At 59.7% G+C, this 56244-nt stretch carries 50 protein-coding genes, 6 tRNA genes and 1 other RNA gene (1 of these 57 only partly in view); 29 read left to right on the forward strand and 28 right to left on the reverse strand.

The window, feature by feature from the left end:
- Positions 1-1848, forward strand: a 1848-nt coding sequence (locus ACJ8PE_RS00005; RefSeq protein WP_442536687.1) for a colicin E3/pyocin S6 family cytotoxin, incomplete at its 5' end; no start/stop codon positions are given.
- Between the two features lie 13 nt (positions 1849-1861).
- A complete protein-coding gene (locus ACJ8PE_RS00010) occupies positions 1862-2116 on the forward strand; it encodes a colicin E3-like toxin immunity protein (RefSeq protein WP_049198420.1) in 255 nt (84 codons plus the stop codon).
- 200 nt (positions 2117-2316) lie between these two features.
- Here ACJ8PE_RS00010 and mmuM read toward each other — a convergent pair whose 3' ends face one another.
- Together mmuM and mmuP are read right to left on the reverse strand one after the other, a co-directional pair.
- On the reverse strand, positions 2317-3255 hold the full coding sequence (mmuM, locus tag ACJ8PE_RS00015) for a homocysteine S-methyltransferase (protein WP_197793764.1): 939 nt from the start codon (positions 3253-3255) through the stop codon (positions 2317-2319).
- Positions 3245-4654 (reverse strand): S-methylmethionine permease, encoded by a 1410-nt coding sequence (gene mmuP, locus ACJ8PE_RS00020; protein WP_046687598.1) that lies wholly within the window; start codon positions 4652-4654, stop codon positions 3245-3247. Before mmuP ends, mmuM begins: the two co-directional genes overlap by 11 nt.
- A gap of 177 nt (positions 4655-4831) precedes the next feature.
- Between mmuP and ACJ8PE_RS00025 the strand changes: the two genes are divergently transcribed.
- The 4 genes from ACJ8PE_RS00025 to ACJ8PE_RS00040 all read left to right on the forward strand — a co-directional run bounded on the left by ACJ8PE_RS00025 (position 4832) and on the right by ACJ8PE_RS00040 (position 11114).
- Complete coding sequence (locus tag ACJ8PE_RS00025) at positions 4832-5671, forward strand: ChaN family lipoprotein (protein WP_197793771.1); 840 nt, start codon at positions 4832-4834, stop codon at positions 5669-5671.
- Between the two features lie 102 nt (positions 5672-5773).
- A complete protein-coding gene (locus tag ACJ8PE_RS00030; RefSeq protein ID WP_197793765.1) occupies positions 5774-6571 on the forward strand; it encodes an energy transducer TonB family protein in 798 nt (265 codons plus the stop codon).
- A gap of 54 nt (positions 6572-6625) precedes the next feature.
- Complete coding sequence (locus ACJ8PE_RS00035; RefSeq protein WP_442536688.1) at positions 6626-8752, forward strand: S9 family peptidase; 2127 nt, start codon at positions 6626-6628, stop codon at positions 8750-8752.
- A gap of 121 nt (positions 8753-8873) precedes the next feature.
- Positions 8874-11114, forward strand: coding sequence for a TonB-dependent receptor domain-containing protein (locus ACJ8PE_RS00040; protein ID WP_089192101.1), 2241 nt, complete (start codon positions 8874-8876; stop codon positions 11112-11114).
- 22 nt (positions 11115-11136) lie between these two features.
- Here the strand turns inward: ACJ8PE_RS00040 and ACJ8PE_RS00045 are convergent, their stop codons facing one another.
- From ACJ8PE_RS00045 to amiA, 3 genes are all read right to left on the reverse strand, one after another.
- The gene (locus tag ACJ8PE_RS00045) at positions 11137-11592 is read right to left on the reverse strand and encodes a YaiI/YqxD family protein (RefSeq protein ID WP_004936514.1); all 456 of its coding nucleotides are present in this window, start codon (positions 11590-11592) and stop codon (positions 11137-11139) included.
- Positions 11592-12512: an oxygen-dependent coproporphyrinogen oxidase gene (gene hemF, locus ACJ8PE_RS00050; RefSeq protein ID WP_069100654.1), complete on the reverse strand. Its 921-nt coding sequence runs from the start codon at positions 12510-12512 to the stop codon at positions 11592-11594. The genes ACJ8PE_RS00045 and hemF overlap by 1 nt, the downstream gene beginning before the upstream one ends.
- Before the next feature lie 65 nt (positions 12513-12577).
- Positions 12578-13459 (reverse strand): N-acetylmuramoyl-L-alanine amidase AmiA, encoded by an 882-nt coding sequence (gene amiA, locus ACJ8PE_RS00055; protein WP_033652564.1) that lies wholly within the window; start codon positions 13457-13459, stop codon positions 12578-12580.
- Between the two features lie 204 nt (positions 13460-13663).
- Here amiA and ACJ8PE_RS00060 point away from each other — a divergent pair, with 204 nt between their 5' ends.
- On the forward strand, positions 13664-14089 hold the full coding sequence (locus tag ACJ8PE_RS00060; RefSeq protein ID WP_004936504.1) for a GNAT family acetyltransferase: 426 nt from the start codon (positions 13664-13666) through the stop codon (positions 14087-14089).
- 42 nt (positions 14090-14131) lie between these two features.
- Here the strand turns inward: ACJ8PE_RS00060 and ACJ8PE_RS00065 are convergent, their stop codons facing one another.
- Entirely contained in the window at positions 14132-14530 is a 399-nt protein-coding gene (locus ACJ8PE_RS00065) for a YgiW/YdeI family stress tolerance OB fold protein (protein WP_016926776.1), read from the reverse strand.
- A 174-nt stretch (positions 14531-14704) separates the two neighbouring features.
- Between ACJ8PE_RS00065 and ACJ8PE_RS00070 the strand changes: the two genes are divergently transcribed.
- From ACJ8PE_RS00070 to ACJ8PE_RS00115, 10 genes are all read left to right on the forward strand, one after another.
- Complete coding sequence (locus ACJ8PE_RS00070; protein WP_033652563.1) at positions 14705-15169, forward strand: DUF2919 domain-containing protein; 465 nt, start codon at positions 14705-14707, stop codon at positions 15167-15169.
- Positions 15170-15326: 157 nt separating this feature from the next.
- On the forward strand, positions 15327-15914 hold the full coding sequence (locus ACJ8PE_RS00075) for an RpoE-regulated lipoprotein (protein ID WP_004936494.1): 588 nt from the start codon (positions 15327-15329) through the stop codon (positions 15912-15914).
- A 182-nt stretch (positions 15915-16096) separates the two neighbouring features.
- Positions 16097-16996: a Dyp-type peroxidase gene (locus ACJ8PE_RS00080; RefSeq protein ID WP_197793767.1), complete on the forward strand. Its 900-nt coding sequence runs from the start codon at positions 16097-16099 to the stop codon at positions 16994-16996.
- A 200-nt stretch (positions 16997-17196) separates the two neighbouring features.
- Positions 17197-18219, forward strand: a complete 1023-nt coding sequence (locus ACJ8PE_RS00085) for a sulfate ABC transporter substrate-binding protein (protein WP_033652562.1) — start codon at positions 17197-17199, stop codon at positions 18217-18219.
- Entirely contained in the window at positions 18220-19059 is an 840-nt protein-coding gene (gene cysT / locus ACJ8PE_RS00090; protein WP_164107351.1) for a sulfate/thiosulfate ABC transporter permease CysT, read from the forward strand. It begins immediately after the preceding gene.
- Positions 19059-19934 (forward strand): sulfate/thiosulfate ABC transporter permease CysW, encoded by an 876-nt coding sequence (gene cysW, locus ACJ8PE_RS00095; RefSeq protein WP_033643966.1) that lies wholly within the window; start codon positions 19059-19061, stop codon positions 19932-19934. The genes cysT and cysW overlap by 1 nt, the downstream gene beginning before the upstream one ends.
- Positions 19924-21012, forward strand: a complete 1089-nt coding sequence (gene cysA, locus ACJ8PE_RS00100) for a sulfate/thiosulfate ABC transporter ATP-binding protein CysA (protein WP_197761665.1) — start codon at positions 19924-19926, stop codon at positions 21010-21012. Before cysW ends, cysA begins: the two co-directional genes overlap by 11 nt.
- An 80-nt stretch (positions 21013-21092) precedes the next feature.
- A complete protein-coding gene (cysM, locus tag ACJ8PE_RS00105) occupies positions 21093-21974 on the forward strand; it encodes a cysteine synthase CysM (RefSeq protein WP_197761666.1) in 882 nt (293 codons plus the stop codon).
- A gap of 249 nt (positions 21975-22223) precedes the next feature.
- Entirely contained in the window at positions 22224-22904 is a 681-nt protein-coding gene (locus tag ACJ8PE_RS00110; protein ID WP_033652557.1) for a response regulator transcription factor, read from the forward strand.
- Between the two features lie 6 nt (positions 22905-22910).
- Entirely contained in the window at positions 22911-24236 is a 1326-nt protein-coding gene (locus tag ACJ8PE_RS00115) for an ATP-binding protein (protein WP_142075853.1), read from the forward strand.
- 75 nt (positions 24237-24311) lie between these two features.
- Here ACJ8PE_RS00115 and crr read toward each other — a convergent pair whose 3' ends face one another.
- The 5 genes from crr to cysZ all read right to left on the reverse strand — a co-directional run bounded on the left by crr (position 24312) and on the right by cysZ (position 29214).
- Positions 24312-24821 (reverse strand): PTS glucose transporter subunit IIA, encoded by a 510-nt coding sequence (gene crr / locus ACJ8PE_RS00120; RefSeq protein ID WP_004936467.1) that lies wholly within the window; start codon positions 24819-24821, stop codon positions 24312-24314.
- A gap of 49 nt (positions 24822-24870) precedes the next feature.
- Positions 24871-26598, reverse strand: coding sequence for a phosphoenolpyruvate-protein phosphotransferase PtsI (gene ptsI / locus ACJ8PE_RS00125; protein ID WP_004936461.1), 1728 nt, complete (start codon positions 26596-26598; stop codon positions 24871-24873).
- Between the two features lie 46 nt (positions 26599-26644).
- Entirely contained in the window at positions 26645-26902 is a 258-nt protein-coding gene (gene ptsH / locus ACJ8PE_RS00130) for a phosphocarrier protein Hpr (RefSeq protein ID WP_004936458.1), read from the reverse strand.
- 399 nt (positions 26903-27301) lie between these two features.
- The gene (gene cysK / locus ACJ8PE_RS00135; RefSeq protein WP_016926786.1) at positions 27302-28270 is read right to left on the reverse strand and encodes a cysteine synthase A; all 969 of its coding nucleotides are present in this window, start codon (positions 28268-28270) and stop codon (positions 27302-27304) included.
- A gap of 185 nt (positions 28271-28455) precedes the next feature.
- Positions 28456-29214 carry a sulfate transporter CysZ gene (gene cysZ, locus ACJ8PE_RS00140; RefSeq protein ID WP_047574154.1) on the reverse strand — a complete coding sequence of 253 codons (759 nt, stop codon included), beginning with the start codon at positions 29212-29214 and terminating at the stop codon, positions 28456-28458.
- Between the two features lie 221 nt (positions 29215-29435).
- Between cysZ and zipA the strand changes: the two genes are divergently transcribed.
- The 3 genes from zipA to ACJ8PE_RS00155 all read left to right on the forward strand — a co-directional run bounded on the left by zipA (position 29436) and on the right by ACJ8PE_RS00155 (position 32771).
- Positions 29436-30455, forward strand: coding sequence for a cell division protein ZipA (gene zipA, locus ACJ8PE_RS00145; protein ID WP_197761668.1), 1020 nt, complete (start codon positions 29436-29438; stop codon positions 30453-30455).
- 79 nt (positions 30456-30534) lie between these two features.
- A complete protein-coding gene (ligA, locus tag ACJ8PE_RS00150; RefSeq protein WP_197793769.1) occupies positions 30535-32556 on the forward strand; it encodes an NAD-dependent DNA ligase LigA in 2022 nt (673 codons plus the stop codon).
- A complete protein-coding gene (locus ACJ8PE_RS00155; protein ID WP_004936441.1) occupies positions 32556-32771 on the forward strand; it encodes a DUF3820 family protein in 216 nt (71 codons plus the stop codon). The genes ligA and ACJ8PE_RS00155 overlap by 1 nt, the downstream gene beginning before the upstream one ends.
- 26 nt (positions 32772-32797) lie before the next feature.
- On the opposite strand, the gene ACJ8PE_RS00160 is transcribed toward ACJ8PE_RS00155, so the two are convergent.
- A complete protein-coding gene (locus tag ACJ8PE_RS00160) occupies positions 32798-33790 on the reverse strand; it encodes a bile acid:sodium symporter family protein (RefSeq protein WP_047574159.1) in 993 nt (330 codons plus the stop codon).
- A 96-nt stretch (positions 33791-33886) separates the two neighbouring features.
- Here ACJ8PE_RS00160 and ACJ8PE_RS00165 point away from each other — a divergent pair, with 96 nt between their 5' ends.
- On the forward strand, positions 33887-34807 hold the full coding sequence (locus tag ACJ8PE_RS00165) for a LysR family transcriptional regulator (protein ID WP_164057251.1): 921 nt from the start codon (positions 33887-33889) through the stop codon (positions 34805-34807).
- A gap of 1 nt (position 34808) precedes the next feature.
- Here ACJ8PE_RS00165 and ACJ8PE_RS00170 read toward each other — a convergent pair whose 3' ends face one another.
- Together ACJ8PE_RS00170 and ACJ8PE_RS00175 are read right to left on the reverse strand one after the other, a co-directional pair.
- Complete coding sequence (locus tag ACJ8PE_RS00170) at positions 34809-35276, reverse strand: FlxA-like family protein (RefSeq protein ID WP_197761672.1); 468 nt, start codon at positions 35274-35276, stop codon at positions 34809-34811.
- Between the two features lie 52 nt (positions 35277-35328).
- On the reverse strand, positions 35329-35877 hold the full coding sequence (locus ACJ8PE_RS00175; protein ID WP_197761673.1) for a nucleotidyltransferase family protein: 549 nt from the start codon (positions 35875-35877) through the stop codon (positions 35329-35331).
- 159 nt (positions 35878-36036) lie between these two features.
- Between ACJ8PE_RS00175 and ACJ8PE_RS00180 the strand changes: the two genes are divergently transcribed.
- Entirely contained in the window at positions 36037-37422 is a 1386-nt protein-coding gene (locus ACJ8PE_RS00180) for an ethanolamine ammonia-lyase subunit EutB (RefSeq protein ID WP_197793770.1), read from the forward strand.
- Entirely contained in the window at positions 37419-38210 is a 792-nt protein-coding gene (eutC, locus tag ACJ8PE_RS00185; protein WP_197761675.1) for an ethanolamine ammonia-lyase subunit EutC, read from the forward strand. Before ACJ8PE_RS00180 ends, eutC begins: the two co-directional genes overlap by 4 nt.
- Here the strand turns inward: eutC and ACJ8PE_RS00190 are convergent.
- Complete coding sequence (locus tag ACJ8PE_RS00190; RefSeq protein WP_033652550.1) at positions 38189-39091, reverse strand: LysR family transcriptional regulator; 903 nt, start codon at positions 39089-39091, stop codon at positions 38189-38191. The two genes, eutC and ACJ8PE_RS00190, sit on opposite strands and share 22 nt — an antisense overlap.
- Positions 39092-39540: 449 nt before the next feature.
- Here ACJ8PE_RS00190 and budA point away from each other — a divergent pair, with 449 nt between their 5' ends.
- The 3 genes from budA to ACJ8PE_RS00205 all read left to right on the forward strand — a co-directional run bounded on the left by budA (position 39541) and on the right by ACJ8PE_RS00205 (position 43768).
- Complete coding sequence (gene budA / locus ACJ8PE_RS00195; protein WP_033643951.1) at positions 39541-40320, forward strand: acetolactate decarboxylase; 780 nt, start codon at positions 39541-39543, stop codon at positions 40318-40320.
- A gap of 32 nt (positions 40321-40352) precedes the next feature.
- The gene (alsS, locus tag ACJ8PE_RS00200) at positions 40353-42038 is read left to right on the forward strand and encodes an acetolactate synthase AlsS (RefSeq protein WP_197761676.1); all 1686 of its coding nucleotides are present in this window, start codon (positions 40353-40355) and stop codon (positions 42036-42038) included.
- Positions 42039-42181: 143 nt separating this feature from the next.
- Positions 42182-43768 (forward strand): ABC transporter substrate-binding protein, encoded by a 1587-nt coding sequence (locus ACJ8PE_RS00205; RefSeq protein ID WP_197792568.1) that lies wholly within the window; start codon positions 42182-42184, stop codon positions 43766-43768.
- 28 nt (positions 43769-43796) lie between these two features.
- Here the strand turns inward: ACJ8PE_RS00205 and ACJ8PE_RS00210 are convergent, their stop codons facing one another.
- The 9 genes from ACJ8PE_RS00210 to ACJ8PE_RS00250 form a co-directional block, all read right to left on the reverse strand.
- Positions 43797-44603 (reverse strand): ABC transporter ATP-binding protein, encoded by an 807-nt coding sequence (locus ACJ8PE_RS00210; protein ID WP_197761712.1) that lies wholly within the window; start codon positions 44601-44603, stop codon positions 43797-43799.
- A 21-nt stretch (positions 44604-44624) separates the two neighbouring features.
- Complete coding sequence (fepG, locus tag ACJ8PE_RS00215; protein WP_197761679.1) at positions 44625-45662, reverse strand: iron-enterobactin ABC transporter permease; 1038 nt, start codon at positions 45660-45662, stop codon at positions 44625-44627.
- On the reverse strand, positions 45662-46717 hold the full coding sequence (gene fepD, locus ACJ8PE_RS00220) for a Fe(3+)-siderophore ABC transporter permease (RefSeq protein WP_197761681.1): 1056 nt from the start codon (positions 46715-46717) through the stop codon (positions 45662-45664). Before fepD ends, fepG begins: the two co-directional genes overlap by 1 nt.
- Positions 46718-46932: 215 nt before the next feature.
- Positions 46933-47940, reverse strand: a complete 1008-nt coding sequence (gene fepB / locus ACJ8PE_RS00225) for a Fe2+-enterobactin ABC transporter substrate-binding protein (RefSeq protein WP_046896262.1) — start codon at positions 47938-47940, stop codon at positions 46933-46935.
- Positions 47941-48131: 191 nt separating this feature from the next.
- Positions 48132-48257, reverse strand: a non-coding RNA gene (locus tag ACJ8PE_RS00230) — RtT sRNA.
- Between the two features lie 75 nt (positions 48258-48332).
- Positions 48333-48408 (reverse strand) — tRNA-Lys (locus ACJ8PE_RS00235).
- A gap of 7 nt (positions 48409-48415) precedes the next feature.
- Positions 48416-48491 (reverse strand) — tRNA-Val (locus tag ACJ8PE_RS00240).
- Positions 48492-48529: 38 nt separating this feature from the next.
- Positions 48530-48605: transfer RNA gene (locus tag ACJ8PE_RS00245), tRNA-Val, on the reverse strand.
- A gap of 28 nt (positions 48606-48633) precedes the next feature.
- A tRNA-Val gene (locus tag ACJ8PE_RS00250) sits at positions 48634-48709 on the reverse strand.
- Between the two features lie 294 nt (positions 48710-49003).
- Here ACJ8PE_RS00250 and gltX point away from each other — a divergent pair.
- Positions 49004-50419, forward strand: a complete 1416-nt coding sequence (gene gltX / locus ACJ8PE_RS00255; protein ID WP_033643946.1) for a glutamate--tRNA ligase — start codon at positions 49004-49006, stop codon at positions 50417-50419.
- A gap of 66 nt (positions 50420-50485) precedes the next feature.
- On the opposite strand, the gene ACJ8PE_RS00260 is transcribed toward gltX, so the two are convergent.
- Entirely contained in the window at positions 50486-51271 is a 786-nt protein-coding gene (locus tag ACJ8PE_RS00260; RefSeq protein WP_047025272.1) for a formate/nitrite transporter family protein, read from the reverse strand.
- Between the two features lie 308 nt (positions 51272-51579).
- Here ACJ8PE_RS00260 and ACJ8PE_RS00265 point away from each other — a divergent pair.
- Positions 51580-51655 (forward strand) — tRNA-Ala (locus ACJ8PE_RS00265).
- A gap of 60 nt (positions 51656-51715) precedes the next feature.
- Positions 51716-51791 (forward strand) — tRNA-Ala (locus ACJ8PE_RS00270).
- A 161-nt stretch (positions 51792-51952) separates the two neighbouring features.
- Here the strand turns inward: ACJ8PE_RS00270 and ACJ8PE_RS00275 are convergent.
- The 3 genes from ACJ8PE_RS00275 to ACJ8PE_RS00285 all read right to left on the reverse strand — a co-directional run.
- Positions 51953-52933, reverse strand: coding sequence for a fimbrial protein (locus ACJ8PE_RS00275; protein ID WP_197761683.1), 981 nt, complete (start codon positions 52931-52933; stop codon positions 51953-51955).
- 114 nt (positions 52934-53047) lie between these two features.
- On the reverse strand, positions 53048-55516 hold the full coding sequence (locus ACJ8PE_RS00280) for a fimbria/pilus outer membrane usher protein (RefSeq protein WP_197779720.1): 2469 nt from the start codon (positions 55514-55516) through the stop codon (positions 53048-53050).
- Between the two features lie 21 nt (positions 55517-55537).
- Positions 55538-56244 carry the 3' portion of a fimbrial biogenesis chaperone gene (locus ACJ8PE_RS00285; RefSeq protein ID WP_053056854.1) on the reverse strand. Its footprint extends 16 nt past the window's final position, so 707 of the gene's 723 nt are visible here — the last part of the coding sequence; the start codon falls outside the window, past its right edge; it ends in the stop codon at positions 55538-55540.

Genomic DNA, 56244 nt, shown 5'->3' on the forward strand with positions numbered 1-56244 from the left:
GGAATTGTACCGGGCATGCCTGATATTCATATTCGCGTCAATGCGCCGGCGCCGCCAACCACGGCGAAACCTGTGGACGGTGTTACCGAGATAAATAATGCTGAAGCCAAACCGTTGCCTGCGACGCAACCGGGTGGCAACACGCACGATGGTATCGTGGTGTTCCCTCCAGGCAGTAATCTGCCGCCGGCTTATGTTGCCGTGGTGGAGATCATTCCGCAAAATGAAGTCAATGCCCGCGAGACCGAACGCAAAGCGCTTCTGAGTTATCAGGAAATCCGCCAGGAGCGTGAAGCAATGCAAAAGGCGCGCGAGGAAAAATCCAAGAAATTTGGTTGGCTGTTGCCAGAAGATCTGGCAATCATACAGCAGCAAATTGCGGAAACGCAGGCGCAAATTGTTCTCGGGCAGGCTACCGCGCAACGCCAGTCGGTTCAGGAATCGAATGCCAGAGCCCGGAACCAACCGGCTCAGGCTGACCAGTATCGCCGCGAGCTGACCCGGACCAATGCGTCTACGGAAGCACTGAATAATCAGCTGGCCTCGCAACGACAGGCGGAAACCGACAAACGTGCAGAAATTGCCGAATTCGAGCGCAGAGCACGAGAAAATATGAGCAAAATTCGTGCTCGGCAGCCGACTGATCCGGATATTGCTTCGTTGTCACCGCAAGCGCAAGCGGCGTTTTGGCGCAACCAGGCGAAGAAAGAGTTCGTTCTTGCGATCAGCGATGGCGATTTGCCTCAATATCCTCCGGTCATGGGCAGCAAACCCAGTCCGCTGTTTCTGGATCAACCGGCCTACTTCTGGCGAGAAAGCGGATTTGCTATCAGCAACTATAATTCGGTGGCGGCGACGGAGACACTGGAAGCCGGTATCCGTGGCGCGTTTGCCCGGGCCTCGGCGACGTTGACGAAGACACCTGCGGAAAAACTGTATGCCAACGGGCAAGTCACCACGGCCGAGTTTGCTCAGCTCTCTTTTGTCTTTTCCGAGAGTCTGGATGTGCCTGCATTGAGCGTCATGTCATCCCTGGGTGTCGGTCGGTTCGGATTGACGCGAGACGATGTGAGGAATGCACTCGGCAACTATAATTCGGTGCGGTTACCCTATCGGCTGGTTTCTCGTGAGACGGGGGATGTCGGGGAAGAGAAAATCCACATCAACATCGTTCGCCCTGATGAGCGGAACGTAAAAGGTGCGGTGCCACTAAGGCCACTATCATGGGATGCGGTGAAAAGGGAGTTACGCTTTACCACTGATGACAGTGCTATTTCTCTGACCTGGACACCGGCGAATGACAAGGGCGTATCCGGTTATGTTATTACCGTCACGCCGGTTGATGCGCCTGCAGGCAAGCTTTCGACGGGGGGCAGCGTCGATGTGTCAGGGAAAGGAACGCTGACTGCATTGCCCAATGGTGATGTTCAGCAGATCCATGACTATATTTTGGTTCCACCGGTTGAAAGTGGTCTTGATCCGATTTATGTCATGTTCAACAAACCACGGAAAAAACCGGCTCGAGAAGACAAGCCAGAGCTTATTAAACCTCGAGAAGGAACTCCGGAGCGCGGGCACAAATATCATCCAGCCCCAAAAACTGATGAAATTAAGGGGTTGGGAGAGCTTAAAGCAGGTAGACCAAAAACTCCCAAGCAGTCAGGAGGGGGCCGCCGGGCTCGGTGGTATGGCGACAAGGGGCGTAAAATTTATGAGTGGGACTCACAGCATGGTGAGTTGGAAGGATATCGTGCCAGCGACGGTGAACATCTGGGGGCTTTTGATCCCAAAACGGGTAAGCAGTTGAAAAGTCCAGATCCAAAACGAAATATCAAAAAGTATTTATAGGGGAGATAGTGTCATGGGATTAAAATTACGTCTTACATGGTTTGAAAAAAACAATGATGATTTTAAGGGTGAAGAGTATTCAAAAGATTTTGGGGACGATGACTCTCTCATCGATGCTTTAGGCCTCCCCTTGGACGATACAATGAATAATGGTGAGTTTGATGTAAAAGAGAGCTGGGTCGCTTTGATTCAACCCTATTTCACAAGTAAGATATCGACCGAGAAATTTGACTACTTCCTTTCATTCAATTATAGAGATAAATGGTAATAGAAAAATATAATTAGCATCTACTACGCTCGACAATTTAAGTATTGTCGAGCGTTTTGTTATGCGGTTTAGACATCCAAACTGATTCGATGTTTAATTCATTGCCTGTACTTTACGACGGTCGAGGCCACCCAAGGCCGCCTCAACGTTGAACAAGCCGCGGAGCAACTGCGCCTGCTAACCGAATAACCCCCCCTTTCTCATTTCTTGCAGCGTGCGGCGATGGCGCGGATATCCTGCGGGGTGGTGCGGCAACAGCCGCCGATCAATTGCGCGCCGAGCGCGCGCCACTCCGTCGCCTGATCGGCCAGGCTGCCGTGTTCGCCGCCGCAGGCGTGCCAGGTTTTGCTCACCGCATCGTAGTGCTCGCCGGAGTTCGGGTAGACCAGCAGCGGTTTGTCGGCCAGCGCGCCCAGTTGGCGCAGCGCCGGGGCGACCTTGTCCAGCGCGATGCAGTTGATGCCGATGGCCAGCACCTGCGGATTGCCGCGCAGCGCGGACAGGACCTCCGTCAGCGGCGTGCCGTCGCTGAGATGTTGGCTGTCGCGCAGGGTGAAGGCGAACCAGGCGCCGAGCGTCGGGAACTCCTGCAGCAGCGTCAGCAGCGCCTGCAGTTCAGCAAACGACGGCAGCGTTTCGCAGGCCAGCAGATCGACGCCGGCGGCGGCCAGCGCGGCGATGCGCGGGCGGTGGAAGGCAGTGAAGTCATCCTGCGCCAGCCGGTAGTCGCCGCGGTATTCCGAGCCGTCGGCCAGATAGGCGCCGTACGGGCCCACCGAACCGGCGATCAACAGCGGCGCCGCCTGCGGGTGCGCGGCCAGATAATCGCGGCGCGCGCGCTGCGCCAGCTGCACGCTTTTGGCGATCAACGCCAGCGACTGAGCCTGATCCAGGCCGCGGCGCAAGAAGCCCTGCGGCGTGGCCTGATAGCTGGCGGTGATAGCGCACTGGGCGCCGGCGTTGAAATAATCGAGGTGGACCTGATAGATAAGCTCGGGATTTTCAATCAGCACCTTGGCCGACCACAGCGGATCGGTCAGATCGCAGCCGCGCGCTTCCAGCTCGGTGGCCAGCGCGCCGTCCAGGATCAGCGTCGGCCGTTCGGCCAGCAAACGAGCGACGGGGTTGTTAACCGACATGTTGTTCTCCCAAAGCGTTTTTTTGCCCGGCGCGCCGGGTCAGGAAATAGGTGATATAGCACAGGGCGACGAACGGCAGCCCGCAGTAGAGCGCGATGCGCTGCTCCGGATCGAACGCCAGCCCGATGCAGGCCAGCAGGCACAGCGCAAAGCCGAGGATCGGCGTCAATGGATAGCCGGGCGCGCGGTATTTCAGGCCGTTTATCGGCTGGCCGCTGCGCAGATAGGCGCGGCGGAAAGCATAGTGGGCGGCGCAGATGCTCAGCCACACCGCCACCACCGCAAAGCCGGAGATCGCCGACAGGGCGACAAAAACCGTATCCGGCGCGATCACGCTGGTCAGCAGCGCCAGCACGCCGCCGAGCATGCTGAAGGTCAGGGCGTTGATCGGAATGCCGCGCGCATTGACGCGCGCAAAGTAGGCCGGCAGGGTGCGCTGGTGGGCCAGCGACCACAGCATGCGCCCCGAGGCGTACAGGCCGGAGTTGGCCGCCGACAGGATGGCGGTCAGGATCACGAAGTTGAAGATATCGGCGGCGTAAGGCACGCCGATGCGTTCAAACACCAGCACGAACGGGCTTTTGACGATCCCCGCCTGATCCATCGGGATCAACGCCGCCAGCACAAACACCGTGCCGATAAAGAACAGCATCAGGCGGATCACCGTGGTGCGGATCGCCAGCGGCACGACTTTCTCCGGGTTCTCGGTTTCACCGGCGGCGATGCCGATCAGCTCCGTGCCGGAGAAAGCGAAGTTCACCGCCACCATGGTCATCAGGATCGGCAGCGTGCCGTGCGGCAGCCAGCCGGAAGCGGTCAGGTTGTGCAGGAACGGCGCCGGCGTGCCGTCTTTCATCGGCAGCAGGCCGAACATGGCGGCGCCGCCCAGAATGATGAACGCCAGAATGGTCACCACTTTGATCAGCGAAAACCAGAATTCGCTTTCGGCGAAAAAACGGGTGGTCACGACGTTGAGCAGGAAAATGGCCGCGCAGAAGATCAGGCACCACAGCCACACCGGCGACTGCGGGAACCAGTACTGCATGCAGAATCCGGCGGCGGTCAGGCTGGAGCCCAGCGCCACCGTCCAGGTGAGCCAATACAGCCAGGCGACGGCATAGCCGGTGGCCGGCCCCAGATAGCGCGAAGCATAGACGTGAAAGGCGCCGGTTTCCGGCATCGCCACCGACAGCTCGCCCAGGCACAGCATCACCAGATATACCACCAGCGCGCCGATCAGGTAGGCCAGCAGCGTGCCGAGCGCCCCGGTGGTGGAGATGATGTAGCCGGTATTGAAAAACAGCCCGGTGCCGATCACGCCGCCCAGCGACAGCATCACCAGATGCCGGGCCTTCATGCTGCGTTTGAACTGCCCTGCGGCGGGCGCCGATGAGTGCATAATAATCTATCCGTATAGACGTCTAAATATCTGAATGGCTATTGGTTATACCCGCAATGCCGTTTCAACGCAATGCGTCACCGGCGATCGCCGCGTAAAAAAATCGTCAGGCCAGATCTATATGCAAATGATAATTATTATCTATAATGTCGCCATTTTCGCTAATGGGGCAACATGATGAGATATCTGATTTTATTGGCGGCGTTGGCGCTCGGCGCCTGCAGCCAAACGCCGGTGAAGACGCCGGCCAGCGACGTCGCGAGCCTGGGGAATATCACCGATCTGCACAGCGGCGCGACCCTGACGCCCGAGCAGCTGTTGACGCGGTTGGCGCAGCAGCCGCGGGTGATCGTCGGGGAAAAGCACGACAATCCTTACCACCATCAGATTGAGCAATGGCTGGTGCAGCAGCTGCCGCAACGGCGGCCGCAGGGCAGCGTGCTGATGGAGATGATCAACCCGAACCAGCAGGCGCAGGTCGACAAAGTCAAGCAGTGGCTGCAGAGCGATCCCACGGTGCGTGACGGCCGCGTGGCGGAGCTGATCGCCTGGCAGCCGGGCTGGAAATGGGCGCTGTATGGCGGGGTGACGATGGCGGCGATGCGCGCGCCTTACCCGCTGTGGTCGGCCAACCTGGATCGCAGCGAGATCGCGGCGTTCTATCAGCAGCCGCAGTTCCCGGCGGGGCAGCTCTCGTCGCAGCCGGCGGTGCGCAAGGCGCTGGAAGAGACTATCCGCACTTCGCACGGCGGCCAGATTGAGGCCGCGCAGCTGCATGCGATGCTGGCGATCCAGCAGCAGCGCGATAGGCGCATGGCGGAGCGCCTGCTGGCGGCGCCGACGCCCGCGCTGTTGATCGCCGGCGGTTATCACGCCGCCAAATCGGTGGGCGTGCCGCTGCACGTGCGGGATCTGCAACCGGCGGCGGCGCCGACGGTGCTGATGCTGGCGGAGCCGGGCGTACAGGTTGACGCGCACACGGCGGACTACCTGTGGATCACGCCATCAGTGAAATGAATACGTTAAGGCAGTGAAAAGGGGTGTTAATTATAGTTGCAAATGATTATCATTAGTAAATGTGATCTGCAATCATTCGCAATTAAGTAAGCTAATGCCCCTATGTTAAGTCAGTCTTATCCCCCTCCGGCCTTTGCGCTGCCGCAGCCGCGCTGGGCGCGCGGCTTGCTGCTCGCCCTGGCGGCACACGCGGCGTTAGCGTTGCTGTTTTACTGGCCGCAGACGGCGCTCGAGCCGGTCGAGCTGCCGCCGCCGGCGGTGATGATGAGCTGGGCGGCCCAGATTGAAGCGCCGGAAAGCAAACCCTTGCCGCTGGGCGTGCAGCAGGCGGAGTCCGCTGCGGCGCAGCCGGCGGAACAGCAGCAACAGCCGGATCTGCCCAAGCTGGCGCGCGCCGATAAAGCGAAGATCGTGACGGCGGACAAGAAGCGCGCCGAGCACCGTCCCCCGCAAAAAGCGCAGCCGAAACCGCAGAAACAGGCGAAAGAGACGCGCAACGCCGCCGCATCCAGCGCCGCTGCGCCGCAGGCGCAGACGCTCTCTCACCAAACCGCCGCCCCGATCAACAGCGACGCCAACAGCAACGCGCAGGCCAAGCTGTCGTGGGAGAGTCTGGTGAAAGGCAAGCTGAACCGCATCAAAGAGTATCCCCTGGATGCCCGCAACCGCCGGCGCAGCGGCATGCCACTGGTCAGTTTTAGCGTCGATGCGCAGGGGCGGGTATCGAACGTGATCCTGCTGGCGCGTTCCGGCACCGCGTCGCTGGATCGGGAAGCGGTGGCGGTGGTGTCACGCGCGCAGCCGTTGCCGCCGCCGCCGCCGGAGATGCTCCAGCAGGGGGCCGTCAGGGTAAGGATGCCGATCGATTTCAATCTGGCGGAGCTGAATGCCCGCCGTTAATGCCCGCAGACGCGGCAGCGCCGCCGTCCGGCTCTTCAAACTTCGTGAGGGATTATGAATCCGCTGTTATTTACCCCGCGCCGTCGCATCGCGGCCGCGCTCTGGCTTTCTTTAGGCATCGCCGGCGCCGCGCTGGCGCAACCGCAGCCGCCGTTGGCGGAACGGGCGCCGAAAGCGCTGAAGGCCCACGGCGAGACGCGTACCGACGATTACTACTGGCTGCGCGACGACAGCCGAAAAGATCAGAAGGTGCTGGACTACCTGAAGGCGGAGAACCGCTACACCGAGCAGATGATGGCGCCGTACCAGAAGTTGCGCGCCACGTTGTATCAGGAGATGCTGGGCCGCATGAACCCTGACGATCGTTCGGTGCCGTATCAGCTCAACGGCTATCGTTATCAGGAAAGCTACGCCGCCGGTAAAGATTTTGCGCGGTATCAGCGCCAGGCGCTCACCGCCGACGCGCCGTGGCAAACCCTGTTGGACGCCAATCAGCGCGCGGCCGGCCATGCCTATTATCGCCTGGGGGCGCTGGACGTGAGCCTGGACAACCGCCGCCTGGTGGTGGCCGAAGATCTACAGGGCCGCCGCCAATACCGCATCTCCCTGCGCGAGATAGACAGCGAACGCTGGTCGCCGGAAACGCTGGAAAACACCTCCGGCAACATGGTGTGGGCCAACGACAGCCAAACCCTGTTCTATGTGCGCAACCACCCGCAAACGCTGTTGCCGTACCAGGTCTACCGCCATCAGTACGGCACGCCGCCGGCGGAAGATAAACTGGTGTATCAGGAAAACGATCCGGCTTTCTACCTCAGCCTCAGCCGTTCTTCTTCGCGCGATTACCTGATTCTGACCATCAGCGGCAACACCACGTCCGAAGTGCGCCTGATCGACGCCAACCAGCCGCAGCGCGAGCCTCAGCTGTTCGCCGCCCGGCAAAACGGCCGCGAGTATTATCTCGATCACTACCGCGGCGAGTTCTATCTGCGTTCCAACCATCAGGATCCGAACTTCGGCCTGTACCGCACGGCGGCGGCGGGCAACCCCTGGCAGACGCTGATTGCGCCGCAGGCGCAGCACGAGGTGGAAAGCTTCAGCCTGTTCCGCGATTGGCTGGTGGTGCAGGAACGCGCCAACGGGCTGGTGCAGCTGCGGCAAATCAGCTGGGACGGCAAAACCGAGCGCGCCATCCCGTTCGATGACGCCAGCTACATGGCCTGGCTGGGCTATAACCCCGAGCCGGACAGCGATCGTTTGCGCTACGGCTATTCGGCGATGACCACGCCGACCCGCACCTATGAGTGGGATCTGAACAAGGGCGAGCGCACTCTGCTCAAGCAGCAGGAAGTGAAAGGCGTCGATCCGAGCTTGTATCACAGCGAGCGCATCTGGGTCACGGCGCGCGACGGCGTGAAGGTGCCGGTCTCGCTGGTGTACCGCAAGTCGCTGTTCAAAAACGGGCATAACCCGCTGTTGGTGTACGGCTACGGCGCTTACGGCATGAGCATGGATCCGGCGTTCAGCGCCAACCGCATCAGCCTGCTGGATCGCGGCTTCGTCTATGCGCTGATCCACGTGCGCGGCGGCGGCGAACTGGGGCAGAGCTGGTACAAACAGGGCAAGCTGACGCACAAACCGAACAGCTTCAACGATTTCATCGACGCCACCCAGGCGCTGATCAACGGCGGCTACGGCCAGCCGGGGCGCATCTACGCCATGGGCGGCAGCGCCGGCGGTTTGCTGATGGGGGCGGTGATCAATCAGGCGCCGCAGCTCTACAACGCGGTGGTGGCGCAGGTGCCGTTCGTCGACGTGGTGACCACCATGCTGGACGACAGCATTCCGCTCACTACCGGCGAATACGAGGAGTGGGGCAACCCGCACCAGCCGGCCGCCTATGCGCTGATGAAGTCCTACAGCCCGTATGACAATGTGCGCAAACAGCGTTACCCGAACCTGCTGGTCACCAGCGGTTTATACGATTCGCAGGTGCAGTATTGGGAGCCGGCCAAATGGGTGGCGAAGCTGCGGCGTTTCAAGCAGGGCGATTCGCTGCTGCTGCTCTCCACCGACATGACCGCCGGCCACGGTGGCAAATCGGGCCGCCTGGCGCGGCTGGAAAACGGCGCGCTGGAGTACGCCTTTATTTTGGCGGCGGATCGGCAGGCGCAGAAATAACCTTCAGCGCCGCGGCACGCTGCGGCGCAATAAAACAATAACAATCTTTTACCGCGCTTTCGGCGGGCTTTTTGCTGGGCATTGTCGGCCATCAAACCTTATTGGCTATTTCTGGGGATATATGAAAATTAAAATGATAGCGAGCCTGATCGGCGCGGGACTGGTGCTGCACGGGCAGGCTGTGGCCGCGCAGGAACAGGCGGAAAACAATAAAGGCAGCGTGGCGTTCAGCCCGCTCAACGTCTCGGCCGCCGACGGCGGCAAAAGCAGCGAAAAAGACGCGTTGGCGAGGCCGGGCGCGTTCAGCTCGCGCGACGAGAACCAAAATCTGGAGTCGGTGGACAGCATTCTGCGCAGCATGCCGGGCACCTATACCCAGATCGACCCCGGCCAGGGATCGGTCAGCGTCAATATTCGCGGCCTGAGCGGCTTCGGCCGTGTCAACACCATGGTCGACGGCATCACGCAAAACTACTACGGCAACTCCCCGAGCGATGCAGCGCACGGCGGCATGCCCACCAGCCAGTTCGGGGCGCTGATCGATCCTAACTTTATCGTCGGCGTCGATGTGGCGCGCGGCAACGCCACCGGTTCCGACGGGGTGAATGCCTTGGCGGGCAGCGCCAATTTCCGCACCATCGGCGTGGATGACGTGGTGTTTTCCGATAACCCGTTCGGCGTACGCACCAAGTTCTCGGTGGGCAATAACGGCATCGGCCGCAGCGGCATGATCGCCGTGGGCGCCAAAACTGCCGCCTTTGCCGACGGCGGCAGCCTGGGGGCGATGGCGGCGATCAGCGGCAGCTCCATCACCTCTAACTACAAAAACGGCGCCGGTTTCGACAGCGAGATGTTCAACGTCGATAAAACCTACCGCCAGAACCCGAAATCCCAGCTGTTCAAAGTGGACATTAAGCCGGATGCCTTCAACAGCATCGAACTGTCGGCGCGCAGCTACCAGAATAAAATCACCCGCCGCCACATCGACAGCGACGATTTTTACCTCAAATACCACTACGCGCCGTTCTCGGAACTGATCGATTTCAAATTGACCGCCAGCACCAGCCGCGGTGAGCAGAAGTTCATGTCCAACAACATGGCGGGGTTCAGCGACAGCACGGCGAAAAACATTTCCGATGCGCTGGATATCAACAACACCAGCCGTTTCAGCCTGCGGGATATTGATTTCGCCTTCAGCTACGGCGGCAAGCTGGTGCGCAACGAGTATAAGAAAAAGGCATCCGGGCTGGTGACGGATCAGGATCAGGCGGAAAGCATGCCGGTGGGCATTGCCGGCAAACAAGATATCTCCAGCCTGTACAGTGGGTTGCAGGCCAACTACGGCATCTGGCAGGGAAATTTCGACCTGAACTACACCGCTTATCGCCTCTCCGGCTACAAGCCGGCCTGTGATGAGCGCGTAGAGTGCTTCCCTCAGGGCGCCGGCACTATCAACCGCAACGAACACGGCTTCAACCCGTCGGTCATGCTGTCGGCGCAGGTGACGCCGTGGCTGCAGCCGTTCGTCAGCTACAGCAAGTCGATGCGCGGGCCGAATATCCAGGAAGTGTTCTTCGCCAACAGCGGCGGCCAGTCGATGAACCCGTTCCTGAAGGGTGAAAAAGCGGAGACCTGGCAGGGCGGGTTCAACGCCAATGCCCACGATCTGTTGTTCAAGCAGGACAGCTTCCAACTGAAAGCGGTCTATTTCGAAACCAAGATCAAAAACTACATATCCAGCCAAACCTACCTGGTGTGTAAAAACCGGCAGAAGTGCAACCGTTCGCAGGCGACGCAGGAAGAGTGGGATAACGCGGACATCAACGTCAGCATGACCATGTACAGCAATGCTCCCGATCCGGTCAAAACGCGCGGGGTGGAGCTTGAAGCGCTGTACGACGCCGGTTTCGCCTTCACCAAACTGTCGTTAAGCAAGGAGCATACCTCCCAGCCGACCAACCAGGCCAGCAACGTATTCGGCGCGGGCGATATCAGCGAGCTGCCGGAATTCTACTTCACGCTGGACAGCGGGGTGCGCCTGCTGGACGAAAAACTGACGCTGGGCGGGGTGGTGAAATACACCGGCAAGTCGGTGCGTCTGTCGCCGGACTCTGATTACGATGAGAATGAGCAGTTGCTGAAGGAGCCGGCGCCGCATATTCCGACCATTATCGATCTGTACGGCACCTATCAGGTGAATCGCAATCTGCTGCTGAAGCTCAGCGTGCAAAACCTGATGGACAGAGACTATTCGGACGCGCTGAACAAGATGAACTCGCTGCCGTCGCAGTCGCAGTATGAGACGCCGACCAACACCGCCCGTGGGCGGACTTATATCTTCGGCGGGGAGGTGCGCTTCTAAACCGCAGCAGAGCAGGGCGCAGTCACTGCGCCCGTTTCGCCTGCAGCAGCCATTTGTCCAGCTCGTTGGCGAACTGCTGGCGGTCGCGCTGGTTCAGGGCGTTCGGGCCGCCGGTCTGAATGCCGCTGGCGCGCAGGGTATCCATAAAATCGCGCATGTTGAGGCGCTCGCGAATGGTGTCCGGCGTATAGCGTTCGCCGCGCGGGTTCAGCGCCACCGCGCCTTTCTCAATCACCTCCGCTGCCAGCGGAATGTCGGCGGTGATCACCAGATCGCCCGCTTCGCAGCGGCGCACGATCTCGTTATCGGCCACGTCGAAGCCGGCCGCCACCTGCAGCGAACGGATGTACTTCGACGGCGGCGTGCGCAGCGGTTGGTTCGCCACCAGCGTCACGGTGATGGCGGTGCGATCGGCGGCGCGGAACAGCACTTCCTTGATCACGTTCGGACAGGCGTCCGCATCGACCCAAATCTGCATCATTTCGTCTCCCGCAGCCAGTCGCGCACCGGCAGGAAATCGCGCGCCAGCGCCGCTTCCGGGCTGTCGGCGTCCGGCTGGTAGTTATATTCCCAACGCACCAACGGCGGCATCGACATCAGGATGGACTCGGTGCGCCCGCCGGTTTGTAGCCCGAACAGCGTGCCGCGATCCCACACCAGGTTGAACTCCACATAGCGGCCGCGGCGATACAGCTGGAACTGGCGCTCGCGCTCGCCCCAGGTCAAGGCCTTGCGTTTTTCGACGATCGGCAGGTAGGCGTCGAGGAAGCCCTGGCCCACCGCGCGGGTGAAGGCGAAACAATGGTCGAAATCCGGGGTGTTAAGATCGTCGTAGAACAGGCCGCCGATGCCGCGCGCTTCGTTGCGATGCTTGATGAAAAAGTAATCGTCGCACCACTGTTTATATTTGGGGTAGACCTCGTCGCCGAACGGCGCGCACAGCTCGGCCGCGGTGCGGTGCCAGTGCACGGCATCCTCTGCGAAACCGTAGAACGGCGTCAGGTCAAAGCCGCCGCCGAACCACCACACCGGCGCTTCGCCCGGCTTTTCAGCGATGAAAAAGCGTACGTTGGCGTGGCTGGTGGGCACGTAGGGGCTGAGCGGATGGATAACCAGGGAGACGCCCATCGCCTGGAAGCTGCGCCCGGCCAGTTCCGGACGGTGCGCGGTCGCCGAGGCCGGCAGGGTGGCGCCGGAGACGTGCGAGAAGTTGACCCCCGCCTGTTCGAACACCGCGCCGTTGGTCAGCACGCGGCTGCGGCCACCGCCGCCTTCTTCACGCGTCCATTGGTCTTCGGTGAACACGGCGCCGCCATCGGCCTGGGCGAGCTGCGCGCAGATATGATCCTGCAGCGCCAGCAGGAAGGATTTTACTTCAGCGATGTTAGGTAAACTCATGCGGGGTCTTTATAGCGTCTGGCTGAACAAGGCGCTGAGTATACTCTTATTCGCCGCCCGCGGCATCAGCGGGGTTTGCGTTGGTGTGCGTCGAAGTAGTCGAAGAAGTTGACGATGCCGTCCGCGATGGCGCGGGCGATTTTCTCGCGAAACGCGGTGGTGCCCAGCAGCCGTTCTTCGTTCGGGTTGGTGATGAACGAGGTTTCTACCAGCACCGAGGGAATGGACGGGGATTTCAGCACCGCGAACGCCGCCTGTTCGGTGCTGTCGCTGTGCAGATGGTGTACCGGACGAATTTGGCCGAGCACGTGGCGGCCGAGCGTCAGGCTGTTGTTGATGGTGTCGGTTTGCACCAGATCGAACAGCACCTGCTGCAGGTAGTTGTCCTGATCCTTGTATTTGCCGCCCGCTACGTCGTCGGCGGCGTTTTCACGGTTGGACAGGTAGCGCGCCATGGCGCTGCTGGCGCCGCGGTTGGAGAGGGCGAATACCGAAGCGCCGGAGGCCGACGGGCTGGTAAAACCGTCGGCGTGAATGGAAATGAACAGATCGGCCTGGTGCTGGTGGGCGATCTCCACCCGCTGGAACAGCGGAATGAATTCGTCTTCTTCGCGCGTCAGGCGTGCCTCGATGTGATCGTGCTCATGCAGGAAACGGCGCACGTGGTTGGCGATTTCCAGCACGATGTGTTTTTCCTGCGAACCTTCGTGGCCGACCGCGCCGGAGTCGATGCCGCCGTGGCCGGGATCGATCATCACCCGCTTTTTGCCGCCGGCCGGTTTCGCCGCCGGTTTGCTGTGCTGATTGCGCAGCATGCCTTCCGCCTTGGCGCTTGGGTTTTTCACGCCGAACAGCGCTACCGCCAGGCCGGAAAGCAACAGTTGGCGTCGCGTCGGGGAAACGGCAAGCGGCTTAAAATTGAGGAATTGTTTACCCTGCTTTTTCATTACGCAACGCTCCATCGACGATTCTATTTCGCGACGTTATATCGTATTGATAATCATTAATCGACCCGATAACTATTTCCATTTATTACGCCTGTTACCGGCGATTTCGGGGCAAATAGCGCGGTAAATCGCAGTTTGATATTGCGTAAGTGAATAATCACGCGATAATCAGATAAACACCTTAATTAACAGCGGCCAACATCGATGGAAATTCGCGTATTTCGACAAGACGACTTTGAAGAAGTCATTACCCTGTGGGAGCGCTGCGATCTGCTGCGGCCCTGGAACGATCCGGAAATGGACATCGAGCGCAAGCTGAACCACGATCCTGAGCTGTTCCTGGTGGCGGAAGTCGGCGGCGAAGTGGTCGGTTCGGTGATGGGCGGCTATGACGGCCACCGCGGCTCGGCGTATTACCTCGGGGTGCATCCCGACTATCGTGGGCGCGGCATCGCCAATGCGTTGATCAATCGTCTGGAGAAGAAGCTGATCGCTCGCGGCTGCCCGAAGATCCAGATTATGGTGCGCGAAGACAACGACACGGTGGTCGAGATGTACGAGAAGCTCGGCTACGAGATCCAGGGCATCACCAGCCTGGGCAAGCGGCTGATCGAAGATCAGGAATATTGATCGAGCGGCGGGCGGCGGCGTTGCCCCGCCCGCCGCAACGCATTACGGCAGCTTTTTGACGGTTTTCACGTCCACTTCGACGCTGCTCCAGTCTTTATCCACTTTGCCTTCCAACTGCACTTTGTCTTTCGGCGTGACGGTTTGGCCGTTCCAGCGCTTGCGATCGATCTCGACCGTCAGCGTGCCGGTGGCGTCGCGGAAGGTGTAGGTATCGTCGCCGATGCGCTGCTCGATGTTGCCTTGCAGCATCACCCAGGTGTCGTCGCTCAGCGATTTCACCTTGTCCACGGTGGTCAGCGCCGCGCTGGGGCCGGAGAAACCACCTTGTGCGGTGGTTTGCGTTTGAGCCTGCGGCGCGGCCGGATCGAGGAACCCGCCTTGTTGCGCCAGTACCGGTGCGCTGCACAGCGCGATCAGAGCGGCCAGAGTCAGTTTTTTCATGTTGCGCTTCCTTATCGTTATCGAAAATCACATCCCGCTGATATCGGGTGCTTGCTAAGTGATAAGGATTAAAACACACCGATCTTAAGAGCTTCTTAAGCCGACGCATTGAAATTCCCATCGCCGGCGCCCATCTGTAGCCATAGTCTTTATTCTGTTGGCAAGGAACGAGCGTTGAAGCCATTCTCACCCCGGTTTTCCCCGGACGATTACGATCAGCACGGCGCGCTGCGGCTGCCGCTGGGATTTTGGGCCGTGCTGATTTTGCAGGCGCGCACCTGGCTGTTGTTCGTGATGGCTGGCGCTTCGCGCGAGCAGGGCGAAAGCTTGTTGGCGTTGTTTTATCCGGATACCCAACGCTTTTGGTACGGCATGCTGCTCGGTCTGCCGGCGGCGCTGGCGTTTTTGCTGAGCGGCCGTCGCCATCAATGGCCGCGGCTGTGGCGCGGTTGGCGCTGGGGGCTGGCTGTCTCGCTGCTGGCGTCGTTCGGCGGCTCGCTGTTCAGCCTGTGGCGCCAGGACGGCGATGCGCCGGGGCTGGAGCTGACGTTGGCGCTGCTCGACGCGCTGGCGCTGAGCTATCTGCTGCTGAATGCGCGTCTGAAAGCCTGTTTCGCGCCGGCGGAGCGCGCCGACTAATTGCCGAGAAGTGCGGCACTTTTCGCATTTTCCGCACTCCAAGCTGGCAACCGTTGGCGTAGTGCGGGCCGTTGTGAGAGGCTGGCCCGCAGCAAAACGCCGAATGCGGCAGGAGCGGGTGACCCGCCCCGTGCCATTGATGTCTAAGGAGCTAGAGATGAATATTCGCCCCCTGTTGTTAGGGCTTCCGCTGTTACTGACCGGCTGTTCGAGCATGTCCAATTTCTCCTGGTCCAGCCTGTCGCCGTTCAACTGGTTCGGCAGCAGCCTGGAAGTCGGCGCCAAGGGCGTCGGCAAGCTCAACGCCGGCACGCCGATGTCGGAAAGCGCCATCAACGACGGGCTGGACGGCAACTACCGCCTGCGCGGCGGCATGGCGACCAACAACGGCCAGATCGTCTCTTATTATCAGGCGCTGTCCGGCGACGAGGTGAAGCTGGTGATCACCGGCGAACCGAAAGGGCGCCTGCAGCGGGTGGACGTGCTGGATCCGAAAGTGGCGACGGAGTGGGGCAACAAGCTCGGCACGCCGTTCGGCGACATGTACAGCAAGGCGTTTGGCTCCTGTAAGCCGGGCAGCGGCGAAGACGCCGGTAAAGTGGAGTGCGTGGCGGAGCAGAGCAAATACGTCACCTACATCTTCAGCGGCAAGTGGGCCGGAGCGCAGGATATCATCCCGCCGGACGACACCCTGAAAAGCTGGACGGTCAGCAAAATCATTTGGCACGCCAAGCCGCAGCAGTAACGCGTTCAACGGGCGCCGGTTCCCGGCGCCTGCTTGTCCAAATCATTACCCCTATTTTCTTTGCGCTGCTGCAAGGCAATCGCCTGTGCTTGCGGTATGATAGCGCGCGTTTGTAACAGGGACCCCGCGCGTCAACCGCCATACCTTACCTGTTGCCGGATTCTGGTATTGAGGATAACAACATGACACAGGTTCAGAGCGGCATTCTGCTGGAGCACTGCCGTTTCGCCATTTTTATGGAAGCCAGCGTACAGGGCGAATTCGCCGATTTGCGCCAGGGCTGCAAACAGTTTTGTCAGACGCTGAGCGAGCTGCAGCAGCAGTTCCCCGATGCGCGCCTTGGCGCGGTGATCGCTTTCGGCTACGACGTCTGGCACGATCTCTCCAGCGGCCAGGGCGCGAAAGAGTTGAAGCCGTTCACGCCGCTCGGCAAAGGGCTGGCGCCGGCCACCCAGCGCGATATGCTGATCCACATCCAGTCGCTGCGCCACGACGTCAACTTCACGCTGGCGCAGGCCGCGCTGGCGGCGTTCGGCAACGTCATCAAGATTGAGGAAGAAACCCACGGTTTCCGCTGGGTGGAAGAGCGCGATCTGAGCGGCTTCATCGACGGCACCGAAAACCCGCAGGGCGACCAACGCCCGGCAGTGGCGACGATCGCCGAAGGTGAAGAGGACGCTGGCGGCAGCTACGTGCTGGTGCAACGCTACGAGCACAACCTGCGCCAGTGGCAGCGCTTTACCACCGAGCAACAGGAGCAGATCATCGGCCGCACCAAGCACGACAGCGAAGAGCTGCCGGCGGATCGGCGCCCGGATACCTCCCACGTCAGCCGCGTCGATCTGAAAGAGAACGGCAACGGCCTGAAAATTCTGCGCCAGAGCCTGCCTTACGGCACCGCCAGCGGCAAGCACGGCCTGTTCTTCATCGCCTATTGCGCGCGCCTGCACAATATCGAGCAGCAACTGCTGAGCATGTTCGGCGATCTGGACGGCAAACGCGACGCGATGCTGCGTTTCAGCCGTGCGGTCACCGGCAGCTACTACTTTGCGCCATCGCTGACGCGCCTGCTGTCACTTTGACGCCGTTGCCGAAGCCGGCGCGTCCGGCTTCGGTCTGTTTTCCCGCCCCAAAACGCCTCGCATTTCCTGCCTTATAGCGTTTGATGCTTGTAAATCACTAAACGGTATATAAAAGCGTTACAGCTCCGCACCGAGTTATAAATACACTGGTCGTCAATAAGGCGAAAGCCTGAAGGAATGACTCAGTGATAAGGTGCAGAATGAAACAAAACCGGGTTAAAAATCTCGTGCTGAAAGGTTGGCTGGCGGCTGCGCTGTTGGCGAGCGGCGCCGCGTCGGCGGCGGAATTGCTGAACAGCTCTTATGACGTTTCCCGTGAATTGTTCGTCGCGCTGAATCCCGGCTTTGAACAGCAGTGGAATCAGCAGCATCCGAATGACAAGCTGACCATCAAACAATCGCACGCCGGCTCGTCGAAGCAGGCGTTGGCGATCCTGCAGGGCCTGCGCGCCGACGTGGTGACCTACAACCAGGTCACCGACGTGCAGATCCTGCACGATCGCGGGCAACTGATCCCGGCGGACTGGCAGTCGCGTCTGCCGAACAACAGCTCGCCGTTCTATTCCACCATGGCGTTTCTGGTGCGCAAGGACAACCCGAAGGGCATCCACACCTGGAACGATCTGGTGCGTGACGACGTGAAGCTGGTGTTCCCGAACCCGAAAACCTCCGGCAACGGCCGTTACACCTATCTGGCCGCCTGGGGCGCCGCCAGCCAGGCCGACGGCAACGATGCGGCCAAGACCCGCGCCTTCATGACCCGTTTCCTGAAAAACGTGTTGGTGTTCGATACCGGCGGCCGCGGCGCGACCACCACCTTCGTCGAGCGCGGTTTGGGCGACGTGCTGATCAGCTTCGAGTCCGAAGTGAACAACATCCGCAAGCAATACGGTGAAGACAAGTACGAAGTGATCGTGCCGCCGGTCGATATTCTGGCGGAGTTCCCGGTGGCCTGGGTCGACAAAAACGTCGCGCGCAACGGCACCGAACAGGCGGCCAAAGCCTATCTGAACTATCTCTACAGCCCGGCGGCGCAGCAGGTGATCACCAGTTTCTACTACCGCGTGTATGACCAGAAAGCGATGGCGGCGGCCAAGGGGCAATTCCCGGACACCCAACTGTTCCGCGTGGAAGATCAATTCGGCGGCTGGCCGCAGGTGATGAAAACCCACTTCGCCACCGGCGGCGAGCTGGATCAGCTGTTAGCGGCAGGGCGCAAGTAAATGTTGGCGTTGTCGTCCAGTAAGCGGGTGCTGCCCGGATTTGGCCTCAGCCTCGGCAGCAGCCTGTTCTATACCTGTTTGATTCTGCTGCTGCCGCTCAGTGCGCTGGTGATGCAGCTGGCGCAGATGAGCCTGGCGCAATATTGGGAGGTGATTTCCAACCCGCAGGTGGTGGCGGCGTATAAAGTGACGCTGCTGGCGGCCGCTGTCGCCAGCCTGTTCAATGCGGTGTTCGGCATGCTGATGGCCTGGATCCTGACGCGCTACCGCTTTCCCGGCCGTGCGCTGCTGGATGGCCTGATCGACCTGCCGTTCGCGCTGCCGACGGCGGTAGCCGGCCTGACGCTGGCCGGTCTGTTTTCCACCACGGGCTGGTACGGGCAGTGGCTGGCGCACTTCGACATCAAGGTCACCTTCACCTGGCTTGGGATCGCGGTGGCGATGGCGTTCACCAGCCTGCCGTTTGTGGTGCGTACCGTGCAGCCGGTGCTGGAAGAGCTAGGGCCGGAGTACGAAGAGGCGGCCGAGACGCTGGGCGCCACGCGCTGGCAGAGTTTTCGCCGCGTCGTGCTGCCTGAAGTGGCGCCGGCGCTGCTGGCCGGCACCGCCATTTCCTTTACCCGCAGTCTGGGTGAGTTCGGGGCGGTGATTTTCATCGCCGGCAACATCGCCTGGAAGACGGAAGTGACCTCGCTGATGATTTTTGTGCGTTTGCAGGAGTTCGATTACCCGGCGGCCAGCGCCATCGCCTCGGTGATCCTGGCGGCGTCGCTGCTGCTGCTGTTCAGCATTAACGTATTGCAAAGCCGCTTCGGCAGACGTTTGGGAGGAGGGCACTGATGGCTGATATTTCCGCCTTCAACGGCGCCGAGCGCCCGCGCGTTAACTGGGGCAAGTGGACGCTGATCGCCATCGGCACGCTGTTTTCGGCGCTGCTGCTGGTGGTGCCGATGATATCGATTTTCGCCGAGGCCTTCTCAAAAGGATTCGGCGCGATGTGGAGCAATTTGCTCGATCCGGACATGCTGCACGCCATTTGGCTGACGGTTCTGATCGCGCTGATCACCGTGCCGTTCAACCTGGTGTTCGGCACGTTGCTGGCGTGGCTGGTGACGCGTTTTACCTTCCCCGGTCGCCAGCTGCTGCTGACGCTGATCGATATCCCGTTCGCCGTTTCACCGGTGGTGGCGGGGCTGATTTATTTGCTGTTTTACGGCAGCAACGGCCTGCTGGGCGGCTGGCTGGATGCGCATAACATTCAGGTGATGTTCTCCTGGCCGGGCATGGTGCTGGTGACCATTTTCGTCACCTGTCCCTTCGTGGTGCGCGAGCTGGTGCCGATGATGCTCAGCCAGGGCAGCCAGGAAGATGAGGCCGCCATTCTGCTGGGGGCGTCCGGCTGGCAAATGTTCCGCCGCGTGACGCTGCCCAACATTCGCTGGGCGCTGCTGTACGGCGTGGTGCTGACCAACGCGCGCGCCATCGGCGAGTTCGGCGCGGTGTCGGTGGTGTCCGGTTCGATTCGCGGCGAAACCTACAGCCTGCCGCTGCAGGTCGAGCTGTTGCAGCAGGATTACAACACCGTCGGGGCCTTTACCGCTGCCGCCCTGTTGACCCTGATGGCGATCGTTACCCTATTTTTGAAGAGCGCGCTGCAGTGGCGTCTGGAACGTCAAAACGCGCGTCTTGAGCGGGAGGAAAATCATGAGCATTGAGATTAACGGCATCAACAAGTCCTTCGGTCGCACCAAGGTATTGAACGATATCTCGCTCGATATTGCTTCCGGCGAAATGGTGGCGCTGCTCGGGCCGTCCGGTTCCGGCAAGACCACGCTGCTGCGCATCATTGCCGGGCTGGAAAGCCAGAGCGGCGGCAAGCTGGGCTTCCACGGCACCGACGTCAGCCACATGCACGCGCGCGACAGGCGCGTGGGCTTCGTATTTCAGCATTATGCGCTGTTCCGCCACATGACGGTGTTCGATAACATCGCCTTCGGCCTGACCGTGCTGCCGCGCCGCGAGCGCCCGAACGCCGCGGCGATCAAACAGAAAGTCACTCAGCTGCTGGACATGGTGCAGCTGGGCCACCTGGCTACCCGCTATCCGTCACAGCTGTCCGGCGGCCAGAAACAGCGCGTGGCGCTGGCGCGCGCCCTGGCGGTGGAACCGCAGATTCTGCTGCTGGATGAACCGTTCGGCGCGCTGGATGCGCAGGTGCGCAAAGAGCTGCGCCGCTGGCTGCGTCAGCTGCATGAAGAGCTGAAATTCACCAGCGTGTTCGTCACCCACGATCAGGAAGAGGCGATGGAAGTGGCCGACCGCATCGTGGTGATGAGCCAGGGCAATATCGAACAGGTCGGGTCGCCGGTCGACATCATGCGCGAACCGGCGAGCCGCTTTGTGCTGGAATTCATGGGGGAAGTGAACCGCCTGAACGGCGAAATTCGCGGCTCCCAGCTGTTCGTCGGCGCGCATCAGTGGCCGTTGTCGTTCCAGCCGATGCACCAGGGCAGCGTCGATCTGTTCCTGCGCCCGTGGGAAATGGAAGTGGCGACCGAAAGCAGCGAACGTTGCCCGCTGCCGGTTCAGGTGCTGGAAGTCAGTCCGCGCGGCCATTTCTGGCAGCTGACGGTGCAGCCGATCGGCTGGCACCAGGAACCGATCAGCGTGGTGCTGCCGGAAGGCAACGCCACGCCGGTGCGCGGCGGCCGTTATTACGTCGGCAGCCTCAATGCGCGGCTGTATGCTGGCGATCAACTGCTGCAACCTGTTGCGTTAGCCAAAAGCGCCTGATAGGTTTTAGCAGCCCTTTATTCAAGGCAACCCCAGGGTTGCCTTTTTACTTTACGCACACCAACACACAGGCAAAGATCGTGACAACGCTCGAACAATGCATCGGGAATACCCCGCTGGTAAAACTGCAACGGCTGGCCGCCCAGGCGGGCAGCGAGGTATGGGTCAAACTGGAAGGCAACAATCCGGCGGGATCGGTGAAGGATCGCGCCGCGTTGGCGATGATCCAGCAGGCGGAGCTGCGCGGTGAGATCGGGCCCGGCGACGTGCTGATTGAGGCCACCAGCGGCAACACCGGCATTGCGCTGGCGATGATCGCTGCATTGAAAGGCTATACGCTGAAGCTGCTGATGCCGGAGAACATGAGCCTGGAGCGGCAGGCGGCGATGCGCGCCTACGGCGCCGAGCTGATCCTGGTCAGCCGTGAGCAGGGCATGGAAGGGGCGCGCGATCTGGCGCTGGAGATGCAGCGTCAGGGGCAGGGCAAGGTGCTGGATCAGTTCAACAACCTGGACAATCCCTACGCCCATTTCACCACCACCGGCCCGGAGATTTGGCGCCAAACCGAAGGGCGCATCACGCATTTCGTTTCCAGCATGGGCACCACCGGCACCATTACCGGCGTGGGCGGTTACCTGAAGAGCCAGAATCCGCAGGTGCAGATCATCGGCCTGCAGCCGGCGGAGGGCAGCAGCATCCCCGGCATTCGCCGCTGGGCGCCCGCTTACCTGCCGGGTATTTTCCGCCCGGAGCTGGTGGATCAGGTTCTGGATATCGAACAGGGCGATGCCGAGCAGACCATGCGCCAGTTGGCGCAGCGTGAAGGCATCTTCTGCGGCGTCAGCTCCGGCGGCGCGGTGGTCGGCGCCTTGCGCATCGCGGCGGCCCACCCTGGCAGCGTGGTGGTGGCGATCGTCTGCGATCGTGGCGACCGCTACCTCTCTACCGGCGTGTTCGGCTGAGCGCGCCCTCCCGGCGGTGTGTTCCGTCGGGAAAACCTTTCCCCTTTCCTTTCGACAGATGGCAGCCCCGCTTGCGGCGGCTGCCGCTTGCTCGTGCGCCAATACCATGACTGAAGTAGAGAAATCGCGCGGCAGCGACCACAATAACGGTGGCGAGACGCCAAGAGCGATGTGTAAGGATTGAGTAAAACCGGCTGCGGACCGGCGAAATTGGCGGGAAAATAACGAAAATCGGTGAAGGAGCAAGGCATGAAAATTTTACTGGTCGACGATGACCTGGAGCTTGGCACCATGCTGAGCGAATACCTGACGGGCGAAGGTTTCGACGCCACGCTGGTGCTGACCGGCAAGGCGGGGGTAGAGGGCGCGCTGTCGGGCGACTATACCGCGATGATCCTCGACATCATGCTGCCGGATATGAGCGGCATCGACGTGCTGCGCGACGTGCGCAAAAAGAGCCGGCTGCCGATCATCATGCTGACCGCCAAAGGTGACAACATCGATCGGGTGATTGGTCTGGAGATGGGCGCTGACGATTACATGCCCAAACCCTGCTATCCGCGCGAATTGGTGGCGCGTTTGCGCGCGGTGCTGCGCCGTTTCGAAGAACGGCCGCAAGAAGCGGACGACGAGGCCGCCATCAGCGTTGGCGAGCTGACGTTAAACCCTTCAACCCGCAGCAGCGAATGGCGCGGCAAGGCGTTCGATCTGACCGCTTCGGAATTCAATCTGTTGGAGCTGTTGCTGCGCGCGCCGGACCGCGTGGTGTCGAAGGACGAATTGTCCGAGAAGGGGCTGGGGCGCCCGCGTGAAGCCTATGACCGCAGCGTGGATGTGCATATCAGCAATATCCGCCAGAAGCTGAGCGCGTTGGCCGGCAATACGCTGAGCATCGAAACGGTGCGCAGCATCGGCTATCGCATCCGGTAACCTGACATGCGCGGAAGACTGTTCTGGAAAATTTTGCTCGGCTTTTGGCTGACCTTTCTCATCATGACGCAGGCCCTGTGGGTGGCGTTTTCTCTTTATGGCGATCGCTATGTGCCGCCGGAGAACGCCATGGCGCGGCGGGCGATCGGCCTGCAGCTGACCTCCGCCGCCACCCAATTGCGCAGCGGCGGCATGCCGGCGCTGGAAGCGCTGATGCGCGACTGGCCCGAGGACGACAGGCGTCTGCTGTCGGTAACGCCGATGACCCAACCGCCGCCGCCCGCGCCGGAAGAACCGCTGTTTGAAGGGCGGCGGATGCCGAAAGCGATTTCCGCCTGGGTGCAGACCGGGGAAGGGCAGGGATACTGGCTGAGTTATAACGTGCGCGGGCTGCGGGAAGAGTATCGGCCGGAGCGGCGTTCCCATTTCTTCAACATTCCTGCGCCGATGTTGTGGGTCGGCGGACTGGGCGGTTTGCTGTTCAGCGCCGTGCTGGCCTGGAACCTGACCCGGCCGATGCGTCAGCTGCGCGGCGGCCTGGATCGGGTGGCGCAGGGCGATCTGTCGGTGCGGCTGTTCCCGAAAATGCGGCGCCGTCATGACGAGCTGTCCGACGTGGCGCGCGATTTTGACACCATGGCCGAACGCTTGGAGCTGCTGGTCAGCGCCCGCGAGCAGCTGTTGCACGATGTCTCGCACGAACTGCGTTCGCCGCTGGCGCGCCTGCAGTTGGCGATCGGCCTGGCGCGGCAGAATGCCGGCAACGTCGAAACCTCGCTCAAGCGCATCGAACATGAGTCGGGGCGGCTGGATAAAATGATCGGCGAGCTACTGGCGCTGTCGCGCACCGAACACAGCAGCCTGCCGGACGAGGAGTACTTCGATCTGTACGGCCTGGTGGATGCGGTGGTGAGCGATGCGCGCTACGAGGCGCAGGTGCCCGGCGTGGAGATCGTGCTGCAGGCCGAGTCGGACGTGGAGTATACCGTCAAGGGCAATGCGGAGCTGATGCGGCGCGCGGTGGACAACATCGTGCGCAATGCGCTGCGCTTTTCCAGCCAGGGCCAGCGGGTGACGGTAGCGCTGTCGCGCATCGACAACCAGTTCCAGCTCGCCGTCAGCGATCAGGGGCCGGGCGTGGAGGAGTCGAAACTGTCGAGCATCTTCGATCCGTTCGTGCGCGTGAAGTCGGCGCAGTCGGGCAAGGGCTACGGCCTGGGGCTGGCGATTACCCGCAAGGTGGTATTGGCGCACGGCGGCCAGGTTGAGGCGCGCAACGGCGATAAAGGGGGGCTGGTCATTACCCTGCGTATCCCGCGCTGGTCGTCATAACGTAGCGAGATTGGGATACGACGAAGGGGATAAAAAAACGGCGCCGAGGGCGCCGTTTATCTTGCTCATTCGCGATTACTTCTTGATGCGGATGATCGGGGTTTCGCCAACGGTCACGCTGCCGGACAGTTTGATCAGCTCTTTGATCTCGTCCATGTTGGAGATAACGACCGGCGTCAGGGTAGACTTGGCTTTCTCTTCCAGCAGTGGCAGGTTGAACTCGATAACGACGTCACCTTTCTTGACGCGCTGACCTTCTTCGGCGATGCGTTTGAAGCCTTCGCCTTTCAGTTCTACGGTATCGATGCCGAAGTGGACGAACAGCTCAATGCCGCTGTCGGATTCGATAGAGAATGCATGGTTGGTTTCGAAAATCTTACCGATGGTGCCGTCAACCGGAGCAACCATTTTGTTGCCGGCCGGTTTGATGGCGATACCGTCGCCAACGATTTTTTCAGCGAACACTACGTCCGGCACATCTTCGATATTGACGATTTCGCCAGAAAGGGGAGCGACGATCTCGATAGTGCCCGTGTCTTTCTTGTCATCAGAAACCAGAGATTTCAGTTTATCGAACAAACCCATGATCTTCTCCTAAGCATTAAATTGGGCGGCGTTCCAGTGTCGTGGAAGTTTAGCAGAGCGTTTTTTCTTCGATGAATTTATTGACGCAATTCATCAGGTCTTGTGCCGTTGGCTGTGCCAAGGCTTGCGCTGCCAACGCCTTCACATCTTCGAAATTCGTGTTGCGAATAATTTTCTTGATGCGCGGGATTGAAATCGCACTCATGCTGAACTCATCCAGCCCCATGCCCAATAACAACAGTGTAGCACGCTCATCGCCAGCCAGTTCGCCGCACATGCCGGTCCACTTGCCTTCCGCGTGAGATGCATCAATAACCTGTTTGATCAGGCCAAGCACTGATGGGGACATCGGGTTATAGAGATGAGAAATCAGCTCGTTGCCGCGATCTACCGCCAGAGTATACTGGGTTAGATCGTTTGTCCCAATACTAAAGAAGTCGACTTCTTTCGCCAGGTGGTGAGCGATGACCGCCGCAGCCGGTGTTTCCACCATCACGCCCACTTCGATGCTCTCGTCAAACGCCTTGCCTTCTTCGCGCAGCTGCGCCTTCAGCGTCTCGATTTCGCCTTTCAGATCGCGCACTTCTTCCACAGAGATGATCATCGGGAACATGATGCGCAGTTTGCCGAACGCCGAGGCGCGCAGGATGGCGCGCAGCTGGGCGTGCAGGATTTCACGGCGGTCCATCGCGATGCGGATGGCGCGCCAGCCGAGGAACGGGTTCTCTTCCTTCGGCAGGTTCATGTACGGCAGGTCTTTGTCGCCGCCGATGTCCATGGTGCGGACGATCACGGCCTGCGAGCCCATGGCTTCCGCCACGGCTTTATAAGCCTGGAACTGCTCGTCTTCGGTTGGCAGCGAGTCGCGGTCCATGAACAGGAATTCGGTACGATACAGGCCGACGCCTTCCGCGCCGTTGCGCTCTGCACCCGCGACGTCGCGCACGGTGCCGATGTTGGCGCAGACTTCAACCTGATGGCCGTCCAGCGTAATCGCCGGCAGGTCCTTCAGCTTGGCCAGATCGTTTTTCTCGGTGATGTATTGGTTCTGGGCGGCTTTCAGCTGATCGATAACGTCAGCGGTCGGGTTAACGTAAATCTGGTTGTTAACCGCGTCCAGAATCAGATAGTCGTCGTTCTTCACCTGCTTGGTCACGTCGCTGGTGCCGACGATTGCCGGTAGCTCCAGGGAGCGCGCCATGATAGAGGTGTGGGAGGTGCGGCCGCCGAGATCGGTAATGAAGCCCAGCACTTTGTCCAGGTTCAGCTGCGCGGTCTCGGACGGGGTCAGGTCGGTGGCCACCAGGATCACTTCGTCCTGAATGGAGCCCAGATCGACGATAGGCATGCCCAGAATGTTCTGCAGCAGGCGTTTGCCGATGTCGCGCACGTCGGCGGCGCGTTCTTTCAGGTATTCGTCGTCCAGTTCTTCCAACGCTTTCGCCTGGCCTTCGATCACGGTGTAGGCGGCGGCATCTGCGGAGGCCAGATCGTCTTTGATTAGGGCTATGATTTCCTGCTCAAGCTCTTCGTCTTCCAGCAACATGATGTGGCCTTCGAAGATAGCTTCCTTCTCTTCGCCGAAGGTTTCGCCAGCTTTGGTCTTGATCGCTTCCAGCTGTTCGGACGCTTTCGCGCGGCCGGCCAGAAAACGCGAGACTTCCTGCTCTACTTGATCAGCAGAGATTTTCTTCCGGTTGATGACAATGTCGTCTTCTTTCAGCAAGAGAGCCTTACCAAAAGCGATGCCCGGTGATACTAAAATGCCTGAAATCATAACCCTACCTTACTCTTGACTGGTGTTAACTAAAAAGACGGGCCGATTACTCAAGCTCTGCCATCAGTTTTACCAAGTGCTCAACGGCTTTCTGCTCGTCTTCACCTTCAGCGGAGATGGTCACTACGGTCCCTTGAGTCAGCCCCAGAGTTTGCAGTTTGAACAGGCTTTTCGCGCTGGCGCTTTTGCCGTTGGAGGTTACGGTGATGTCAGACGTGAAGCCTTTTGCTTCTTTAACGAACTGAGCGGCAGGGCGAGTATGCAGACCATTCGGAGCGGTAATAGTAACTTCTTGCTGGAACATTGATGTTTCCCCAACTTATTGGATTAATGTTGTGGAGCTAAAGTTTAGCCCAGGGGCCTGACTTTAGCTTGTCTGGTTATAGCGCCTGACTATGGACAGGGGCGAACGTTGATGCAACAGAAAACGACGCGTTAGGCACTTCAGATCAAAAAACTCGGCTTTTGACGTCGTTCCAATCCGCTCCCCATTATGCCCGATTCGCCGCGTCGGCGACAGATGAGTAAATCGATTCAGCCTTGACCGGGCTCGGAGAGTGATTAATTTTGCGCATCGAAATAATGCACCGTTAAATACTAAAGGCGACGGGCAAAAGCAATCTTGGACTGCTATAAAGTTTGATCCAGTCCACAAAAAAGCACCCCGTGGGGTGCTTTTTTAGCTATTTGTGCAGTGCCGGAATTACTGCTGCAATTCCTGCTCGGTGAACAGATCGGCAAACAGCGCGGTGCTGAGATAACGTTCGCCGGAAGAGGGCAGGATAACCACAATGGTCTTGTCGGCGAACGCCGGTTCTTCGGCCAGTTTTACCGCCGCCGCGACCGCTGCGCCGGAGGAGATGCCCGCCAGGATGCCTTCTTCGTCCATCAGACGGCGCGCCATGCTGATGGCTTCGTCGTTGGAGATTTTTTCGACGCGATCCACCAGGTCCAGATCGAGGTTGCCTGGAATGAAGCCGGCGCCGATGCCCTGAATTTTGTGCGGGCCCGGCTTCAGCTCTTCACCGGCCAGCGCCTGGCTGATGACCGGCGAGTCGGTCGGCTCGACCGCCACGGTGGTGATGGCTTTGCCTTTGGTGTTCTTGATGTAGCGGCTGACGCCGGTCAGCGTGCCGCCGGTGCCGACGCCGGAGATGAACACGTCGACTTCCCCGTCAGTGTCTTCCCAAATTTCCGGACCGGTGGTTTTTTCATGGATGGCCGGGTTGGCCGGGTTGCTGAACTGCTGCAGGATCAGGTAGCGGTTCGGATCGGTAGCGACGATCTCTTCCGCTTTGGCGATGGCGCCTTTCATGCCTTTCGCCCCTTCGGTCAGCACCAGATTGGCGCCCAGCGCCTTGAGCAGCTTGCGGCGCTCGATGCTCATGGTTTCCGGCATGGTCAGCGTCAGCTTGTAGCCGCGCGCGGCGGCCACGAAGGCCAGCGCGATGCCGGTGTTGCCGCTGGTTGGCTCCACCAGTTCCTTGCCGGCGGTCAGCACGCCGCGTTGTTCCGCATCCCAAATCATATTGGCACCGATGCGGCATTTGACGCTGAAGCTCGGGTTGCGTGATTCAACCTTGGCCAGAATGCGTCCGTTGCCGATACGGTTCAGACGAACCAGCGGCGTATGGCCGATTGTTAATGAGTTGTCTTCATATATCTTGCTCATAGCCCGTCCTTTAACTCTATGAAAATGTGGGGAACATCGAAAGCATACGCTAACAGTACCGGCAGGGAAGTAAAGAATTGGTATATCTATATGTTATTAGGAAATAAGTTTTAAGCACAATGATAAGGGCGCGAAATGCGCGCCCTGTCGAAAATTCCCGCGCTGTCGGCGGTAAAAAACGGCGATTATCGGACGAATTGCGTGCGATAACGATCGACCCACATCGCGGTGGCGCCGCAGACGGCGACCGGCAGGATCACCAGGTTGAGGATGGGGATCATGGTGAAGAGGCTGACCAGCGCGCCGAACTGCAGATTGTCGGTTTTGTGCTGGCGCAGTGCGCGGCGCATATCGGCAAAGCTCACCTTGTGGTTGTCGAACGGATAGTCGCAATACTGGATCGCCAGCATCCAGGCGCTGAACAGGAACCACAGCACCGGCGCCACCGTCTGGCCGATGCCGGGCACGAAGTACAGCGCCAGCAGCAGCAGCGCGCGCGGCAGGTAATACATCAGCTTGCGCCATTCGCGCGCCATGATGCGCGGCAGGTCTTTGGCGATGCCGAGCAGGCCGGTGTCCGGCAGCGGTTTGCCGGTCAGGCTGCCTTCGAGCTGTTCGGCCAGCAGGCCGCAGAACGGGGCGGCAATAAGATTGGTGAGGGTGCTGAACAGATAGCTGAACACCAGCAGCACCGAAATGACCGCCAGCGGCCACAGCAGGTAGCTCAACCATTGCAGCCAATCGGGAACGTGGCTCATCATCGCCGGGATCCAGTCGCCGAGGCGGCTGAACAGCCACCAGAAAGCGGAGCCCATCAGCAGCACGTTGACCAGCAACGGCAGGACCACATAGCGTTTAATCCCCGGGCGCGAAATCAGGCGCCAGCCTTCGGCGAAATAATGAATGCCGCTGGTGGAACGGGAAGGGGGCTGCGTATAGGACATATCTTAAGTTATCTCGTTGTCTGAACAGGCATCATTATCATATAGGGATGATTTTCCACTGGCTAGGGTAGGGTTGGCTGAAAAACCAGCAGAAAAAGGCAGTATAATCATCTTTATTGGCATAAAGTTCAGCACGGACTTGCACTTGTGTGCGCGGGCAAATAGAGTTAAAGAGTGAATGTTTGCCGCGGTGGCAATGTATTGGAACAACAGAGATAGCAATGATGCAGGATTTGCGTCTGATATTAATCGTTGTTGGCGCGATCGCCATAATAGCGCTGTTATTGCACGGTCTGTGGACCAGTCGCAAAGAACGGTCAGCGCTCTTCCGCGATCGCCCAGCCAAACGTTCCCAAAAGGAACGTGAACAAACTCCGATCGACGATCTCGAAGAAGGCGTCGGTGAGGTGCGCGTACGCGCCGCTCACCCGCAAGACGAGCCGTCATTCGGCCATTTCGATGCCGCACGCGAAGAACCCGTGGCCGCGCCGAAGCCCGCTCCGGCGGCTGCGCCTGCGCCCCGCGCCGTTCAGCCGGCTGCTCATCAGACGCCGCCTCCGCTGTCTCAGCGGCCGGAGTACGATGACATCCTGCTGAACAACTACGCGCCGGACGAAGAACCGGCCGAGCCGCAGCAACCGCAACCGGCCGCGCGCCGCGAGCCGCGCGTTGACGATCTGCCGCATGAACATGAGGCGCCGCTGGCGGCGGAACCGGCATTCCACGCCGAGCCCGCCCCGGTGCAGCAAGCGCCGGAAGTGAAGCCTGTGTCGGAACCTGCACCGCAACAGCCGGCCGCTGCGCCAGTTCAGGCTAAACTGAAAGAGACCGTGCTGGTGCTGCACGTCGCGGCCCATCAGGGCGGCGTGATCGGCGGCGAAGTGCTGCTGCAGAGCGTGTTGCAGGCGGGCTTCCAGTTTGGCGAGATGGGCATCTTCCACCGCCATATCAGCCCGGCCGGCAGCGGCCCGGTGCTGTTCAGCCTGGCGAACATGGTCAAGCCGGGGTCGTTCGATCCTGACATGATGTCCGACTTCTCCACGCCGGGCGTGTCGATGTTCATGATGGTGCCGTCTTACGGCGACGCCAATCAGAACTTCAAGCTGATGCTGCAGTCGGCGCAGCGTATCGCCGACGACGTGGGCGGTGTGGTGCTGGACGACGAGCGCCGCATGATGACGCCGCAGAAGCTGGAAACCTACAAAGCGCGTATCCGTGAAGTGTTGGAAAACAACGCCTGACCGGGTTGCCGCGCGCACTGAACATCCGTAACAACAAAGCCCCCGCTAGCCGGGGGTTTTTTATCTTTGATGGTGAGCCATGGAATCGATAATCCAACAAATCAATCAACTACGAGCCACATTGCGCCATCATGAATACCAGTATCATGTGCTGGATGCGCCCGAAGTGCCTGATGCGGAATATGACCGCCTGATGCGCGAGCTGCGCGAGCTCGAGAGCGCGCATCCGGAGCTGATCACCGCCGATTCGCCGACCCAGCGCGTGGGCGCGGCGCCGCTGGCGGCGTTTGACCAGGTGCGTCACGAAGTGCCGATGTTGTCGCTGGACAACGTGTTCGACGAAGAGAGCTTCCTGGCGTTTTACAAACGCGTGCAGGACAGGCTCAAGAGCAGCGATCCGCTGACCTTCTGCTGCGAGCTGAAGCTGGACGGCCTGGCGGTCAGCCTGCTGTACGAAGACGGCGAGCTGGTGCGTGCGGCGACGCGCGGCGACGGCACCACCGGCGAGAACATCACCTCCAACGTGCGCACCATTCGCGCTATCCCGCTGCGCCTGACCGGCGACAACATCCCGCGCCGGCTGGAAGTGCGCGGCGAAGTGTTCATGCCGCAGGCCGGTTTTGAACAGATGAACGAAGAGGCGCGGCGCAAAGACGGCAAGGTGTTCGCCAATCCGCGCAACGCCGCCGCCGGTTCGCTGCGCCAGCTCGATCCGCGCATTACCGCCAAACGCCCGCTGGCCTTCTTCTGCTATGGCGTCGGCCTGCTGGAGGGCGGTGAGCTGCCGCGCAGCCACTTTGAGCGCCTGATGCAGTTCAAGGCCTGGGGCCTGCCGGTCAGCGATCGTGCCCAGCGCCGCACCGGCAGCGAGGAAGTGCTGGCGTTTTATCGCCAGGTCGAGCAGGACCGCGCACAGCTCGGTTTCGACATCGACGGCGTGGTGATCAAGATTGACGACATCGATCTGCAGGAAACGCTGGGCTTCGTGGCGCGTGCGCCGCGCTGGGCGACGGCGTTCAAATTCCCGGCGCAGGAGCAGATCACCGTGGTGCGCGAAGTGGAGTTTCAGGTTGGCCGCACCGGCGCGATTACGCCGGTGGCGCGCCTTGAACCGGTGCTGGTGGCCGGGGTGACCGTCAGCAACGCCACCTTGCACAACGCCGATGAAATTGAGCGCCTGGGGCTGCGCATCGGCGATACGGTGATCGTGCGCCGCGCCGGCGACGTGATCCCGCAGGTGGTGGGCGTGCTGGAAGACCGTCGGCCGCAGGATGCGCGCGAAGTGGTGTTCCCGCTGCACTGCCCGGTGTGCGGTTCCGACGTTGAGCGCGTGGAAGGCGAGGCCGTGGCGCGTTGCACCGGCGGTCTTATCTGCGGCGCGCAGCGCAAAGAGGCGTTGAAGCATTTCGTTTCCCGCCGCGCGCTGGACGTTGAAGGCATGGGCGACAAGATCATCGAGCAGCTGGTGGACAAGGAGTACGTGAAGAACCCGGCCGATCTGTTCCGGCTGTCCGCCGGCATTCTGACCGGCCTGGATCGCATGGGGCCGAAATCGGCGCAGAATCTGGTTAACGCGCTGGAGAAATCCAAGCAGACCACCTTCGCTCGCTTCCTGTATGCGCTCGGCATTCGCGAGGTCGGCGAAGCGACCGCCGCCAACCTGGCGGCGCATTTCGGATCGCTCGAGAAGCTGTTCGCCGCCGACATCGAGGCGCTGAAAGAGGTGCCGGACGTCGGCGAAGTGGTGGCCAAACACACGCGCAACTTCCTCGATGAAGCGCTCAATCAGCAGGTGATCAACGAGTTGGTGGGCGCCGAGATCGGCATCCACTGGCCGGCGCCGGTGGTGGTGGCGGCGGAAGAGATAGACAGCCCGTTCGCCGGCAAAACCGTGGTGCTGACCGGCTCGCTGAGCCAGCTGTCGCGCGACGAGGCCAAAGATCGCCTGACGGCGCTGGGCGCCAAGGTCAGCGGCAGCGTGTCGAAGAAAACCGATCTGGTGATCGCCGGCGAGGCGGCCGGCTCCAAACTGGCGAAGGCTCAGGAGCTGGGTATCGCCGTGATCGACGAAGCGGAGATGATCCGCTTGCTGGGTGAGTGATGGAAAAAGAAAACCTGCTGGAGATCGCCAATACCGTGATGCCGTTCGGCAAGTACCAGGGGCGGGTGCTGATCGATCTGCCCGAAGAGTACCTGCTGTGGTTCGCCCGCAAGGGTGAATTCCCCAAAGGCAAGCTCGGCATGCTGATGGAGATGACGCTGGCGATTAAAATCGAAGGGCTTGACCACCTGGTCAAGCCGCTGAAGAAAAGCTGAACTGACGGGCCTTGGCCCGTCTTTTTTTACCCGCGCGACGCCTGCGCGTTGGGCACCGCCTGTTGCGCCTGCTGCTTGCGCTGATACCTTTTCGCCAATACCGCACAGGTCATCAGCTGCACCTGATGGAACACCATCAGCGGCAGCACCATGATCCCCACCGTCGCCGCCGGGAACAGGATATTGGCCATCGGAATGCCGTTCGCAAGGCTCTTCTTCGAACCGCAGAATACGATGGTGATCTCGTCCGCTTTGCTGAACCCCAGCCAGCGCGCCATGTAAGTGTTCACCACCAGCACGATCGCCAGCAGCACGATGCTGCCACCGACGATAAACGCCAGTGAGCCCATCCCTACCTGGTGCCAGATGCCGTGCGTCACCGCCTCGCTGAAGGCGGCGTACACCACCAGCAGAATTGAAGTCTGATCGGTTTTACCGATAAGCGGCCGATGGCGTTCGATCCAGCCGCCGATCAGCGGCCGCAGCAGGTGACCGGCGACGAACGGCACCAGCAGCTGCAGCACGATCGAACCGACCTGCCGCAGGCCGCCGGTATCGCCGTGCACATTCATCAACAAGCCGACCAGCAGCGGCGACACGAAGATCCCGAGCAGGCTGGAGGCGGAAGCGCTGCATACCGCCGCCGCGACGTTGCCGCCCGCCAGCGAGGTGAAGGCGATGGCCGATTGCACGGTGGCCGGCAGGATGCACAGGTAGATGAAACCGGCGTACAGCTCGGGGCTGACGTCGATCGGCGCCCACCAGGCAAACAGCACGCCCAGCGCCGGAAAAATGATGAAGGTGCTGCACATCACCCACAGATGCAGCCGCCAGTTGTTGCTGCCGGCCAGGATGGCCTCGCGCGACAGCTTGGCGCCGTGCATGAAGAACAGCAGGGCGATGGCGGCGATGGTCAGGGCGTTGAGCCAGCCGACGAACTCGCCGCGCGCCGGCAGGAACGACGCCAGCAGCACGGTAGCGATCAGCGTCAGGGTAAAACGATCGGGCAGGAATCTCATGGCGATGCGCTCGGGTAGAAAATCGATGGGGCTATTCTCCCGCGTGAGCATATAATAATTAAATTGATTTATTTAATTCATATATGAATAAAACACATGAATTACTCACTCAAACAGCTGCGGGTATTCGTCGCCATCGCCCGCCACGGCAGCTTCAGCCGCGCCGGTGAGGCGATCGGCCTGACGCAATCGGCGGTCAGTCACAGCGTGAAAGAGCTGGAAGCGGAGGTCGGCGTGCGGCTGCTGGATCGCACCACGCGTGAAGTGGTGTTGACCGACGCCGGTCTGCGGTTGGCCAACCGGGTCGAGCGGCTGCTGGACGAACTGCAGGCCGCTTTGCTGGATGCGCGCAGCTTTGGCGTACAGCGCAGCGGCACGGTGCGGGTGGCGACGAGCCAAACCATTTCCGCCCATCTGATGCCGCAGTGCATCGCCGCCGGCGAGCGTGAATACCCGGAGATCCGCATCATGCTGCGCGATCAGGCGCAGCAGCAGGTGCTGCACAGCGTGCGCAACGCCGAGGTGGATTTCGGCATCGTGGTCGATCCGGTACAGGCAGTGGATCTGGAGTGCGAAGCGGTGCTGCACGAACCTTTCCTGTTGCTGTGCCGCGACGATCATCCGTTCGCTGCGCAGCAGGCGGTGCATTGGTCGGCGTTGAACGGTTGCCGCCTGGTGTTGCAGGATTATGCGTCGGGCAGCCGACCGCTGATCGACAGTGCGCTGAGACAGCAGGGCGTGGAGGCGCAGGTGGTGCAGGAAATCGGCCATCCGGCCACGCTGTTCCCGATGGTGGCGGAGGGGATTGGCATCAGCATTTTCCCGGCGTTGGCGCTGCCGTTGCCGGAAGGGGGGCGGCTCCGGGTGCGGCGGCTGGTGCCGGAAATTAACCGCGCGCTGATGCTGGTGCGGCGCAAGAACCGCTCACTGACGCCGGCGGCGGAGGCCATCTGGCAGGTGGCGCGTCAGCAGGCGGCGCTGCTGCAACAGCGCCGGCGGGAAAACGCGGCATATTGACTCAGATATAGACGTCCACCGCGTTAAGCGGCGTTGGGCGGTTTACGCCGTCGCCGGATTTCGCCGCGGCTTTTTCCATTTGTTCCTGCTGCTGCTTTTCCATTTCTTCTTTCTGGATGCGCGCGATCTCGGCCTGCAACATCTTGATCTGCGCTTCGATCAGCTGTTTCTGCTTCTCGATCTCTTTGGGATCGGCGCTGGAGTCCTTCAGCTCCACCAGCTTTTGCTGCAGCGCCTGAATCTGCCGGTTCAGCGCCTTGATGCGAGCCGAAGCGCGGCTTTCATTGAGGTTAACCGGTTCGTCATTGCCGTTGGCGCGTTCGTTTTTCTCCATCTTGCCGCCTTGCGGCTGGTTGTTGACCGGTTTGGCCATCAGCAATTCGCCCTGATGGCCCGGCGCGCTGAAGACGTTGCTGACGCCGGGGACGGTATTCTTGATCGGTACGATCATGGTGATGGTGGTCGACATGGTTGCTCTCCCTGAGTCTGGATCTCGCTGTTCAGGGTATCGGCAGCGGCGGCTAAATCTTTACCTGCCGCAGACGCGGCCAGCGCAGCAGCCAGCCTTTGTCGACCACGCGCTGGGCATAGGCCGTGCGATCGCCATTTTTCACGTTGAAGGTAATGGTGTCGTTGAACAGCGCCGCGAGCCCGAAAGGGGCGACCAGCGTGATGCTGTCGTCGGCGTTCAGGCGCGCGCCGATCGCCGTTTCCACTTCGGTCCAGAAGCTGATGGCCTCTTCGCTGTTGCGGTAGGGCGCGCGGCCGCTGCGCAGGTGCATGCGTGCCTGGTTCTTGACCGACCACGGCTGCGGCAGCCACTGCTGCAGCCGCGCCTCCAGCATGCGATCGCGTTCGGCGTCCGCCCGCTCCGCATCGAAGTGGATCACGTCGATATCGTTGAGCGGCGTGGGCTCCACATAGCCGTGGCGCCGATCCCACACCAGGTTGCGCACAAAGCCGGCGCCGAGGCACCAGTCATTCAGGCCGAGCCGGCGCACGGTGCGCAGGGCGGCCATGCGCGCGCTATCTTGTTGCAGCCAGTCTATAATTTGCCGTTGCGGATCCATCACCCCTCCTGTTTTCGCGGCTACTGTAACCCGAAGCGGCGGCGGGTGAAATGGGGGAAAGCGCGACGGCGGCGATCGCGTGCAAAATAATTTTCTTTTCCCACTGACTACACTTGGTGCAGGGCTTTTATCTCGTCACTCGGGGCAAGGGAGGGGGCTATGTATCAGGCAACGCTGGGCCAACGCGGCTATCGCTTTGGCGATCTGCGTCAGCTGATGGCGAAGGCTTCGCCGGCGCGTTCCGGCGATTATCTGGCGGAGGTGGCGGCGCAAAGCGCCGAAGAGCGTATGGCGGCGCGCATTGCGCTGGCGGACTTGCCGCTCAAGGCGTTCCTGCAGCAGGCGCTGGTGCCGTACGAACAGGACGAGGTGACGCGCCTGATTATCGATGGCCACGATGCCGCCGCCTTTGAGCCCATCTCGCACCTCACGGTCGGTGATTTTCGCGACTGGTTGCTGAGCGAGCAGGCGGACAGCGCCATGCTGGCGCAGGTGGCCGCCGGCATCACGCCGGAGATGGCGGCGGCGGTGAGCAAGCTCATGCGCAATCAGGATCTGATCCTGGTGGCGAAGAAGTGCCGGGTGGTGACGCGCTTTCGCAATACGATCGGCCTGCCGGGCCACCTCAGCGTGCGGCTGCAGCCCAATCACCCGACCGACAGCCTGCAGGGCATCGCCGCCAGCATGCTGGACGGCCTGTTGTACGGCAGCGGCGATGCGGTGGTCGGCATCAATCCGGCCAGCGACAGCCTGCCGCTGCTGGAAAAGCTCAACTACATGCTGGACGACGTGATCCAGCGCTTCGCCATTCCCACCCAATCCTGCGTGCTGACCCACGTGACCAACACGCTGCGGCTGATGGAGCGCGGCGCGCCGGTGGATCTGGTGTTTCAGTCGATCGCCGGTACCGAAGCGGCCAATCGCGGTTTCGGCATCAGTCTGGCGCTGCTGGCGGAGGCGCAGCAGGCGGCGCTGAGCCTCAAGCGCGGCACGTTGGGCGATAACGTAATGTACTTCGAAACCGGGCAGGGCAGTTGCCTGTCGGCTAACGCGCATCACGGCGTCGATCAGCAGACCTGCGAGGCGCGCGCCTATGCGGTGGCGCGGCATTTCTCACCGCTGCTGATCAACACCGTGGTGGGGTTTATCGGCCCTGAATACCTGTATGACGGCAAACAAATTATCCGCGCCGGGCTGGAGGATCACTTCTGCGGCAAGCTGCTCGGCCTGCCGCTGGGCTGCGATGTCTGTTACACCAACCATGCCGAGGCCGATCAGGATGATATGGACACGCTGCTGACGCTGTTGGCCGCCGCCGGGCTGACGTTCCTGATCGGCGTGCCGGGCGCGGATGACATCATGCTCAATTACCAAAGCACCTCGTTCCACGACGCGCTCTATATCCGTGAACTGCTGGGGCTGAAGCACGCGCCGGAGTTCGCCGCCTGGCTGGCGGCGATGAACATCACCGATGAACGCGGACGGCTGCGCGACGCCGCCGTCAATCACCCGCTGTTGCTGGCGCTGCAGGGAGAACGGACATGAGCAAACCGGTTCACGTCAACAGTTGGGACGCGCTGTGCGCCTTTACCGATGCGCGCATCGCGCTGGGGCGCACCGGCGCCAGTCTGCCGACCGACGAGCTGCTGCGCTTCGGCCTGGCCCATGCCCAGGCGCGCGACGCGGTGCATCAGCCATTCGAGAGCGAACGGCTGGCGGCGGATCTGCACGATGCCGGTTGGCCCACGCTGGCGGTGCACAGCCAGGCCGTTGACCGCGCCGCCTATCTGCGCCGTCCGGATCTGGGGCGGCGATTGGCGCCGGACAGCCGCAGCCTGCTGCTCGGCGTGCCGCCGCGCCGGACCGATCTGCTGCTGGTGGTGGCGGATGGCCTCTCTTCCAAGGCGGTGCACCGCCAGGCATTGCCGCTGTTGCAGGCGCTGCGGCCCTATCTCGATACGTTGGGGCTGGCGATCGCGCCGGTGGTGTTGGCGCATCAGGCGCGAGTGGCGCTGGGGGATGAGATCGGCGAGTGCCTGCAGGCCCGGGCGGTGGCGGTGCTGATCGGCGAACGGCCGGGGCTGTCGTCGCCGGACAGCCTGGGGGTTTATCTGACCTGGGAGCCGAACGCGCGCAGAAGGGACTCAGAGCGCAACTGCATCTCCAATGTGCGGCCGGAGGGGCTGGATTATCCGCAGGCGGCGTTCAAATTGGCCTGGCTGCTGGAACAGGCGTGTCGGCGAAGGCTGACCGGCGTCGAACTGAAAGACGAGAGCGACAACCCGGCGCTGCGCGGCCGCGTCACCCCGCTTTACGCCCAGTTGGGCGGTTGACCGATGGTTTGCTGCAGCAGGGCGGTGAAGGCCGCCAGGCGGGCGGACACTTTCGCCACCGGCCGCAGCAGATAGATGCCTTGCTGTTCATGGCGCGGATCTTCCAGCATCTGCACCAGCCGCCCATGCTGCACGTCCGGCCCCACCACCCAGTTGGGCAGAAAGGCGATGCCGAGGCCGAGCAGCGCCGCCTGACGCTGCGCGGTGAAGTCATCGCAACGCAGCGCCATGGTGCAGCGGTTCATCAACGCCGCGTCGAGGATCTGCGCCCAGCAGGCCGGCTGTTGTTTGTGGTAGCGGGCGATCAGCCGGTGCTGCGGCAGCGCCTCCAGATCGCTCGGCAGGCCATAGCGGGCGACGTAGCCGGGGCTGGCGCACATCACCCAGCGTTGGGTGGCGATGCGGCTGGCGTACAGCGCGCTGTCCTTCTGCTCGCCGATGCGGATGGCGGCGTCCAGCCGTTCCTGGGTCGGATCGGTCTGGCGTTCGGTCAGATCGAGATCGACCCACAGCTGAGGGTAACGTTCCGCCAGCGTCGGCAGCAGCGGCAGCACATAGGTTTTGCCGAAGGTCGGCAGGCAGCTGATGCGCAGCGTGCCCTGCGGCGTTTCGTTCAGCGCGTTCAGCTCGGCGCGAATGCCGGTAATGTCCGTCATCAGCGCGGCGGCGCGTGCCAGCAGCAGCTCGCCGGCGTCGGTCAGCAACAGGCCGCGGGTGGAACGCACGAACAGCGTCGCGCCGAGCGCGCTTTCCAGCGCATCGATATGGCGCACCAGCGAAGAAGGCACCATACCCAGCTGGCGCGCGGCGGCGGAAAAGCTGCCCAGGCGGGCCACGTCGAGAAAGATTGGCAGATGTTCTACATAGCGGGCGTCATTCATTTTTGCATTATATGCAAAAGCGTTTCTTATGAATACCCGCTTCTCTGTTGGCGATGCTGCGGCTACTCTGATTGCGGGTTGACGACGGGCTTCAGCGTCGCCGCATCCCGGCCGTATAGAGAGAAAACGCATAAACCTCACGGCGTTTAGCACCAAATAGCAGATGTTTTTCCCAGGCTGTGTGAGCCGCCTGTGGCGTTGATTGTCGCTCCAACACCAGATTAACCGTTCAATTTGATATCCGACTCAACCTTAATGATTAGTGAGTCTTTACTTTCACTTATCTTCCTGTTGTTTCTGGATATCGGCCGGCCAGCCGTGCCGGTTTTTTTGTCGCCTCAGGCTGAATCGTTCCAACTGATGAACGCGCCTGAGGGACATCTTGGCCCGCCGTCGGCGGGTCTTTTGAACGCGTGGAACCGCAGTTCCGCGCTGGTGGAGGAGTCAGCATGAACGAAAAACACGGGTGTTCCTGTGCGCGCCATTTGGCGCAGGGTTTCGCCAGGCAGTCGATCAACGCCGGGGAGGGCGAAATCTATCAAATCTCGCTGATGAGCGCGCTCATCGACGGGGTTTATGAAGGGGAGACCACCATCGCCGAATTGCTGAAACACGGCGATTTCGGCCTCGGCACCTTCAATCATCTGGATGGCGAACTGATCGCGTTCGATCAGGAAATACACCAGCTGCGCGCCGACGGCAGCGCCCGCCCGGCCGGTTTGCAACAGAAAACCCCTTTCGCCGTCGTCACCTTTTTCCAGCCCAGCGTCAGCCAGCAATTCGATCGGCCGATCACCAAGGCGCAACTGCACCAATGCATCGATGAACAGGTCGCCTCGCCGAACCTGTTCTGCGCGGTGCGGGTCGACGGTGAGTTCAGCCATGTCGAAACCCGCACCGTGCCGCGTCAGGAACGGCCTTACCGCCCAATGCTGGAAGCGATAGAAGAGCAGCCGACCTTCTCGTTCCATCAGCGGCGCGGCACGCTGGTCGGCTTCCGCTCGCCCGATTACATGCAGGGCATCGGCGTGGCCGGCTATCACGAACACTTCGTTACCGACGACCGCAGCGGCGGCGGCCACGTGTTGGATTACCAGCTCGATCATGGCCGCCTGCAGTTCGGCGTCATCACCCGTCTCAATCTTCAGTTACCGCATGATGCGGATTTCTTGCGCGCCAACCTCTGTCCAGAGGATTTGGATCGCGCGATTCGTTCCGCCGAGGGCTAATCCCGGCGATCGTTTTCTTAAGAGGTGGAACCATGGCACAGGAAAAAACAGGCAATGACTGGCAATGCGGCGCCGACTTGGTGGTGAAAAACCTGGAAGCGCAGGGCGTCAAACACGTTTTCGGCATTCCGGGCGCCAAGATCGACCGGGTGTTCGATTCGCTGGAAGATGCGCCGTCGATCGAAACGGTGGTGGTGCGCCATGAGGCCAACGCGGCCTTTATGGCGGCCGCGGTCGGCCGCCTGACCGGCAAGGCGGGGGTGGCGCTGGTCACCTCCGGGCCGGGCAGCTCCAACCTGATCACCGGGCTGGCAACCGCCACCTCGGAAGGGGATGCGGTGGTGGCCTTCGGCGGCGCGGTGAAGCGCGCCGACAGCCTGAAGCAGACGCACCAGAGCATGGATACCGTCAGCATGTTCCGGCCGGTGACCAAATACTGCGCCGAAGTGCATGCCGGTTCGGCGATTTCCGAGGTGATCGCCAACGCCTTCCGCCGCGCCGAGTTCGGCCGGCCGGGGGCGTCGTTCGTCAGCCTGCCGATGGATATCGTCAATGAGCCGGTCACGGCGCCGGTGCTGGCGGGCTGCCGCTTGCCGCGCATGGGGGCCGCAGCGGCGGACGACATTCAGGCGGCGGTGAAACTTATCCGCCAGGCCAAATGCCCGGTGCTGTTGCTGGGCTTGCAGGCCAGCCGGCCGGAGAACAGCGAGGCGGTGCGCCATCTGCTGTACCGCACCCATATGCCGGTGGTCGGCACCTATCAGGCGGCGGGGGTGATTGACGTCAATCACTTTGCCCGTTTCGCCGGCCGCGTCGGCCTGTTCAACAACCAGCCGGCCGATCAGCTGCTGCAAAAGGCCGATCTGGTGGTCAGCGTCGGTTACGATCCGATCGAATACGATCCGTGCATGTGGAACAGCCACGGGCGGCTGAAGCTGGTGCATATCGACGTGCTGCCGGCGGACATCGATACCTGCTATCGGCCGGACGTCGAGCTGGTGGGCAACATCAGCGCCACGCTGAACATGATGACCGAAGCGTTCAATGAGGCGGTCTGCGTCCCGGCGGAGGTGGAACTGATCCTGACCGATCTCGGCCGCCAGCGCGCCGAATTGGCGGAACGCGCCGCGCGCCGCGGCGGCATGCCGATCCATCCGTTGCGCATCGTCAAGGAGCTGCAGGACATCGTCAGCGACGACGTGACGCTGTGCGTGGACATGGGTAGTTTCCACATCTGGATAGCCCGCTATCTTTACAGTTTCCGCGCTCGCCAGCTGTTGATCTCCAACGGCCAGCAAACCATGGGGGTAGCGCTGCCGTGGGCCATTGGCGCGGCGCTGGTGCGCCCCGGCGACAAGGTGGTGTCAATCTCCGGCGACGGCGGCTTCATGCAGTCGAGCATGGAGCTGGAGACCGCGGTGCGGCTGAAAAACAACATCGTGCACGTGATCTGGGTCGATAACGCTTACAACATGGTGGAAATGCAGGAAGTGAACAAATACCAGCGCAAATCCGGCGTGGAGTTCGGGCCGATCGACTTCAAGGCCTACGCGGAATCCTGCGGCGCGGTCGGTTTCGCCGTGCAGTCGGTGGACGATCTGCGGCCGATGCTGCGCAAGGCGATGGCGATCCAGGGGCCGGTGGTGGTGGCCATTCCGGTCGACTACGCCGATAACTATAAGCTGATGGCGCAGATGAACTTCAGCCAGATGATTTAATTTCATCATCCTCGCGCCGTTTCACCGGGGCAGGCCGCTTGCGCGCCTGCCCGTTTTTATGCGCGGAATTTGTCCTTTACATCGCTAACTGCATGATTTATTGCTATCCGTTCGGCTGTTTTTTCACCACTGGGGATAGCGCAATGAAAAGAAAAGCAATAACGATCGGGCTGCTGGCGTTGGCGATTGCCGGCGGCGCGCGGGCCAATACGCTGGTCTACTGTTCCGAAGGCTCGCCGGAAGGCTTCAACCCACAGCTGTTCACCTCCGGCACCACGGTAGACGCCAGTTCGGCGGCGATCTACAACCGGCTGGTGGATTTCAAACCCGGCACCGTCGAGCTGCAACCCAGCCTGGCGGAAAGCTGGGAGGTGAGCGAAGACGGCAAGCGCTATACCTTCCATCTGCGCAAGGGCGTGGCATTCCAGAGCAATAAATATTTCACGCCCACCCGCGATTTCAACGCCGATGACGTCATCTTCTCGTTTATGCGCCAGAAGGACGCCAACAACCCATATCACAAGGTCTCCAATGGCGCCTACACCAACTTCGAGTCGATGGAGTTCGGCACGCTGATTGACCGGATCGTCAAGGTGGATGAGCACACCGTGCGCTTTGAGCTCTCCCGCGCCGAGGCGCCGTTTGTCGCCGATCTGGGCATGTATTTCGCCACCATTTTATCGGCGGAATATGCCGACGCGATGCTGAAGGCCGGCACGCCGCAGCGGGTGGACAACGATCCGATCGGCACCGGGCCGTTCCAACTGGTGCAGTACCAGAAGGACGCGAAAATCCTCTACAAGGCGTTCGACCGCTACTGGGAAGGCAAGCCGAAGCTTGATCGGCTGGTGTTCTCGATCACGCCGGATGCGGCGGTGCGTTACGCCAAGCTGCAAAAGAACGAATGCCAGGTGATGCCGTTCCCCAACCCGGCGGATCTGGCGCGCATGCGGCAGGACGGCAATCTTCAGGTAATGGAAAAATCCGGCTTGAATATCGGCTTCCTGGCGTTCAACACCCAGAAGAAACCGTTGGATAACGTAAAGGTGCGCCAGGCGTTGGCGCTGGCGGTCAACAAGCCGGCGATCATCGACGCGGTGTTCCACGGCGCCGGTCAGCCGGCCAAGAACCTGCTGCCGCCGGCCCAATGGGGCAGCAACGCGCAGCTTGAAGACTACCCGTATTCACCGGAGCGGGCGAAGCAGCTGTTGCAGGAGGCCGGGCTGGGGCAGGGCTTCGACATCGATCTGTGGGCGATGCCGGTGCAGCGGCCCTATAACCCCAACGCCAAGCGCATGGCGGAGATGATCCAGGCCGATTGGGCTAAAATCGGCGTGCGCGCCAAAATCGTCACCTTCGAGTGGGGCGAGTATTTACAGCGGATTAAAAACGGCGAACACCAGACCGCGCTGATGGGCTGGACCACCGCCAACGGCGATCCGGACAACTTCTTCGGCCCGCTGTTCACCTGCGCTTCGCTTGGCGGTTCGAACTCGGCGAAATGGTGCTATAAACCGTTCGACCAGCTGATCCTGCAGGCGCGAGAGGAGAACGATCACGCCAAACGGGTGGCGATGTATCAGCAGGCGCAGGTGATGATGCACGATCAGATGCCGGCGTTGATGATTGCGCACTCGACCATCTTCGAACCTGTGCGCAAGGAAGTGAAAGGCTACGAGATAGACCCGTTCGGCAAACACATCTTCAACCAGGTGTCGCTGGAGAAGTAACGACAAGGCCGGGATAACCCGGCCTTTTTCATGCCTGTGGTGCGTCGCAGTGGTAGCGGCCGCGCGGGATCACCAGCGGCGTGTGGGACAGCGGATCGTCGATGATCATGCACGGCATGCCGAACACCCGCTCCACCAGTTCGGCGGTAATGATCTCCGCCGGTTTCCCTTCCGCCACGATCTTGCCGTCGCGCATGGCGATGATGTGATCGGCATAGCGGCAGGCGTGGTTGAGATCGTGCAGCACCGCGATCAGGGTTTGACCGCGCTCGCGGTTGAGCTGGCGGAACAGATCCAGCAGCTCGATCTGGTGCGCGATGTCCAGATACGTCGTCGGTTCATCCAGCAGCAGCAGCGGCGTTTGCTGCGCCAATGCCATCGCTACCCAGACGCGTTGACGCTGCCCGCCGGACAGCTCGTCGACGCTGCGATCCGCCAGTTGGCTGACGTTGGTGGCCTCCATGGCGGCTTCCACCGCTTGTTTGTCGGCCTGTGTCCACTGTTTCAGCAGGCTCTGGTGCGGATAGCGGCCGCGCGACACCAGGTCCGCCACGGTGATGCTGTCCGGTGCGATCGAGGTTTGCGGCAGCAGGCCAAGCTCGCGCGCCAGCGCCTTGGTGGCGAAACTGCTGATGTTCTTGCCGTCCAGCATCACCTCGCCGGCGCTGGGTTTCAGCAGGCGGCACAGGGCGCGCAACAGCGTCGATTTGCCGCAGGCGTTCGGCCCGACGATCACCGTAAAGGCGCCGTCGGGGATCGCCACGCTCAGATCGTCAGCGATGATTTTATTGTCGTAGCCCAGCTTCAGGTGCGAGGCGTGCAGGCGGTGGCTCATGGCATTATCACTCTTCATTATCTATCTGCGGGCCTCACGGATGAGCAGCCAAATCAGGTACAGGCCGCCGATGCAGACGGTCACGATCCCGACCGGCAGTTGGATCGGCGCGAAAAGATGTTGGGACACCACGTCGGCGCCGAGCAGCAGCGCCGCGCCCATCAGCGCTGAGGACGTCAGGGTGACCGAGGATTGTCCGGCCAGGCGGCGGGCGATTTGCGGCGCCGCCAGCGCGATAAAGGAAATCGGCCCGGCGGTGGCGGTGACGGCGGCGGTGAGGGTGACGCCGAACAGCATCAGCCACAGTCGGCTGCTTTCGGCATTGACGCCCAGCGCGCGCGCCGTGTCGTCGCCCATTTCCAGCAGCAGCAGCCGTTTGCCCATCAACAGCGCGGCCGCGGCCGCCAGCAGGATGAACGCCGTGGCGGGCTGGGCTTTCTGCCAGGTCATGCCGTTGAGCGAACCGGCCTGCCACATGGCGGCGTCCATGGCGCGCTCGAGCGAGGCAGTGATGATTAGCCAGGTATTGGTGGAGACCAGCACCGCGCTGATGGCGATGCCGACGATGATCAGCCGGAAGCCGGCGATGCCTTGCCGCCAGGCCAGCAGGTAGATGGCCAGTGCGGCGAGAATACCGCCGGCCAGCGCGCCGCCGGCGATGTAGTAATAGCCGCCGTTGAACAGGGTGATGGCGATCAGCGCGCCGGTGTAAGCCCCCATGTTAAAGCCAATCACGTCCGGGCTGCCGAGCGGGTTGCGGATAATCGACTGGAAGATGGCGCCGCTCATGCCGAGCGCGGCACCTAACAGCAGCGCCATGGCGATGCGCGGCAAGCGCCATTGGGTGACCACGGTGACCAGGTTTTTCGGCGCCTCGCCGGTCAGCGCGGCAAAAACCTGCTCCAGCGAAAGTTGCAGCGTGCCGTAGCACAGGGCGGCGACGGCCATCGCCAGACACAGCGCCAACAGTGAAAGGTTGACCAGCAGCAGGCGCAGCGGCAGGCGCCCGTTGATGACGCCGTCCGGGCGGCCGATATGCAGCGTGTGCGGAAGACTCATCAAAGACCCCCGAGCGTTTTCTTGCGGCGCACCAGCCAGATCAGCACCGGCGCGCCGATGAAGGCCGCCACGATGGAAACGCGCAGCTCACCGGCCGCCAGCAAGCGGCCGACCACGTCGGCGCACAGCAGTAAAATCGGCGCCAGCAGCATGGAGTAGGGCAGGATCCAGCGTTGGTCGGGGCCGACCCACCAGCGGGCGATATGCGGCACCATCAGGCCGATGAAACTGATCGGGCCGACGGTGGCGGTCGCCGCGCCGCACAGCAGCGTAATGGCGAGCACTGCGATCGCCTGAGTCAGCACTACGCGCGCGCCGAGCGCGATAGCCAGATCTTCCCCCATGCCGATGGTATTCAGCGGCCGGGCGATGAGCAGCGTCAGCAGGCAGCCGAGCAAAATGGCGGGGGCGGTCACCGGCAGGGTGGCCAGCGTGCGGATATCCAGCGTGCCGGCCTGCCAGAAGCGCAGTTGGTCGAAGGTTTGCGGATCGATCAGCGACAGCCCGGTGGTGATGCCGACCAGCACTGCGCCGATCGCCACGCCGGCCAGCGTCAGCCGCACCGGGTTGATGCGCCCGCCCGCCAGCGTGCCTATCACGTAGACCAGCAGGGTGGTGACGGCCGCGCCGACGAAGGCGTAGGCCATATAGCTTTCGGTGGTGGCCGCGCCGAAAAACATGATGCCGATCACCACGGCGAAGCTGGCGCCGGCGTTGATGCCGAGCACGCCGGGATCGGCCAGCGGATTGCGCGTCAACGCCTGAATCAGCGCGCCGGCGGCGCCGAGCGCCATGCCGGCCAAGATGCCCGCCAGCGTACGGGGCACCCGGGCATTGAGAATGATGGTGCTGTCGGAGCCACTCGCGGCACCCTGCAGGCTGAGCCAGACGGTATGGAAGGGGATGGCTTTGGAACCCAGCATCAGGCTGGCAATGATGCACAGCAACAACAACGCCAAGCCGATACCGAACCCGGCGATGCGTTTGAAGCCACTGGCGTAAGCTGCGTGCGGTGCGGACGAAAGCGTCCGCTCAGTCGGAGTGGGTACGTTCACACCGGTAACTCCTTTATGATTTTTATTCTCATTGTTATTTGCGTTCGTGAAGGGCGCCAATAGTAACACGAGTTTACGCCCGCATGCACCCGCCGGTTGGTGGCGAAGGCGCGTGGACGATGTTAATAACTATTGATATTTCAATTGATTGAATGTGAATGGTTGCCCCGTTTGCGAAAAGCGTCGGCAGGGGACTGGCTTGCCGACGGCGTGATTCAGGGCTTTTTGAACAACCGTTCGATTTGGTTCAGCATGTTGGTGGCGCTGTAGTAATCGAGGCGGAAGGTATCGTTGCCGACGGCGTAGACGTGCCGCTGTTCCACCGGTTCGAGATGTTTGAGGAACGGGTTGGCCAGCACCTCTTGCACTTTACGCTCATTGGTGGCGAACAGGATCAGGGTTTTGCCGTTCAGGCCTTCGGCCATTTTTTCGCCGGAGATCTGGATGATGTCATGGCGTTTACCCATGCTGGCGTTGCCTTTGGCGCTTTCCGGCGGGGTAGCCAGCTGGAAGCCGAGCTGGGTCAGCAGCTTGCCTTGGGCGGAGCCCGGCGTCCACAGCATGGCTTCGCGGCCGTTGTCGGCATACACCAGCGGCGTGGTCGGCTGCGGCGGCAGGGTAATCGCCTGCTTCACTTGTTCCACGCGCTGCTCGAAACGATCTTCCGCCTGTTTGGCACCGGCTTCGTGACCGGTGATCTCACCGAGCTCGCTGGCCAGCTGTTGCCAGCTTTTGTCGCCGTAATCGAGCACCAGCGTCGGCGCAATGGCGGACAGCTGATCGTACAGTTTCAGCGCCGAATCACCGCCGGTCGCGGCGACGACGATCAAATCCGGGGCGGCGGCGGCGACGGCTTCGGCATTGGGTTCCACCTGATACAGCCGTTCGACGTGGCGCTGTTTGGCCACTTCGCTCCACTGGGTAAAGAAGCCTTGTTGATCGGCCACCAGGGGATTTGGACTGGTGGCGGCGCTGGCGACCACCGGGGCGTCGATAGCCAGTAACGTGCCGGTGATGGTGACGCTGGTGGATACGATGCGCTGCGGCGGTTTTTCCAGCGTGAACTTCCCTTTGGCGCTATCGATGGTGCGCGGCCAACTGCTGTCGGCAGCGGGGGCGGACGGTTTCTGCCCGTCGCTCTTGTCGTCCGGGCCGCAGCCGCTGAGCAGCAAGGCCGCGGCGGCAATAACTGAAATGAACAGCTGACGTAAGGATAGGGTCATGAGCGGGCTCTTTCTTTCCTTGCACAAAGGCGTATCAATCCGCGTGCGGATTGCTGGGGAGTGTTATGCCCGCTAATTTACCATTCAAGCCGTAAAAATGATAACCATTCGTATCTCAGTGCGTGGCGAATGAAGAAAGGGAGGCGAACGGCAGAAACGAAAAAAGCGCCAAAAGGCGCTTTTTTCTGAATTGGTGGGTCGTGCAGGATTGATTCGGCCTGTGGCCCTCACCCTGCGGGCAACGCTGCGCGTTGTCGTATCGCTGCGCGATGCTCGAACCTGAACGCAGGATCTCACCCGCACGACTCAGTGGGCCATGTCAGTAAGAAGATAAAAGCAGATTCAGATGGCGCAGAAACGAAAAAAGCGCCAAAAGGCGCTTTTCTCTGAATTGGTGGGTCGTGCAGGATTCGAACCTGCGACCAATTGATTAAAAGTCAACTGCTCTACCAACTGAGCTAACGACCCGCAGAAGTGGTGGGTGATGACGGGCTCGAACCGCCGACCCCCTCCGTGTAAAGGAGATGCTCTACCAACTGAGCTAATCACCCACTTCAGGACTTCCAGGCACTGCTAAACGAGAGAATGATGGTGGGTGATGACGGGCTCGAACCGCCGACCCCCTCCGTGTAAAGGAGATGCTCTACCAACTGAGCTAATCACCCTCATTCGTTCTCATTTTTCTCAACAAGATGGTGGGCGATGACGGGCTCGAACCGCCGACCCCCTCCGTGTAAAGGAGATGCTCTACCAACTGAGCTAATCGCCCCGTCTTGTTGGAGTCGCATTATAGGGATAGTTCAAAGTGAGTCAACGGTTTTTAAAATGATTTCAATCGTTCGCCGCAAATTTAGGCAGGGCGCGATAATTATCGCCAACGGCGCCGATTCTTTGCGCAACGCTATGCGAAACTCGCCGCAAAACGCGCGAAATCGACCGGCGCAATATCGTGTCGGCGTTGAGGAATTAGCGCGTGGTGATACAATGTCGTCCACTCTTTTTTCAATTCCGAGCAATCGTCGGCCATCGCCGACACGCGTTGCGTAATAAGGCAGTGAACCCAATGAAAATCAAAACCCGTTTTGCACCGAGCCCGACCGGCTATCTTCACGTCGGCGGCGCGCGTACCGCACTTTACTCCTGGCTGTTCAGCCGCCATGCGGGCGGTGAGTTCGTTCTGCGTATCGAAGATACCGATCTGGAACGTTCTACCCAGGACGCGATCGACGCAATTATGGATGGCATGAACTGGTTGAACCTGGATTGGGATGAAGGCCCGTACTTCCAGACCAAGCGTTTCGATCGCTACAACGCGGTCATCGACGAAATGCTGGAGCAGGGCACGGCCTATAAATGCTATTGCTCCAAGGAACGCCTGGAAGCGCTGCGCGAGAAGCAGATGGAAAACGGCGAGAAGCCGCGTTACGACGGCCACTGCCGCGACAGCCAGTGCAGCCACACCGACGACGAGCCGCACGTGGTGCGCTTCCGCAACCCGCAGGAAGGGTCGGTGATCTTCGACGATAAAATTCGCGGCCCGATCGAATTCAGCAACCAGGAGCTGGACGATCTGATCATCCGCCGCACCGACGGTTCGCCAACCTATAACTTCTGCGTCGTCGTCGATGACTGGGACATGGAAATCACCCACGTGATCCGTGGCGAAGACCACATCAACAACACCCCGCGCCAGATCAACATTCTGAAAGCGCTGGGCGCGCCGGTGCCGGAATACGCGCACGTGTCGATGATCCTCGGCGACGACGGTAAAAAGCTGTCCAAGCGTCACGGCGCCGTGGGCGTGATGCAGTACCGCGACGACGGCTATCTGCCGCAGGCGCTGCTGAACTACCTGGTGCGTCTGGGCTGGTCCCACGGCGATCAGGAGATCTTCTCCATCGACGAGATGAAAGAGTTCTTCACGCTGGAAGCGATCAACAAATCCGCCAGCGCGTTCAACACCGAGAAGCTGCAGTGGCTGAACCACCACTACATCAACCATATGCCGGCGGAAGAAGTGGCGGTGCATCTGGCATGGCACGTTGAGCAACTGGGCATTGAAACCCGCAACGGGCCGGAACTGAAGGACATCGTCAAGCTGCTGGGCGAGCGCTGCAAGACGCTGAAAGAGATGGCGGAGTCTTGCCGTTACTTCTACGAAGACTTCAGCGAGTTCGACGCCGACGCCGCCAAGAAGCACCTGCGTCCGGTCGCGCGTCAGCCGCTGGAAGCGGTGCGTGCCAAGCTGGCCGCCATCACCGTCTGGACGCCGGAAAACGTGCACGACGCAATTCAGGGCACGGCGGATGAGCTGGGCGTCGGCATGGGTAAAGTCGGCATGCCGCTGCGTGTCGCGGTGACCGGCGCCGGCCAGTCGCCGGGCATGGACGTGACCGTGCATGCGATCGGCCAGAAGCGTTCGCTGCAGCGTATCGATATGGCGCTGGCTTACATCGCCGAGCGTGAAGCCCAAGCCTGATTAGGCTGATACGCCTTAAAGAAAAAGCCCCGTGGAGCGATCCCGGGGCTTTTTTATTGCGCTTTGTCAGGCTTGTTCGCTAGCCGGCAAACCCGGACGGTAGGCGAGGAAATACATCAACCCGACAAAGCCGGCGCCGCCCAGCGCATTGCCGAGAAATACCGCGACGAAATTAGGCAGATACTGCTCCCAGCCCATGCCGCCGGCAAAGATGGCCGCCGGGATGATGAACATATTCGCCACCACGTGCTGGAAGCCGATGGCGACAAAAGCCATGACCGGGAACCACATGCCGATCACTTTGCCCGGCACATCTTTGCTGGCGAAGGCTAACCACACCGCCAGGCATACCAGCCAGTTGCAGCCGACGCCGGAAATGAAGGCGTGCAGGAAGTCCGCATCCACTTTGGCCTGCGCGATCGCCAGCGTCTTATGTAAAAACGCGCCTTCGGTCAGGCCCAGCAGGTGGCCGAAGAAGTAGGCGACGGCCACGCTGCCGGCGAAGTTGGCCAGGGTGACCCAAAACCAGTTGCGCAGCACGGCGATGGCGGGAATTTCACGGGCGAACCAGGCCATTGGCAAGGTCATCATGTTGCCGGTCAGCAGTTCGCCGCCGGCCAGAAGGGTCAGGATCAAACCGATAGGGAAGACCGCGGCCCCCAACAGCGCGCCGAAAGAGCCCCATTCGGCCGGCAGGGTGCCGATGACGTGAATATCCAGCAGGAAGCCGGTGGCGATAAAGGCGCCGGCGAGAAAGCCCAGAATCAGCAGATTAGCGAGAGGGGCGCGGCTTTTGTTTACCCCGGCCTGAACGGCGAGGGCGGCGATTTCTTTTGGTGAATGCAAAGACATGACGGACTCGGTTTATAGTAATAAAGTTTATGGCGCGGGCAGTCTATGCCGCTCGGGAGCCTGACTCAAGCGCATTTCGCTAACATTCCGTTAATTAAAAATCAACGTGATATGCAGGGTCTTTTGCCATTTTGAGAAGTAGCGCGTAAAATGGATGAACTCTGCGCAAAGTGATGATTTTTTGGCGCCAAAGATGCTGATTTGGCGGCTTTTTCAACGCTTGATTCAGTAATTCAATTTAGCCGTTGACAGCTTTGAGCGGGTTTCATATTATGCGCCCCGTTCACAGCACAAAGTGATTGTGGAACGGGGCTATAGCTCAGCTGGGAGAGCGCTTGCATGGCATGCAAGAGGTCGACGGTTCGATCCCGTCTAGCTCCACCAACCTTCTTCTCAGAGAGGTTGGGGAATGCCGTAACGCCGGTCAACGCGTACCACTTTTGTGGGGCTATAGCTCAGCTGGGAGAGCGCTTGCATGGCATGCAAGAGGTCGACGGTTCGATCCCGTCTAGCTCCACCACCATTTGAAAAGCCGACCTTAGGGTCGGCTTTTTGCTTTTAACCATTTCTATGGGCATGGGAGTCTTACTTTCGTGCGGAAATAGACCTCCCGATGTCATCGAGAGGGGATACCAGTCTTCCAGCCGGGTCTTGCACCGGCGTGTTAGAACAATAATAAAACTAGCGATATGACACGGTGAATTGAGCCACCGCATTGACTTCGCCCGGCGTGATTTTTTCTTCCGTTTGGTAATATTGTACGCTGAGTGGGATTTCATTTATCCCTACCAATGTCTCGCTTAATACGTTGGTTGCGGAACCCAGTTCAAAGGGAATGCCGTTGTGCAGAATCTGCAGGCCGACGCCGTTGGCGGCCTCTTTGGAGGGCGTAATCGCCAAAACTTGATGATAGCCATTAACCGTTTCCCCGCGTATTTCCAAATCAACTTTTGTGTTGGCATTGCACTCCAGGGCGATGCTGAAGGGGGTATTTCCTGCCACGCTGCCAGGACCGGAAAATACTCGCCGATTAACCTTGTCTAAAATAACCTGTTTCGACGGCGTGTTCAGGCGACAGCCCTCTACGGCAATATTAACGGCAGGATAATAAATGTGGCCCAATCTCCTGGCATTTGAGGCTCTTAAGCAAGCATAGTTGAAAAAGAAAGAAGCGAACGAGGGCATGGTGCCTGGCTGTATGTCGCCGGTCTTTATCAGATAATGCTTAAAGTTAGCGCCTAGGATATAGCCGATAGGCGTCTCGCGGGGACCATAAAACTCGATGAGGCCCGGTTTATCATTAAGCGACATGGCAATACCGACACCCTTCCAACTCGTTTGATAGACAGTGATGCCATTGTACTTTAAGTCTGTCGCCGTTAGACCGGTGAAGGGTTGCATCACCAAATCTCCTCGCTCACCTAAGGAAAATCCTGTGTTGTTTTCCACCAGTTTTACTGCGAAGTTAGATTCTCCCTGGCCGATAAGATCGCCGATTTTGGCGCTGGCCGGGACGGTAATACCGGATTGCTCGATCCGTAGTGGATTGTGCCATATTACACGGCAATCACCATCTCCCCTGGCTGAACAGGAAAATAATAAGATCAGAATGCTTACTGCTTTGGCGATATGTGCGGCTGTGATTAGCCTTGATGTCGTCATGCTGATGTCCTTTGGCGATTATTCTCTCGCAAATGATTTATTAATCTGCTTATTACGGGCTACCATGCTCTAAAAATTTAATAAAGCAAGCGATAGTGATTTATCGTGTTTATCTTATTCACATTGCAAGCTAATCTGCTTAACTCTTGAGGCAGAATCGTTAGGCTCTATACTGTAACTTCCCTGGCAGCTTCCTCCTGCTCCCCAACGCAATGTTATTGTTCCAGCGTCTGGCATGCCGCTCATATAGACCGCGTTATTATTGCCGACGATACCTGATTTCGCTGGGTCGCCGCGCAATGTGGCAACGGCGCCGAAAGGAATTTCCGTCCCACGATGATGTACTTTGAAAATAATTCGGTTTCCTATGTTAGATGCAAAGTTGGCGACAACAATGGCGCCTTTCGTCGGGATGACGGTTTGGCTATTGTTCTCTATTTCTACTGAGTCATCAAAGGACTGCGGGTTTAAATTAATTCGATTCTTATGATAACTGTTGATATAAGGTACCACGGCATAGCCTCGCGAATCTGTGGTGACACCGGTACTGTTGATGATTTCAACATTGTGTGCATTTGGCACTTCGACTAAAGCAATAGTGTCACCCAGCGATTGGGATAGTGTAATGCCGTTTCGATGAACCACGGCGCCGCCTCGTAAACTGTAGTTTATTCGCTGCACATCTTTATCAAAGCTGTATCCGGCGCCAATTTCACCATATCTACTGCGATAATAAGCCGAACTGTTGCCAGAATAGCCGTCACGAGTACCGCTTTGAGCTGCAGAGACGTTATAACTGAGCTGGTTATTTTCCAGTGCGGTACCACTTAGCCCTAATTGCTGATTGAGTTTGCCTTTGCTGCTCTTGCTCGAGGTATAGTTCATCCAGCTGTTTGATTGCCCTTTGCTTAACGGAATCTGGACGTTAAGCGTGGCGATCTTGTCGGGCTTGTCCGTATAGCGGCCGCTGTTGTAGCCCAATCCAATATTGTAACTCACTCCAGATTGGTTCGTGGAAAATCCCATGAGAAAATTTCGTTCAACGGCATCGCTGTGCCAATAGTTTTGTTGGTAACCATTGATGTATAGACTGCCGAAATCACGGATAGGCTGATTAATATTGAGAACCAGCCGGCTTCTTTTCACGCCGCGCGCCAGCCAGTTTCTTTCAATGTTGGCATTCATATCACTGAGCTGCGAGAAACTTAAGTAGCCAGACGTCGAGTATTGATAGCCGGCCAGCGTAAAGTTGGTACCCGTTGCTTCAATATTTTTTGCGTACTGGATACGGTATTGTTGTCCTTTACGATCCTGCCCTGTGGCTAATCGGCTTTTGGTGTGAGTGACATCGGCAGAGACGGAGCCGAAATGCCCCAGGCTGCTGCCAATGCCGGCAGAAATTCCCTGGTGCTTTTCCGAAATAATGGCGCCACCATAGAGTGTTTTATCATCTTTAAGACCATAAATCGTCGATGCCTGTAGAAACTTATACTTTTGGTTAGCGCTTCGCGCAGAGCGATATTCCCCCATTGTGAATTCATTTCTTATCATGTTCTCCCTGAGCATAATAGGAACGGAGGAAAAAGGCTGAAAGAAACTCCTTTCTGAGCCATCCGCTTCTTTGATGATCACCTGTAACCCACCGCTGGAAGTGGTAGGGTAAATATCAGTTATCTCAAAACTCCCCGCAGGCACATATGTTTGATAAATCATATAGCCATTTTGTTTTATAGTGATCTCTGCATTGCTTTGCGCTATGCCTCTCACCGTCGGGGCAAAGCCTCTCTGGCTGTCGGGCCACATGCTGGGATCGCTTGCTAATTTCAGACCGCGAAATTGAAAACTGTCAAAAACGTCGCCCGATGTTGAACTATCGCCAATGGTCAGCGTGTTTTTGCTGTCCCGAAAGCTGCGCTCGGCATAGGTGTTGATACCTTTCCATTTAGTACTGCTTTGGTTTGAATAGGTAGAGTAGTTTCTGAAGCGCCAGGCATCATAGTTAAAACCACTGCGCAAGTTTAAATATTGATTTCCATTATATTTTTTATTTTTCGTTTTCCATGACTCGGTACCACTAAAACTGTAATCCATTAAAAATGCGCGAATGCCATCATCCCAAAGTGCGGGGTTAACCCAGTCTCTAGGAAGATTTTCGATATAAGCTTGCGGGATATTTAAATCCAATCGTTGTCGATTAAAATCAAACTTGGCCTGACTGCCGGGAATAATCTTGCTGATAGGCGTTGAGGCAAGGTCGGTGTCATTGTTTACTTCCAGCTTGTCCATGCGAACACCGAGGTTAACCAGAGCGCTGCGACAGATTCGGGGCTGCAAAGTACCATCCACATAATAGAAAGACACTTTTTTATTAGCGAAAAATACATTATTCAAATAGATATCAACCCAATACTCACCAGGCAATTGACTGCGCGCACTATTAAAGTGGGATAAGTCAGTTATGGTCTGGTAATCTCTGTTCAGCGCTGAGGGTTCAAAGTAGTCTTCAGCTAAAACCGCAGGTGAAGATAGAACACAAAAAAACAGCACCGATGTTTTATTGGTGGCCTTGTTATTCATCGTCATTTTCGCATCCCCAGGCAAATACTATAATGGTGCGCTTATCGCACGGGTCACTCCCCCATAGTCATTGATGGCTTGCCATTTTATTTCTTTACCATGAGCTTCCTGTGGCAATAGCCATTTTTTCGTGCTTTGTGGCGCGATCATATCGACCTCTTTTACCTCTTTTCCATCAATGCTTACTGAGTAAAAGGAGACGTAAAACGGTGACGGATTTTTTGCCTCTAAGGTCTTTCCTTTCAAGGAGAAATGAATTTTTTTGTAGGCATCTATGGCTTCATCTCTTGATAGGGTTTTGGGGCGATAAAATAGCTTTATTTTATTTTGTACGGTAATGAGCAACTTGTTTTCTTTTGATTTTTTGGTTGAGGGTATTGATCTTACGCTCAGCCAATATATCGATTCCTTATGTTGTGGCAGATTTCCTCCAGAATAAATGACTCTGATGATATTATCCTGTTCTGGTTCCAGTCTAAATAATGGCGGGGTGACAACAAATGGAACCTCTTTTTTATCTTCAGGCGAGAAACTTTCTACCCAAGTTTGAATAAGCACCGGGCTATTGTGATCCTGGTTGGTGACGGAAATGTTTGCCTCTTTTTTATCTTCTTCATAAACGATACGTGTACCGGCTAGCGTTACGCTTGCCGATGCGCCGCATGAAAAAAAGACTATTGCCAGCAAAGAATATTTACTTAGCTTCATTATTATGGCGTCCTTGATGTTTTTTG

This window comes from Serratia sp. CY74737 (assembly GCF_052166775.1).
In the GTDB taxonomy this organism is placed as follows: Bacteria; Pseudomonadota; Gammaproteobacteria; order Enterobacterales; family Enterobacteriaceae; genus Serratia; species Serratia ureilytica.

Excerpts from the sequence above, each read along its gene's own strand:
- ACJ8PE_RS00165 (WP_164057251.1), top strand. The coding sequence starts at position 33,887 with ATGAATTACTCACTCAAACAGCTGCGGGTATTCGTCGCCATCGCCCGC.
- ACJ8PE_RS00170 (WP_197761672.1), bottom strand. The coding sequence starts at position 35,276 with ATGTCGACCACCATCACCATGATCGTACCGATCAAGAATACCGTCCCC.
- ACJ8PE_RS00175 (WP_197761673.1), bottom strand. The coding sequence starts at position 35,877 with ATGGATCCGCAACGGCAAATTATAGACTGGCTGCAACAAGATAGCGCG.
- ACJ8PE_RS00030 (WP_197793765.1), top strand. The coding sequence starts at position 5,774 with ATGTTAAGTCAGTCTTATCCCCCTCCGGCCTTTGCGCTGCCGCAGCCG.
- fepG (WP_197761679.1), bottom strand. The coding sequence starts at position 45,662 with ATGAGTCTTCCGCACACGCTGCATATCGGCCGCCCGGACGGCGTCATC.
- eutC (WP_197761675.1), top strand. The coding sequence starts at position 37,419 with ATGAGCAAACCGGTTCACGTCAACAGTTGGGACGCGCTGTGCGCCTTT.
- ACJ8PE_RS00060 (WP_004936504.1), top strand. The coding sequence starts at position 13,664 with ATGGAAATTCGCGTATTTCGACAAGACGACTTTGAAGAAGTCATTACC.
- ACJ8PE_RS00180 (WP_197793770.1), top strand. The coding sequence starts at position 36,037 with ATGTATCAGGCAACGCTGGGCCAACGCGGCTATCGCTTTGGCGATCTG.
- ACJ8PE_RS00155 (WP_004936441.1), top strand. The coding sequence starts at position 32,556 with ATGGAAAAAGAAAACCTGCTGGAGATCGCCAATACCGTGATGCCGTTC.
- fepB (WP_046896262.1), bottom strand. The coding sequence starts at position 47,940 with ATGACCCTATCCTTACGTCAGCTGTTCATTTCAGTTATTGCCGCCGCG.
- cysW (WP_033643966.1), top strand. The coding sequence starts at position 19,059 with ATGGCTGATATTTCCGCCTTCAACGGCGCCGAGCGCCCGCGCGTTAAC.
- ACJ8PE_RS00115 (WP_142075853.1), top strand. The coding sequence starts at position 22,911 with ATGCGCGGAAGACTGTTCTGGAAAATTTTGCTCGGCTTTTGGCTGACC.
- ACJ8PE_RS00260 (WP_047025272.1), bottom strand. The coding sequence starts at position 51,271 with ATGTCTTTGCATTCACCAAAAGAAATCGCCGCCCTCGCCGTTCAGGCC.
- ligA (WP_197793769.1), top strand. The coding sequence starts at position 30,535 with ATGGAATCGATAATCCAACAAATCAATCAACTACGAGCCACATTGCGC.
- ACJ8PE_RS00160 (WP_047574159.1), bottom strand. The coding sequence starts at position 33,790 with ATGAGATTCCTGCCCGATCGTTTTACCCTGACGCTGATCGCTACCGTG.
- ACJ8PE_RS00040 (WP_089192101.1), top strand. The coding sequence starts at position 8,874 with ATGAAAATTAAAATGATAGCGAGCCTGATCGGCGCGGGACTGGTGCTG.
- ACJ8PE_RS00025 (WP_197793771.1), top strand. The coding sequence starts at position 4,832 with ATGAGATATCTGATTTTATTGGCGGCGTTGGCGCTCGGCGCCTGCAGC.
- mmuM (WP_197793764.1), bottom strand. The coding sequence starts at position 3,255 with ATGTCGGTTAACAACCCCGTCGCTCGTTTGCTGGCCGAACGGCCGACG.
- zipA (WP_197761668.1), top strand. The coding sequence starts at position 29,436 with ATGATGCAGGATTTGCGTCTGATATTAATCGTTGTTGGCGCGATCGCC.
- ACJ8PE_RS00205 (WP_197792568.1), top strand. The coding sequence starts at position 42,182 with ATGAAAAGAAAAGCAATAACGATCGGGCTGCTGGCGTTGGCGATTGCC.
- budA (WP_033643951.1), top strand. The coding sequence starts at position 39,541 with ATGAACGAAAAACACGGGTGTTCCTGTGCGCGCCATTTGGCGCAGGGT.
- crr (WP_004936467.1), bottom strand. The coding sequence starts at position 24,821 with ATGGGTTTGTTCGATAAACTGAAATCTCTGGTTTCTGATGACAAGAAA.
- ACJ8PE_RS00085 (WP_033652562.1), top strand. The coding sequence starts at position 17,197 with ATGAAACAAAACCGGGTTAAAAATCTCGTGCTGAAAGGTTGGCTGGCG.
- amiA (WP_033652564.1), bottom strand. The coding sequence starts at position 13,459 with ATGAAAAAGCAGGGTAAACAATTCCTCAATTTTAAGCCGCTTGCCGTT.
- ACJ8PE_RS00080 (WP_197793767.1), top strand. The coding sequence starts at position 16,097 with ATGACACAGGTTCAGAGCGGCATTCTGCTGGAGCACTGCCGTTTCGCC.
- ptsI (WP_004936461.1), bottom strand. The coding sequence starts at position 26,598 with ATGATTTCAGGCATTTTAGTATCACCGGGCATCGCTTTTGGTAAGGCT.
- cysT (WP_164107351.1), top strand. The coding sequence starts at position 18,220 with ATGTTGGCGTTGTCGTCCAGTAAGCGGGTGCTGCCCGGATTTGGCCTC.
- ACJ8PE_RS00280 (WP_197779720.1), bottom strand. The coding sequence starts at position 55,516 with ATGACGATGAATAACAAGGCCACCAATAAAACATCGGTGCTGTTTTTT.
- cysZ (WP_047574154.1), bottom strand. The coding sequence starts at position 29,214 with ATGTCCTATACGCAGCCCCCTTCCCGTTCCACCAGCGGCATTCATTAT.
- ACJ8PE_RS00035 (WP_442536688.1), top strand. The coding sequence starts at position 6,626 with ATGAATCCGCTGTTATTTACCCCGCGCCGTCGCATCGCGGCCGCGCTC.
- ptsH (WP_004936458.1), bottom strand. The coding sequence starts at position 26,902 with ATGTTCCAGCAAGAAGTTACTATTACCGCTCCGAATGGTCTGCATACT.
- gltX (WP_033643946.1), top strand. The coding sequence starts at position 49,004 with ATGAAAATCAAAACCCGTTTTGCACCGAGCCCGACCGGCTATCTTCAC.
- cysK (WP_016926786.1), bottom strand. The coding sequence starts at position 28,270 with ATGAGCAAGATATATGAAGACAACTCATTAACAATCGGCCATACGCCG.
- ACJ8PE_RS00275 (WP_197761683.1), bottom strand. The coding sequence starts at position 52,933 with ATGACGACATCAAGGCTAATCACAGCCGCACATATCGCCAAAGCAGTA.
- hemF (WP_069100654.1), bottom strand. The coding sequence starts at position 12,512 with ATGAGTTTACCTAACATCGCTGAAGTAAAATCCTTCCTGCTGGCGCTG.
- mmuP (WP_046687598.1), bottom strand. The coding sequence starts at position 4,654 with ATGCACTCATCGGCGCCCGCCGCAGGGCAGTTCAAACGCAGCATGAAG.
- alsS (WP_197761676.1), top strand. The coding sequence starts at position 40,353 with ATGGCACAGGAAAAAACAGGCAATGACTGGCAATGCGGCGCCGACTTG.
- ACJ8PE_RS00210 (WP_197761712.1), bottom strand. The coding sequence starts at position 44,603 with ATGAGCCACCGCCTGCACGCCTCGCACCTGAAGCTGGGCTACGACAAT.
- ACJ8PE_RS00045 (WP_004936514.1), bottom strand. The coding sequence starts at position 11,592 with ATGCAGATTTGGGTCGATGCGGACGCCTGTCCGAACGTGATCAAGGAA.
- ACJ8PE_RS00110 (WP_033652557.1), top strand. The coding sequence starts at position 22,224 with ATGAAAATTTTACTGGTCGACGATGACCTGGAGCTTGGCACCATGCTG.
- ACJ8PE_RS00190 (WP_033652550.1), bottom strand. The coding sequence starts at position 39,091 with ATGAATGACGCCCGCTATGTAGAACATCTGCCAATCTTTCTCGACGTG.
- ACJ8PE_RS00065 (WP_016926776.1), bottom strand. The coding sequence starts at position 14,530 with ATGAAAAAACTGACTCTGGCCGCTCTGATCGCGCTGTGCAGCGCACCG.
- ACJ8PE_RS00075 (WP_004936494.1), top strand. The coding sequence starts at position 15,327 with ATGAATATTCGCCCCCTGTTGTTAGGGCTTCCGCTGTTACTGACCGGC.
- ACJ8PE_RS00010 (WP_049198420.1), top strand. The coding sequence starts at position 1,862 with ATGGGATTAAAATTACGTCTTACATGGTTTGAAAAAAACAATGATGAT.
- cysA (WP_197761665.1), top strand. The coding sequence starts at position 19,924 with ATGAGCATTGAGATTAACGGCATCAACAAGTCCTTCGGTCGCACCAAG.